The 42189-nt window shown below is 59.1% G+C and carries 30 protein-coding genes and 2 rRNA genes (2 of these 32 running past the window's edge); 20 read left to right on the top strand and 12 right to left on the bottom strand.

Features of this window, described 5'->3' with window-relative positions; genetic code table 11:
- The 3 genes from AB4N53_RS10930 to mrdA form a co-directional block, all read left to right on the top strand.
- Positions 1-2278: ribosomal RNA gene (locus AB4N53_RS10930) — 23S ribosomal RNA — on the top strand; it begins 616 nt to the left of the window's first position.
- Positions 2279-2433: 155 nt separating this feature from the next.
- Positions 2434-2549, top strand: a 5S ribosomal RNA gene (rrf, locus tag AB4N53_RS10925).
- 193 nt (positions 2550-2742) lie between these two features.
- Complete coding sequence (gene mrdA, locus AB4N53_RS10920; protein ID WP_460120438.1) at positions 2743-4635, top strand: penicillin-binding protein 2; 1893 nt, start codon at positions 2743-2745, stop codon at positions 4633-4635.
- Between the two features lie 45 nt (positions 4636-4680).
- Here mrdA and AB4N53_RS10915 read toward each other — a convergent pair whose 3' ends face one another.
- Together AB4N53_RS10915 and AB4N53_RS10910 are read right to left on the bottom strand one after the other, a co-directional pair.
- A complete protein-coding gene (locus AB4N53_RS10915; RefSeq protein ID WP_460120436.1) occupies positions 4681-5085 on the bottom strand; it encodes a lysozyme inhibitor LprI family protein in 405 nt (134 codons plus the stop codon).
- A gap of 39 nt (positions 5086-5124) precedes the next feature.
- A complete protein-coding gene (locus tag AB4N53_RS10910; protein WP_460120434.1) occupies positions 5125-6039 on the bottom strand; it encodes an ADP-ribosylglycohydrolase family protein in 915 nt (304 codons plus the stop codon).
- A gap of 176 nt (positions 6040-6215) precedes the next feature.
- On the opposite strand from AB4N53_RS10910, the gene AB4N53_RS10905 reads away from it, so the two are divergent.
- Entirely contained in the window at positions 6216-6704 is a 489-nt protein-coding gene (locus AB4N53_RS10905) for an SRPBCC family protein (protein ID WP_016775506.1), read from the top strand.
- Positions 6705-7018: 314 nt separating this feature from the next.
- Here the strand turns inward: AB4N53_RS10905 and acnA are convergent, their stop codons facing one another.
- Positions 7019-9760, bottom strand: coding sequence for an aconitate hydratase AcnA (acnA, locus tag AB4N53_RS10900; RefSeq protein WP_460120431.1), 2742 nt, complete (start codon positions 9758-9760; stop codon positions 7019-7021).
- Positions 9761-9982: 222 nt separating this feature from the next.
- On the opposite strand from acnA, the gene rlmM reads away from it, so the two are divergent.
- Together rlmM and tusA are read left to right on the top strand one after the other, a co-directional pair.
- Positions 9983-11056, top strand: coding sequence for a 23S rRNA (cytidine(2498)-2'-O)-methyltransferase RlmM (rlmM, locus tag AB4N53_RS10895; protein ID WP_460120429.1), 1074 nt, complete (start codon positions 9983-9985; stop codon positions 11054-11056).
- 162 nt (positions 11057-11218) lie between these two features.
- Entirely contained in the window at positions 11219-11470 is a 252-nt protein-coding gene (tusA, locus tag AB4N53_RS10890) for a sulfurtransferase TusA (protein WP_460120427.1), read from the top strand.
- A 131-nt stretch (positions 11471-11601) separates the two neighbouring features.
- On the opposite strand, the gene AB4N53_RS10885 is transcribed toward tusA, so the two are convergent.
- Positions 11602-13011, bottom strand: a complete 1410-nt coding sequence (locus AB4N53_RS10885) for an MATE family efflux transporter (RefSeq protein WP_460120426.1) — start codon at positions 13009-13011, stop codon at positions 11602-11604.
- A gap of 160 nt (positions 13012-13171) precedes the next feature.
- Between AB4N53_RS10885 and pdxB the strand changes: the two genes are divergently transcribed.
- Positions 13172-14317: a 4-phosphoerythronate dehydrogenase PdxB gene (gene pdxB, locus AB4N53_RS10880; protein ID WP_460120423.1), complete on the top strand. Its 1146-nt coding sequence runs from the start codon at positions 13172-13174 to the stop codon at positions 14315-14317.
- Between the two features lie 154 nt (positions 14318-14471).
- Here pdxB and AB4N53_RS10875 read toward each other — a convergent pair whose 3' ends face one another.
- On the bottom strand, positions 14472-14651 hold the full coding sequence (locus tag AB4N53_RS10875; protein WP_024013646.1) for a PA1571 family protein: 180 nt from the start codon (positions 14649-14651) through the stop codon (positions 14472-14474).
- A 258-nt stretch (positions 14652-14909) separates the two neighbouring features.
- Here AB4N53_RS10875 and AB4N53_RS10870 point away from each other — a divergent pair, with 258 nt between their 5' ends.
- Complete coding sequence (locus tag AB4N53_RS10870) at positions 14910-16682, top strand: ABC transporter transmembrane domain-containing protein (protein WP_460120422.1); 1773 nt, start codon at positions 14910-14912, stop codon at positions 16680-16682.
- 91 nt (positions 16683-16773) lie between these two features.
- Here AB4N53_RS10870 and AB4N53_RS10865 read toward each other — a convergent pair whose 3' ends face one another.
- Positions 16774-18702: a transglycosylase SLT domain-containing protein gene (locus AB4N53_RS10865; protein ID WP_460120421.1), complete on the bottom strand. Its 1929-nt coding sequence runs from the start codon at positions 18700-18702 to the stop codon at positions 16774-16776.
- Between the two features lie 214 nt (positions 18703-18916).
- Here AB4N53_RS10865 and AB4N53_RS10860 point away from each other — a divergent pair, with 214 nt between their 5' ends.
- Positions 18917-20839 (top strand): ATP-binding cassette domain-containing protein, encoded by a 1923-nt coding sequence (locus AB4N53_RS10860; protein WP_039760799.1) that lies wholly within the window; start codon positions 18917-18919, stop codon positions 20837-20839.
- 192 nt (positions 20840-21031) lie between these two features.
- On the opposite strand, the gene AB4N53_RS10855 is transcribed toward AB4N53_RS10860, so the two are convergent.
- Positions 21032-21469, bottom strand: coding sequence for a universal stress protein (locus AB4N53_RS10855; RefSeq protein WP_016775498.1), 438 nt, complete (start codon positions 21467-21469; stop codon positions 21032-21034).
- Between the two features lie 103 nt (positions 21470-21572).
- Here AB4N53_RS10855 and AB4N53_RS10850 point away from each other — a divergent pair, with 103 nt between their 5' ends.
- From AB4N53_RS10850 to AB4N53_RS10820, 7 genes are all read left to right on the top strand, one after another.
- A complete protein-coding gene (locus AB4N53_RS10850) occupies positions 21573-22010 on the top strand; it encodes a hypothetical protein (protein ID WP_460120418.1) in 438 nt (145 codons plus the stop codon).
- 525 nt (positions 22011-22535) lie between these two features.
- Positions 22536-24683, top strand: coding sequence for a fatty acid oxidation complex subunit alpha FadB (fadB, locus tag AB4N53_RS10845; RefSeq protein WP_024013640.1), 2148 nt, complete (start codon positions 22536-22538; stop codon positions 24681-24683).
- A 29-nt stretch (positions 24684-24712) separates the two neighbouring features.
- Complete coding sequence (gene fadA, locus AB4N53_RS10840) at positions 24713-25888, top strand: acetyl-CoA C-acyltransferase FadA (protein WP_016775495.1); 1176 nt, start codon at positions 24713-24715, stop codon at positions 25886-25888.
- A gap of 93 nt (positions 25889-25981) precedes the next feature.
- Complete coding sequence (locus AB4N53_RS10835; RefSeq protein WP_460120416.1) at positions 25982-26218, top strand: DUF1653 domain-containing protein; 237 nt, start codon at positions 25982-25984, stop codon at positions 26216-26218.
- Between the two features lie 114 nt (positions 26219-26332).
- Positions 26333-28966, top strand: coding sequence for a type I DNA topoisomerase (gene topA, locus AB4N53_RS10830; protein WP_129999684.1), 2634 nt, complete (start codon positions 26333-26335; stop codon positions 28964-28966).
- Between the two features lie 144 nt (positions 28967-29110).
- Positions 29111-29635, top strand: a complete 525-nt coding sequence (locus tag AB4N53_RS10825; RefSeq protein WP_460120414.1) for a DUF6586 family protein — start codon at positions 29111-29113, stop codon at positions 29633-29635.
- A gap of 106 nt (positions 29636-29741) precedes the next feature.
- The gene (locus AB4N53_RS10820) at positions 29742-29975 is read left to right on the top strand and encodes a hypothetical protein (protein WP_007953047.1); all 234 of its coding nucleotides are present in this window, start codon (positions 29742-29744) and stop codon (positions 29973-29975) included.
- A gap of 96 nt (positions 29976-30071) precedes the next feature.
- On the opposite strand, the gene sulA is transcribed toward AB4N53_RS10820, so the two are convergent.
- Together sulA and lexA are read right to left on the bottom strand one after the other, a co-directional pair.
- A complete protein-coding gene (gene sulA / locus AB4N53_RS10815; protein WP_460120412.1) occupies positions 30072-30545 on the bottom strand; it encodes an SOS-induced cell division inhibitor SulA in 474 nt (157 codons plus the stop codon).
- 10 nt (positions 30546-30555) lie between these two features.
- Positions 30556-31164 carry a transcriptional repressor LexA gene (lexA, locus tag AB4N53_RS10810; RefSeq protein WP_016775490.1) on the bottom strand — a complete coding sequence of 203 codons (609 nt, stop codon included), beginning with the start codon at positions 31162-31164 and terminating at the stop codon, positions 30556-30558.
- Between the two features lie 229 nt (positions 31165-31393).
- Between lexA and AB4N53_RS10805 the strand changes: the two genes are divergently transcribed.
- The 4 genes from AB4N53_RS10805 (at position 31394) to AB4N53_RS10790 (ending at position 37323) form a co-directional block, all read left to right on the top strand.
- The gene (locus tag AB4N53_RS10805; RefSeq protein WP_042609037.1) at positions 31394-32101 is read left to right on the top strand and encodes a TetR/AcrR family transcriptional regulator; all 708 of its coding nucleotides are present in this window, start codon (positions 31394-31396) and stop codon (positions 32099-32101) included.
- A 158-nt stretch (positions 32102-32259) separates the two neighbouring features.
- Positions 32260-33270 carry a beta-N-acetylhexosaminidase gene (nagZ, locus tag AB4N53_RS10800; protein WP_460120409.1) on the top strand — a complete coding sequence of 337 codons (1011 nt, stop codon included), beginning with the start codon at positions 32260-32262 and terminating at the stop codon, positions 33268-33270.
- Positions 33271-33282: 12 nt separating this feature from the next.
- On the top strand, positions 33283-34020 hold the full coding sequence (locus AB4N53_RS10795; RefSeq protein ID WP_016775487.1) for an S-methyl-5'-thioinosine phosphorylase: 738 nt from the start codon (positions 33283-33285) through the stop codon (positions 34018-34020).
- A 9-nt stretch (positions 34021-34029) separates the two neighbouring features.
- A complete protein-coding gene (locus tag AB4N53_RS10790; RefSeq protein ID WP_460120407.1) occupies positions 34030-37323 on the top strand; it encodes a DEAD/DEAH box helicase in 3294 nt (1097 codons plus the stop codon).
- A gap of 122 nt (positions 37324-37445) precedes the next feature.
- Here AB4N53_RS10790 and AB4N53_RS10785 read toward each other — a convergent pair whose 3' ends face one another.
- The 3 genes in view from AB4N53_RS10785 to mfd are tightly spaced (at most 11 nt apart) and all read right to left on the bottom strand, a layout consistent with a single transcriptional unit that may run on beyond the window.
- On the bottom strand, positions 37446-40136 hold the full coding sequence (locus AB4N53_RS10785; RefSeq protein ID WP_460120406.1) for an SNF2-related protein: 2691 nt from the start codon (positions 40134-40136) through the stop codon (positions 37446-37448).
- An 11-nt stretch (positions 40137-40147) separates the two neighbouring features.
- Positions 40148-40729 (bottom strand): CsiV family protein, encoded by a 582-nt coding sequence (locus AB4N53_RS10780; RefSeq protein ID WP_460120404.1) that lies wholly within the window; start codon positions 40727-40729, stop codon positions 40148-40150.
- A gap of 10 nt (positions 40730-40739) precedes the next feature.
- On the bottom strand, positions 40740-42189 hold the 3' end of the coding sequence (gene mfd / locus AB4N53_RS10775; protein ID WP_024013632.1) for a transcription-repair coupling factor. The gene runs 2000 nt beyond the window's last position; the window shows 1450 of its 3450 coding nt (coding positions 2001-3450); its start codon lies off the right edge, out of view; its stop codon occupies positions 40740-40742.

Here is a 42189-nt window from a genome sequence, read left to right as displayed (position 1 = left end):
TAGCGAAAGCGAGTCTTAATAGGGCGTCTAGTCGCTGGGAATAGACCCGAAACCGGGCGATCTATCCATGGGCAGGTTGAAGGTTAGGTAACACTGACTGGAGGACCGAACCGACTACCGTTGAAAAGTTAGCGGATGACCTGTGGATCGGAGTGAAAGGCTAATCAAGCTCGGAGATAGCTGGTTCTCCTCGAAAGCTATTTAGGTAGCGCCTCATGTATCACTGTAGGGGGTAGAGCACTGTTTCGGCTAGGGGGTCATCCCGACTTACCAAACCGATGCAAACTCCGAATACCTACAAGTGCCGAGCATGGGAGACACACGGCGGGTGCTAACGTCCGTCGTGAAAAGGGAAACAACCCAGACCGTCAGCTAAGGTCCCAAAGTTATGGTTAAGTGGGAAACGATGTGGGAAGGCTTAGACAGCTAGGAGGTTGGCTTAGAAGCAGCCACCCTTTAAAGAAAGCGTAATAGCTCACTAGTCGAGTCGGCCTGCGCGGAAGATGTAACGGGGCTCAAACCATACACCGAAGCTACGGGTATCACCTTCGGGTGATGCGGTAGAGGAGCGTTCTGTAAGCCTGTGAAGGTGAGTTGAGAAGCTTGCTGGAGGTATCAGAAGTGCGAATGCTGACATGAGTAACGACAATGGGTGTGAAAAACACCCACGCCGAAAGACCAAGGTTTCCTGCGCAACGTTAATCGACGCAGGGTTAGTCGGTCCCTAAGGCGAGGCTGAAAAGCGTAGTCGATGGAAAACAGGTTAATATTCCTGTACTTCTGGTTATTGCGATGGAGGGACGGAGAAGGCTAGGCCAGCTTGGCGTTGGTTGTCCAAGTTTAAGGTGGTAGGCTGAGATCTTAGGTAAATCCGGGATCTTAAGGCCGAGAGCTGATGACGAGTTACCCTTTGGGTGACGAAGTGGTTGATGCCATGCTTCCAAGAAAAGCTTCTAAGCTTCAGGTAACCAGGAACCGTACCCCAAACCGACACAGGTGGTTGGGTAGAGAATACCAAGGCGCTTGAGAGAACTCGGGTGAAGGAACTAGGCAAAATGGCACCGTAACTTCGGGAGAAGGTGCGCCGGTGAGGGTGAAGGACTTGCTCCGTAAGCTCATGCCGGTCGAAGATACCAGGCCGCTGCGACTGTTTATTAAAAACACAGCACTCTGCAAACACGAAAGTGGACGTATAGGGTGTGACGCCTGCCCGGTGCCGGAAGGTTAATTGATGGGGTTAGCTAACGCGAAGCTCTTGATCGAAGCCCCGGTAAACGGCGGCCGTAACTATAACGGTCCTAAGGTAGCGAAATTCCTTGTCGGGTAAGTTCCGACCTGCACGAATGGCGTAACGATGGCGGCGCTGTCTCCACCCGAGACTCAGTGAAATTGAAATCGCTGTGAAGATGCAGTGTATCCGCGGCTAGACGGAAAGACCCCGTGAACCTTTACTATAGCTTTGCACTGGACTTTGAATTTGCTTGTGTAGGATAGGTGGGAGGCTTTGAAGCGTGGACGCCAGTTCGCGTGGAGCCATCCTTGAAATACCACCCTGGCAACTTTGAGGTTCTAACTCAGGTCCGTTATCCGGATCGAGGACAGTGTATGGTGGGTAGTTTGACTGGGGCGGTCTCCTCCTAAAGAGTAACGGAGGAGTACGAAGGTGCGCTCAGACCGGTCGGAAATCGGTCGTAGAGTATAAAGGCAAAAGCGCGCTTGACTGCGAGACAGACACGTCGAGCAGGTACGAAAGTAGGTCTTAGTGATCCGGTGGTTCTGTATGGAAGGGCCATCGCTCAACGGATAAAAGGTACTCCGGGGATAACAGGCTGATACCGCCCAAGAGTTCATATCGACGGCGGTGTTTGGCACCTCGATGTCGGCTCATCACATCCTGGGGCTGAAGCCGGTCCCAAGGGTATGGCTGTTCGCCATTTAAAGTGGTACGCGAGCTGGGTTTAGAACGTCGTGAGACAGTTCGGTCCCTATCTGCCGTGGACGTTTGAGATTTGAGAGGGGCTGCTCCTAGTACGAGAGGACCGGAGTGGACGAACCTCTGGTGTTCCGGTTGTCACGCCAGTGGCATTGCCGGGTAGCTATGTTCGGGAAAGATAACCGCTGAAAGCATCTAAGCGGGAAACTTGCCTCAAGATGAGATCTCACTGGAACCTTGAGTTCCCTGAAGGGCCGTCGAAGACTACGACGTTGATAGGTTGGGTGTGTAAGCGCTGTGAGGCGTTGAGCTAACCAATACTAATTGCCCGTGAGGCTTGACCATATAACACCCAAGCAATTTGCGAACTCGAAAGAGACCAGATTGCGGTGTGTGAAGACGAAACGAACCGAAAGTTCGAAGCGCACAAACACCGAAAGCTGTCACATACCCAATTTGCTGAAGCGAGACCATCTGGTCACGAGTCAGTACCCGAATTTCTTGACGACCATAGAGCGTTGGAACCACCTGATCCCATCCCGAACTCAGCAGTGAAACGATGCATCGCCGATGGTAGTGTGGGGTTTCCCCATGTGAGAGTAGGTCATCGTCAAGATTAAATTCCGAAACCCCAATTGCGAAAGCAGTTGGGGTTTTGTTTTGCCTGCGAGAAAGTTTCCAGGGTGCCATCAGGGAAATTCATCCTGAAGTGCACGGCCAGTTTTGGTATGGTGCAGCTCGTTTTTTTAACGGACTGATGTCCTGCCCACGGATCGGCACTCATTTTATGTCAAAGAGTTGCTGTAGAAATGCCTGAACCAATCCCGATCAAGGACCATGAAAAAGAGACGCGGCTGGTCAATAAACGATTGATTGCCTGTGCTCTGTTCGTCTTCGCCATCAGCTGTGCTCTGGTGGTGCGCCTGTACATCCTTCAGGTCGTGGAATTCGACTACCACTCGACCATCTCCGAAAACAATCGCGTCCATGTCCTCCCGATACCGCCAACGCGTGGATTGATCTACGACCGCAACGGTGTGTTGCTCGCCGACAATCGCCCCAGCTACAACCTGACCATCACCCGTGAGCGTGCCACCGACGTCAATCAAGAATTGGACGAAGTCATCAACTTGCTGCACTTGCCTGCTGAAGACCGCACGATATTCGATAAGGCGATGAAGCAATCCCGGCATCCGTTCACACCGGTCACCCTGTTTTATGAGCTGACGGAGGAGCAAATCGCCGTGTTGGCGGTTAACGAGTTCCGTTTGCCAGGCCTTGATGTCGAACCGCAGTTTGTCCGGCACTATCCCCTAGGTGCACATTTCGCTCATTCGATCGGTTATGTCGGCCGGATCAATGAAAAAGAATCGAAAACCCTCGACTCCGTGGAGTACCGCGGCACGCAATCCATCGGTAAGACCGGTATCGAGCGCTTCTATGAAGCGCAGCTGCATGGCCATGTCGGTTACGAAGAAGTCGAAACCAACGCTCAAGGCCGAGTGCTGCGGGTACTCAAGCACACCGATCCGGTGCCTGGCAAAAACATAGTTCTGAGCCTCGACGTGAAATTGCAGGAAGCCGCCGAAGCCGCGTTGGGCGATCGCCGTGGATCCGTGGTTGCTCTTGATCCATCCACCGGAGAAGTGCTGGCCATGGTCAGCAACCCCAGCTTCGATCCGAATCTGTTCGTCACGGGGATCAGCTCAAAGGAATACTCGGCGCTGCGCGATTCCATCGACCGGCCGCTGTTCAACCGTGTATTGCGCGGCCTGTACGCCCCAGGTTCGACGATCAAACCGGAAGTCGCAATTGCAGGCCTGGACGCTGGCGTGGTGACCCCACAAACCCGGGTCTTCGACCCCGGCTACTACCAACTACCGGATTTCGACCACAAATACCGCAACTGGAACCACAGCGGTGACGGCTGGGTGGATATGGACGCGGCGATCATGCGCTCCAACGACACTTACTTCTACGACCTGGCGCACAAGCTTGGCATCGATCGTCTGCACGATTACATGGCGATGTTCGGCCTCGGTGAAAAAGTCTCGCTGGACATGTTTGAAGAATCCCCCGGTCTGATGCCATCGCAGGCTTGGAAGCGCGCGACGCGGCGGCAGGCCTGGTATCCCGGTGAAACCGTTATTTTGGGCATCGGCCAGGGCTACATGCAGGTCACACCCCTGCAATTGGCCCAAGCTACGGCACTTATCGCCAACAAAGGGATATGGAATCGGCCGCACCTGGCCAAATCGGTCGACGGCGTAGCGCCGGTTGACGAGCACCCGATGCCGAACATCCTGCTCAAGGATCCGCGCGATTGGGAGCAGGTCAACCACGGCATGCAGATGGTCATGCACGATGCTCGAGGCATTGCCCGTGCGGCCGCTGCGGGTGCGCAATACCGCATCGCCGGCAAGAGTGGCACGGCGCAAGTGGTGGCGATCAAGCAGGGGGAGCGCTACAACCGCGAGAAAACCCTGGAGCGCCACCGTGACAACGCACTGTTTGTAGGATTCGCACCGGCCGAACATCCGAAGATCGCCATCTCGGTAATGATCGAAAACGGCGAGGCGGGTGGTCGTGTTGCCGGTCCAGTCGTGCGGCAGATCATGGACGCCTGGTTACTCGATCAGGATGGCCACCTCAAGCCGCAATACGCGGCGCCGAGCAAAGCGCCGGGGGATCCTCACGTCTGAGTGTAACGGTTTCACAGCACAGGCTCCCGCAAGCGGAGCCTGTGACTACGAGCCGGGTACCGGGCAACTCATATCACCTTCCTCACATTTCAAATATTGCTTGAGCGACTCGATGCGCGTTTTGGTCATGTCCGTCAGGCAATCGCTGTAAATCAATGGATAAACGCTCCCGCCGTCCACCCCGGATGCCGAAAACTTGCACTCGGCATCCCGAAAGCTGACCCACGCCCGCTGCGCGTTGACCAGCAGCTTCTTTCCGTCCGGGTTGTCTTTAAGGCGCGCGGTGATCTGCTGATAGAGCGTATTCAACTCCTTGTCTGCCGCTTTGAATGCTTGCCCCGCGCACTGATTCATCGTCGCCTGATCGTTGGCGTTGGCGCAATCGACGGCGGCATGGGCGAAAGGGGAAAACAAAAAGGGCGCAGAGGCCAGAAGCAGACGCGCTGACATAAGGTTCTCGCTGTATCCAGTGGAAAAGTGAATCGATAATTATGTACGTAGCCGGGAGGCCTCAAGCAAGCGATCCGCAGTGGCGGTGATTTCCTCGCCTTCATGCAGCCGCTCCAGCCAGTGCTCGGGAATTGCCCGAGCTCCGTAGTAAGCACCTGCCAACTGACCCACAATAGCAGCAGTTGTATCCGCATCATCACCGAGATTGGCCGCTTTCAACACCGCGTCGGCGTACGTCTGCGTCTGGTGAAAGCACCATAAAGCGGCTTCCAGCGATTGCAGGCAATAACCGCTGCCTTTGATTTCGTTTTCCGCTTTGCCCAGGTAGTCACCTCGCGCAAGCGCAACCACCTTGGGCTGGGAAAGCTGGAGCAGCTGCGACCGGCGAAGCTGTGTTTTCGCCGCACCCTCAAGCGCTCTTGCGATCAGATCAGCCAGCAATAGACAGCACTCAATTGCCTCCGGCGCCGCATGGGTTGTGCGGGAACTGTCGGCAGCAAAGGTCTGGATCTTTCGAAGGTCGGGAAAATAGAACAGCACAACGGGCGCCAACCGCATCAGTGACCCGTTACCAGCTGTCAACGGATCAGTCGACCCTGCGAAAGGCTCCCCGGTTCGCTGATACTGTTCCAGCGCTCGGCTGACGGTCATGCCGATGTCGAAACATTCACCGGTGGAGCTCAGGTATCCCCATTTCCACCAATTGAGATAGCGGCCCATCTGATCAGCCGCGTCGAAACCGTTTCTGCTCAGCAGGCTCTCGGCCAGACAGAGTGCCATTGAAGTGTCATCGGTCCATTGCCCTGGCTTGAGCTGGAACGGACCACCGCCGACCATGTCGCTCAGCGGCTGGAATGATCCTCGCGGTTGGAACTCAACTGTTGTGCCGACCGCATCGCCGCAAGCCAGGCCGAGGAGGGCGCCGCGATACCGATCGGCGAGAGAGGGCTGCATGATTCGTCCTTGTTACTGCGGATTCGCTGGAAAGATAACAGGTCAAGCGGCGCCGATCACAGAGCGCAAACTACCGCAGGATGTGTCCGCTCGAATCGATGTTTGCAGCGCCTGGATACAACTTCGTATTGGACATGTGGTCATACAAGCCTAGTGTTCAGAACAGGAGGTGACGTATGAAACCAGTACCTAACAGTTTCGAACGCAAGATCACGCTCAAGGCGTCGCGTTCCCACGTCTGGCGTGCACTGGTCGATGCCGAAGCGTTTGGCCAGTGGTTCGGCGTGGCGCTCGAGGGGAGGCGATTCATCGCCGGCGAATGGACGCAAGGTCAGGTCACGTACCCCGGTTATGAACACGTTTTGTGGAATGTGCTGATCGAGCGGGTCGAGCCGCAGCAGTTATTTTCTTTCCGTTGGCACCCGTATGCGGTCAACCCGAAAATCGACTACTCACAGGAGCCGACCACACTGGTCAAATTCGAATTGCAGGACTTCGAAGACGGCACTCTACTGAAGGTCTCGGAATCCGGCTTCGCGCACATCCCTGATATCCGTCAGAAAGAGGCGTATTACATGGACAGTCGCGGCTGGGAGGAGCAGTTGAGCAGGCTTGAACAGTTTCTCGCCGAGAGCGCCAGGGCTCGTGAAAGCGGCGGTGCCTGACGGGCCTAAGGGTTTTCGGAAGTGTCTGTATGGCGAATGTCTTACACGCATTGGTAGCTTTTACGACTATTGCTGATTGGATCCACTGGGTAATCTACACACATCAACTGAGACACAGGGAGTGTTTCAGGATCATGGACGATCGACCATCGCAAGGATCGCTGCCGACAGGGAGTCGATAATGGTCTTGGGAAAAACCCGCTTCGGCGGGTTTTTTTTCGTCTGAATGTAGGAGCCGCCGAAGGCTGCGATCTTTTGATCCTGCTTTTAAAAGCCAAGTCAAAAAGATCACAGCCTGCGCGAATGTCATCCCGTCACGAAGCAATCAACTGCCGCAACACATAATGCAGGATCCCCCCCGATTTGAAGTACTCAACCTCATTCAGCGTATCAATGCGGCACAGGACTTCGATCTTCTCCTGACGCCCATCCTCGCGAGTAATGATCAACGGCAGGTTCATTCGCGGCGTCAGCTCGACGCCGGTTAATCCCAAAATCTCGAACGTCTCTTTGCCGGTCAGATTGAGACTCTTGCGATTCTGATCAAGCTTGAACTGCAACGGCAGCACGCCCATCCCGACCAGATTGGAGCGGTGAATACGTTCGAAGCTCTCCGCAATCACGGCTTTGACACCCAGCAGATTGGTGCCTTTCGCCGCCCAGTCACGGCTCGACCCGGTGCCATACTCCTGACCGGCAACCACTACTAATGGCGTGCCCGACGCCTGGTATTTCATGGCTGCATCGTAGATGGCCATTTTTTCCCCGGTGGGGATGTAAATCGTGTTGCCACCTTCCTCGCCACCCAGCATCTCGTTGCGAATACGGATGTTGGCAAACGTGCCGCGCATCATCACTTCATGGTTACCACGACGTGAACCGTAGGAGTTGAAGTCGCGCGGCTCGACACCTTTCTCCTGCAGATAGCGCCCAGCGGGGCTGTCGACCTTGATATTGCCGGCGGGGGAGATGTGGTCTGTGGTTACCGAATCACCGAGCAAAGCCAATACCCGCGCACCTTTGACGTCTTTCACTTCCGGCAGAGGGCCGGAAATGTCGTCGAAGAAAGGTGGATGCTGAATGTAGGTCGAATCGTCCTGCCACACGTAAGTCGCCGCTTGCGGCACCTCGATGGCCTGCCATTGCTCATCACCGGCAAATACTTCGGCGTATTCCTTGTGAAACATCGCCGTATTGACCTGATTCACCGCCTCGGCGATTTCCCGGCTGCTCGGCCAGATATCGCGCAGATACACCGGATTGCCCTGTTGATCCTCGCCAAGCGGTTCGCTGCTGATATCGGTGCGCACGCTGCCGGCCAATGCGTAGGCGACAACCAGCGGTGGAGAAGCCAGCCAGTTGGTCTTCACCAGCGGGTGTACGCGACCTTCGAAGTTGCGGTTGCCGGACAGGACTGATGCGACGGTCAGATCGGCCTTCTGAATAGCTTTCTCGATCGGCTCCGGCAGGGGCCCGGAGTTGCCGATGCAGGTGGTGCAGCCATAGCCGACCAATGAAAAACCGAGCTGATCGAGGTACTGCGTCAGGCCGGCAGCCTTGTAATAGTCGGTGACGACTTTCGAACCGGGGGCCAGCGAGCTTTTGACCCACGGCTTGCGTGTGAGACCTTTCTCTACAGCCTTCTTCGCCAGCAACCCCGCCGCCATCATCACGCTCGGGTTGGAGGTGTTGGTGCAGGAGGTAATCGCGGCGATGACCACGGCGCCGTTCTTCAGGCGATAGGTCTTGCCCTCGTATTCGTAGTCCGCTTCGCCGACCAGATCGGCGTTACCCACGGCGACGCCGCCACCGCCCTCGCTTTCCAGACGTCCTTCTTCCTTGCTGGTGGGTTTGAATTGCAGGTCGATGAAGTCACTGAAAGCCTGCGCGACGTTCGGCAGTGAGACGCGATCCTGCGGACGTTTCGGCCCGGCCAGACTGGCTTCGACGCTGCCCATGTCCAGCGCCAGGCTGTCGGTGAACACTGGCTCCTGACCCGGCAGCCGCCACAGGCCTTGAGCCTTGGTGTACGCCTCGACCAATTTCACCACTTCCGGCGGCCGGCCAGACAAGCGGAGGTATTCCAGCGTGACATCATCGACCGGGAAGAAGCCGCATGTCGCTCCGTACTCTGGAGCCATATTGGCGATCGTTGCACGGTCGGCCAGAGGCAGGTCGGCGAGGCCGTCGCCGTAGAACTCGACGAATTTGCCGACCACGCCTTTTTTGCGCAGCATCTGCGTCACGGTGAGCACCAGGTCGGTAGCGGTGATGCCTTCCTTGAGTTTGCCGGTCAGTTTGAAGCCGATCACTTCCGGAATCAGCATCGACACCGGTTGCCCGAGCATTGCCGCTTCCGCTTCGATCCCGCCAACGCCCCAGCCGAGCACGCCGAGACCGTTGATCATGGTGGTGTGGGAGTCGGTGCCGACCAGCGTGTCCGGGAAGGCGTAGGTGCGGCCATCCTCTTCTTTGGTCCACACGGTGCGCCCGAGGTATTCAAGGTTGACCTGGTGGCAGATGCCCGTGCCCGGGGGTACCACGCTGAAGTTATCGAACGCACTCTGGCCCCAGCGCAGGAAGGCATAGCGCTCGCCGTTGCGTTGCATTTCGATATCGACGTTCTGTTCAAACGCACTGGCGCTGGCGAACTTGTCGACCATTACCGAGTGGTCAATCACCAGATCCACCGGCGACAACGGGTTGATCCGCTGCGGGTCGCCACCAGCCTTGGCCATTGCCGCGCGCATGGCGGCGAGGTCGACTACGGCGGGGACCCCGGTAAAGTCCTGCATCAATACTCGGGCAGGGCGGTACTGGATTTCCCGATCGGAGCGGCGCTCCTTGAGCCACGCGGCGATGGCTTTGAGGTCAGCGCCGGTGACGGTTTTTTCATCTTCCCAGCGCAGGAGATTTTCCAGCAGGACCTTCAACGACATCGGCAGCTTGTCGAGGTCGCCCAGGCTTTTGGCGGCTTCCGGCAGGCTGAAATAGTGGTAGGTCGTGGCGTCGATCTGTAGGGTTTTCAGTGACTTCAGACTATCGAGGGACGGCATTACGATCACTCCTTTGAGTCCGCACGGCTACGGACTGAGGGGACGGGCAGAGCACTAAACCTAGCCCTGTTTTGAGTAGCTGGCTAATAACTGGACTCTATGGACGGAACCAAGGTTCCGACTTCGGCTATCATGCGCCGGTTTTCGTGACAGGCATTGCGGTAACGCAAGGCTTGAGCATCGCGCAGCGGCCGAATGATCGACCGTTGCCCAGGAGTAAGAATGAACACCCTATTCATGCATTGCCGGCCCGGCTTCGAAGGCGAAGTCTGTTCGGAAATTTCCGACCTGGCCGCCCGTCTCAATGTGGCCGGTTACGCCAAAGCCAAAACGGCGGCGGCCTGCGCCGAGTTTGTCTGCACTGAAGCGGACGGCGCCGAACGCCTGATGCGCGGTCAGCGTTTCGCCGAATTGATCTTCCCGCGGCAGTGGGCGCGCGGCTTTTTCATCGATCTGCCGGAAAACGACCGGATCAGCGTGATCCTCGCGCACATGGCCGATTTCCCGGTGTTTGGCAGCCTTTGGCTGGAAGTGGTCGATACCAATGACGGCAAGGAACTGTCGAATTTTTGCAAAAAGTTCGAAGGCCCGCTGCGCAAGGCACTGACCGCCGCCGGCAAACTGGTGGAAGACGCCAGCAAGCCGCGTTTGTTGCTGACCTTCAAAAGTGGCCGCGAGGTGTTTCTCGGCATGGCCGATGCCGGCAACTCGGCGATGTGGCCGATGGGCATTCCGCGCCTGAAGTTTCCTCGCGAGGCGCCAAGCCGGTCGACCTTGAAGCTGGAGGAAGCGTGGCATCACTTCATTCCACGTGATCAGTGGGAAGACCGCCTGCACGGTGACATGACTGGCGTTGACCTCGGCGCCGCGCCGGGCGGCTGGACGTGGCAACTGGTCAACCGGGGCATGCTGGTGACGGCGATCGACAACGGCCCGATGGCTGAAAGCCTGATGGAAACCGGGCTGGTCCAGCATCTGATGGCGGACGGTTTTACCTTCAAGCCGAAGCAGCCGGTGGACTGGATGGTTTGCGACATCGTCGAGAAACCGGCGCGCAACGCGGCGATGCTGGAAGAATGGATCGGCGAGGGGCATTGCCGCGAAGCAGTGGTGAACCTGAAGCTGCCGATGAAACAGCGTTATGCCGAAGTGAAACGTCTGCTCGAGCGCATTGCCGATGGTTTCAAGGCACGTGGGATCAAGGTTGATATCGGCTGCAAGCAGCTGTACCACGACCGCGAGGAAGTGACTTGCCATCTGCGCCGGCACGACAGCAAAAAAACCAAATCCCGCTGACACAACACTGAACCTGTGGGAGCGAGCCTGCTCGCGAAAGCGGTGGGGCAGCCAACGATGTGTTGACTGACGGATTGCCTTCGCGAGCAGGCTCGCTCCCACATGGGTTGGACGATATCCCAAGCAATGCGCGACAATGCCGGCCAGTTTCTGGAGTGAACCATGAGTGAAATGATCGATACCCCGGTCGATGGCACCCTCGACGCCACCGGCCTCAATTGCCCGGAACCGGTGATGATGCTGCACCAGCACATTCGCGACCTGGTGCCCGGCGGCCTGCTCAAGGTGATCGCCACCGATCCCTCGACCAAGCGCGATATCCCCAAGTTCTGCGTGTTTCTTGACCACGAACTGGTCAGCCAGCAGGAAGAGGCCGGTACTTATCTGTACTGGATTCGCAAGAAGCACGCCTAGCAGTAGCTAGACATAAAACAACTGTGGGAGCGAGCCTGCTCGCGAAAGCGGAGTGTCAGTCGACATTAGCTCTGACTGGCACAGCGCATTTGCGAGCAGGTTCGCTCCCACATTTTTGTTCTGAGTAAGTCTTAGCCCGCCGAACGGCTGATCCGAATCCGCTTGCGCGCGCTGCGTGTCAGCCGGATTGACAGCATCAGCGCCGCGCAGCTCAAGCCGACGATCAAACCCTGCCACAAACCGCTCGGACCGCGTGGCTCGCCGAGCCAATCGGTCAGGCCCAGCGCATAACCGACCGGCAGACCGATGCCCCAGTAGGCGAAGAGAGTCAGGATCATCGTCACACGAGTGTCCTGATAGCCACGCAGTGCGCCGGCGGCGGTCACCTGGATCGCATCGGAAAACTGGAACAGCGCCGAATAGACAATCAGCATCGCGGCAATGTGAATCACCGTCGGATCAGCGGTATAGATCGCCGCAATCGGCTCGCGCAGCGCCAGCATCAGGCTCGCCGACAGGCAGGCGTAGGCCAGCGCCGTGCCCATGCCAACTCCAGCGGCAAAACGCGCTTCACGCGGTTCCTCGCGGCCCAGCGCCTGGCCGACACGTACAGTGACCGCCATGCCCAGCGAATAGGGAATCATGAACACCAGCGAGCTGACGTTCAGCGCGATCTGATGCCCGGCCACTACCGTCGCGCCGAGGCTGCCGATCAGCAGCGCAATCACTGCGAAAATGCTCGACTCGGCAAACACCGCGATGCCGATCGGCAAACCAATCGACAGCAGACGCTTGATCACCGCCCACTGCGGCCAGTCGAAACGGCTGAACAATTCGCTCGAGCGATAGGCCGGTGCCCAGCGTTCGTACCCGGCCAGGCCCAGCGCCATTACCCACATCACGATCGCCGTGGCCCAACCGCAGCCGACGCCGCCCATGGCCGGTACGCCGAAGTGGCCATAGATGAAGATGTAGTTCAGCGGGATGTTCAATGCCAGACCGCACAGGCCCAGCACCATGGCCGGGCGGGTGCGGCCGATGCCGTCGCTGGTGCAGCGCAGCACGTGATAGAAGGCCACCGCCGGCAAGCCGCTGGCGATGCCGTGCAGATATTGCATGCACGGGCCGATCAATTCGGGATCGACCTTCATCAGATGCAGCACCGGCTCGGCGGCGACCAGCATCGAGGTGGCGATCAATCCGACTACCAATGCCAGCCACAACGCCTGACGCACAATCGGGCCAATTTCGCTGTGCTTGCCTGCGCCGAAGCGCTGCGCGACTTTTGGCGTGGTGGCCAACAGGGTGCCGGTCATCAACAAAAACACCGGAACCCAGATCGAGTTGCCCAGCGCCACTGCCGCCAGGTCCTTGGGCCCGACGCGCCCGGCCATTACCGCATCGACAAAGCCCATGGCCGTGGTCGCCAGTTGCGCGATGATGATTGGCAGCGCCAGAGCGAGCAGGTTTTTCAATTCCAGGCGAATCCGCGCAGGGCGGCTCAGCGTGACGGCGACAGGTTGATCAGTTACAGGGTTCACAGGCAAAGCGTCCAGAAAGTATTGATGCGCAACGCGGCGCATTCTACGCCGCTGACGCCTCGGTCAGGAAAAATCCTCTGTTACGTATTTGTAAGCGCAAACCCTGCTGGCTGATCGGCGCGTCTGCACCTAAACTGCCGATCCGCCCAAGGAGCCCGCCATGCTGATTGTTGCCGACGAAAATATCCCGCTGCTCGATGCCTTTTTTGCCGGTTTTGGCGACATCCGCCGAGTGCCGGGCCGCTCCATTGACCGTGCAACGGTCGAGCAGGCCGATGTGTTGCTGGTGCGTTCGGTGACCAACGTCAACCGTGCGCTGCTTGAAGGCAGCAAGGTGCGCTTTGTCGGCACCTGCACCATCGGCACCGATCATCTGGATCTGGATTATTTCAACGAGGCCGGGATCTGCTGGTCGAGCGCGCCGGGTTGCAATGCCCGTGGCGTGGTCGATTACGTTCTGGGCAGTCTGATGACGCTGGCCGAAATCGAAGGCGCGGATCTGACTCAGCGTACTTACGGCGTCGTCGGCGCCGGTGAAGTGGGGGGGCGTTTGATCAAGGTCCTGAAGGGCCTGGGCTGGAACGTCAAGGTTTGCGATCCGCCACGTCAGGCTGCCGAGGGCGGCGATTATCTCAGCCTTGAGCAGATCATCGAGCAGTGCGACGTGATCAGTCTGCATACGCCATTGACCCGCAGCGGCGACTCTGCAACCTGGCACCTGTTCGATCAACAGCGTTTGCAGCAACTCAAGCAGGGTGCCTGGCTGATCAATGCGGCGCGCGGCCCTGTGGTGGATAACGTTGCGCTGCGTGAGGTGCTGCTGGAGCGCGAGGACCTGCAGGCAGTGCTCGATGTCTGGGAAAAAGAACCCGAAGTTGATGTTGCGCTGGCCGAGCTCTGCGTATTGGCCACGCCACATATTGCCGGTTACAGCCTCGACGGCAAGCAACGCGGGACCGCGCAGATCTATCAGGCCTACTGTGCTTTCAGCGGCCAACCTGCGGTTATCCAGTTGAGTGATCTGTTGCCAGCGCCGTGGTTGTCGGAAATTTCCTTGCACGGTGACAGCGATCCGGCGTGGGCGCTGGCGATGCTGTGCCGGGGTGTGTACGACCCGCGCCGGGATGATGCGGATTTTCGCCGCAGCCTGGTGGGAAATGTCGCTGAACAGCGTACGGCGTTTGATGTGTTGCGCAAGCAGTATCCGGTGCGACGCGAGATCGAAGGGCTGAAGGTGCGGATTGAAGGGGAGTCGCCGGTGTTGCGGCAGATTGTGGCGGCGCTTGGGGCAATCCGTGTCTTGTAGGAGCTGTCGAGTGAAACGAGGCTGCGATCTCTTGATCTTGCTTTTTGAAGATCAAAAGATCGCAGCCTTCGGCAGCTCCTACACGATTTGCAGCTAAATCAGGCGCATAAAAAACCCGGCCAATCAGGGCCGGGTCAGGAAGACGGTGGCTACATCATTCTTGTTCGGCAGGCTTGACCAATCGCTTCTCCAGCTCGCGGCAAGCGTCCTGGATCATGTCTTCAGTGATCGGTACTTCGCGGCCCTGCTCATCGATAATCGAGCAACCCAGAGACTGGTCGGGTTTGGTGCGGATCACTTCAATCTTGTCTTCGCTGCTGTGTTGCAAGGACATGGCCTGTCTCCTCATCAGGTTGTGTGCCTAAGTTAAAACCGCCACGTGACCAGGCTGTGACAACTCCCTGCGGTCTGTCGGCGGGCGGCATCTCTACTCAAACAGAATTGACCGCCGGTCTCAACCGCAACCTTAGACCAATCGTTTCTAGCATCCGGACATCCCGGGCATATTTAACCTGACTCATTGTGATTTACAGAGTTCCACCCCATCTGAACCTGTAGGCTGGCCCGATCCATCTGCGCAGACGTGAACTCCATGATCTCCATGCTTTCTTCCCGACACCGGCGCGCCCTGCGCCTGACCAGTCATTTTCTCCTGCCGTACCGCTGGCATGCCGTCGGCGCTTTACTCGCGCTGATCGTCACCGCCGGCATTACCCTGTCGATGGGGCAGGGCATCAAGTTGTTGGTCGATCAGGGTTTCATGACCCGGTCGCCACATCTGCTCAATCAGTCCATCGGCATTTTCATGCTGCTGGTGCTCGGGCTGGCACTGGGCACTTTTGCGCGGTTCTATCTTGTTTCGTGGATTGGCGAGCGCGTGGTCGCCGACATTCGCCGCCAGGTGTTCAATCACTTGGTGTATCTGCATCCGGGCTTTTATGAGGACAACCGCAGCTCGGAAATCCAGTCGCGCCTGACCGCTGATACCACGCTGTTGCAATCGGTGATCGGCTCGTCGCTCTCGCTGTTCCTGCGCAACCTGCTGATGGTCATCGGTGGTGTGGTGTTGCTGTTCATTACAAATCCCAAACTCACCAGCATCGTTGTGATTGCGTTACCGCTGGTGATCGCGCCGATCCTGATTTTCGGCCGCCGCGTGCGCAATCTGTCGCGCCAGAGCCAGGACCGCATCGCCGACATTGGCAGCTATGTGTCGGAAACCCTCGGCCAGATCAAAACTGTGCAGGCCTACAACCACCAGGTGCAGGACGAGCAGCGTTTCGCCTCGACCGTCGAGCAGGCGTTCGAAACTGCGCGCAAACGGATTTTCCAGCGAGCGTGGTTGATCACTTTGGTGATCGTGCTGGTGCTTGGCGCGGTGGCGGTGATGTTGTGGGTCGGCGGCATGGATGTGATGGCGGGGCGGATATCAGCCGGTGAGTTGGCGGCATTCGTTTTCTACAGCCTGATCGTCGGCAGCGCGTTCGGCACGCTGAGCGAAGTGATCGGCGAACTGCAGCGTGCTGCTGGCGCAGCAGAACGCATCGCAGAGTTGCTGCGTTCGGAAAACATCATCCAGCCACCGTTGACCGGACTGGTCACTTTGCCAGCGCGAGTCAAAGGTGAGCTTGAACTGCGCGACGTGCGCTTTTCCTACCCCTCGCGTCCGGAAAGCTACGCCGTCGATGGCTTGAATCTGACAGTGAGGGCGGGCGAAACCCTGGCGTTGGTGGGTCCCTCGGGCGCGGGTAAGTCCACGGTCTACGACCTGTTGCTGCGCTTTTACGATCCGCGCGAGGGTCAGATCCTGCTCGATGGCGTGCCGCTTACCAGCCTTGACCCGCTTGATCTGCGCCGCTGTTTCGCGCTGGTCTCGCAAACCCCGGCGCTGTTTTTCGGCAGTGTGGAGGAGAACATTCGCTATGGCTGCCCGACCGCCACGCTTGCGCAAGTCAAGGAAGCTGCGCGCATTGCTCACGCCGATGACTTCATCGAACAGATGCCTGATGGATATCAGACTCATCTGGGAGATGGCGGCCTCGGGTTGTCCGGCGGTCAGCGCCAGCGCTTGGCCATTGCCCGCGCCTTGCTGGTGGACGCGCCGATCCTGTTGCTGGACGAAGCCACCAGCGCCCTCGACGCACAGAGCGAACATCTGATTCAGCAGGCCCTGCCAACGCTGATGGAAAACCGCACCACACTGGTGATCGCCCACCGACTGGCCACGGTGAAGAACGCTGATCGAATTGCGGTGATGGATCAAGGCAAGCTGGTAGCGGTGGGGACACATCAGGAGTTGATCGCCAGCAATCCGCTGTACGCGCGGCTGGCGGCGTTGCAGTTTAATGATGGTCAGCCTGATTAACCGACCCAGTAAACGACCCAGTAATCCGCCATAAAAAATGCCCGTATCTCACGATACGGGCATTTTTCATGATCCGGCGTCAGCCTGGTGATTACTGATCATCAAAATACCGCTCATGCCAATCCACCAGCGGCTGCGGCGAGTTGAGTTTCTGCCCGTAGATCACCGAGTACGACAACACGTTCTGCACATACTGGCGGGTTTCATCGAACGGGATGCTTTCCACCCAGACGTCAAAGCCCAGGTGATCGGCGCCGCGCAGCCACTGACGCACGCGGCCGGGGCCGGCGTTGTAAGCGGCGGAGGCGAGCACGCGGTTGCCGTTGAACTGGCTGTGTACCTGGCTAAGGTAAGCGGCGCCGAGCTGGATGTTCTTGTCCGGATCGAGCACTTGCTGCGGTGAGGCCAGGGGGATGCTGAACTTGCGCGCGGTTTCCTTGGCCGTGCCGGGCATCAATTGCATCAGACCGCTGGCGCCGACGCCGGAGCGCGCGTCGTCCATGAAGGCGCTTTCCTGCCGGGTGATGGCGAACACCCAGCTCGAATGCAGGCCGCGAACCTTGGCTTCACGCACGAGTGTATCGCGATGAGCCATCGGGAAGCGGATGTCCAGATCGTCCCAGTACTGCGCCTGACTGATCGTGCGGATCGCCGGGAAGTACCATTTCAGGTCGTAGGCCAGTTTGGCCTGGGCGACCATTTCATCGCGGTTGAAATGACGGCTGACGTGATACCACTCGCGGCGCCCATCGACGATCTGCCCGCGTGTATGGAACTCCAGCGCGCGGCGCACGCCGGGGGTGTTACGAACCTTGTTGATCAACGCTTGGCTGAGCACCAGCGGCTTGTTGTTCAGCGAGTAAGGCGATTGCGAGCGATCAGCCGCGAGGAAGCCGTAGAAGTCACGTTCCCGCGCCAGATTCTTGTACAGGGTCAGCGCTTGCGGATTCTGCGGCTGGGCCAGTTCCAGGCTGCGCGCCTGCCAGTAGCGCCAACGGTTGGTGGTGGCCAGATCCTGCGGCAGGCGTTTGGTCAGCTCGTAGGCATCGTTCCAGCGTGCCAGACGCAGCAGCAGGCGCATGCGCCATTCCGAGACGGTGTTGTCGCGCAGCTCCGGATCATATTTGGTCATGACATCCAGCGCGCGGCTGTCGAAACGGCGCGCCAGGGTCAAGCCGATCTCGCGGGCGATGGCGACTTTTTCATCGCGAGAGAAATGCATGCTGCTGGCGTAACCGTCGAGCAGAGCCATGGCCTTGTCCGGGTCCTGCCGAGCAAGGCGTCGCAGGCCGAGGCTGACGACGTCGGACATCGGCTCATCGGCCGGGGTGAAGCGCGACGGCTGGTTGAGCAGTTCGGGTTTCTGCGCCACGTCGACCAGCAAACGACCGCGTGGGGCGAGGGTGGTCAGGCCGTTGATCAGGCTGTTGGCCAGCGGATAGTTGCGGGCCTGCGCGGCAAGTTTGGTGCGCTCCCAGCGTTTCTGCTCGGTAAGCTGGCCATCGGCGGCCCAGATGCCGAATAGGGCGTCACACGCAGCCGGTTGCGATTTACCGGTCAGCCAGAGTTTTTCCGCACTGGCATAGCCTTCGGCTTTCTTGTCGTGGCTGATCTGGTACTGCGCGTTGAGGCAGTCGAGTTCGGTGAAATTCAGTTTCGGATCGTAATACTTGACGAAGGTCGCCCAGTCGCCGCGGTCGGCGAGCCAGCGCAACCAGCGCAGCTTCATCCAGTTGGCTTGCGGCAAATCACCGTGTTCGGCGAGGAACTTCTCGATCTCCGCGTTGCTCGCGGTTTTCAGCCGCGCGGTCAGTTCGTCGTAGGCCAGGTATGGTTCCAGCGGATAATCGGCCAGCGCCTGGCTGTAACGGAAATACGGGCCGGTATCACCCTTGGCCAAGGCGCGCTTGGCTTCATCGTAATACTGGCGTTGGGTGGACAAGTCCACCGCCTGGACGGATTGAGGGGCAGTGGCGGTGAGAAACAAGCAGGACAAAACACTGAAAAGGCGACTGCGCATGAGACATCCGGGCAGAGAAATCATGACAAGTGCCGATCGGAATCCGCACTGAATTGCCTGTAGCTTAGCCTTTTGCCAGCAAGCGGCGAAAGCTTTGCGCGCCTCGCTGCACAAGTTCGCAACAATTGTTGTGCAGAGTGCTTCGACAGACAAATTGCCGGCCTGCTGGAGCCTCAAGTCAGGTAGAATGCGCGCCCGGTTTTTGGAGAAGCTCATGACCCTGCTCAAATTCAGCGATGTGTCCCTTGCGTTCGGCGCTATGCCGTTGTTGGACAAGGTGTCCTGGCAGATCGCCCGTGGTGAGCGGGTGTGCATCATCGGCCGCAACGGCACTGGCAAGTCCAGCATGATGAAACTGGTCAAGGGCGACCAGAAGCCCGATGACGGCTCGGTGTGGCGTGCCCCCGGTCTGAAAATCGGCGAATTGCCGCAAGAATTGCCAGTTGCCGACGACCGGACGGTATTCGATGTGGTGGCTGAAGGCCTCGACGGTGTTGGCGCCTTGCTCGCCGAATACCACCATCTGAGCCAGAACATCGTCACCGACGCTGATCTGGACAAGCTGATGCACGTCCAGCACGATCTCGAAGCCCGTGACGGCTGGCGCTTGCAGACGCTGGTCGACAGCACCCTCAGCCGCCTGCAACTGCCGGCCGACAAGACCCTCGCCGAGCTGTCCGGTGGCTGGCGTCGTCGCGTGCTGCTGGCGCAGGCGCTGGTGTCCGAACCGGATCTGCTGCTGCTCGACGAACCGACCAACCACCTGGACATCGGTGCGATTGCCTGGCTTGAAGAGGCGTTGAAAGATTTCCAGGGCGCCGTGCTGTTCATCACGCACGACCGTTCCTTCCTGCAAAACCTCGCCACGCGCATTCTTGAACTGGATCGCGGTGGACTGATCGACTGGAACGGCGACTACGCCAGTTTCCTCGTGCACAAAGAAGCTGCGCTGGCCGCTGAAGAAACCGCCAACGCGCTGTTCGACAAGCGTCTTGCTCAGGAAGAAGTGTGGATCCGTCAGGGCATCAAGGCCCGGCGTACCCGTAATGAAGGTCGCGTCCGCGCGCTGAAAGCCCTGCGTGTTGAGCGCAGTGAGCGGCGCGAGCGTACCGGCAAAGCCAACATCCAGCTGGAAACCGCGGACAAGTCCGGCAAACAGGTGATGGTGCTCGAGAATGTCAGCTTTGCGCACCCGGGCGGGCCTTTCCTGATCAAGGATTTCTCCATGGTCCTGCAGCGCGGCGACCGTATCGGCCTGCTCGGCGCCAATGGTACCGGCAAGACCACGCTGTTGAAACTGATGCTCAGCGGTTTGCAACCGACCAGCGGTAAAGTGGAAGAGGGCACGCGCATCGACGTGGCGTACTTCGATCAGTTGCGCCATCAGCTGGATCTGGAAAAAACCGTGATCGACAACGTCGCCGAAGGTCGCGACTTTATCGATATCGACGGTCAGAGCCGCCATGTGCTGAGTTACCTCGGTGACTTCCTGTTCAGCCCGCAGCGTGCGCGTACGCCGGTCAAGGCATTGTCCGGTGGTGAGCGTGCGCGTCTGTTGCTGGCGAAGCTGTTCAGCAAACCGGCGAACCTGCTGGTCCTCGACGAACCGACCAACGACCTCGATGTGGAAACCCTCGAGCTGCTCGAAGAAGTGCTGCTGACCTTCAACGGCACCGTGCTGATGGTCAGCCACGACCGGGCATTCCTCGATAACGTGGTGACCAGCACCCTGGTCTTCGAAGGTGAAGGCAAGGTTCGTGAATACGTCGGTGGCTATCAGGACTGGATCCGCCAAGGCGGCTCGCCGCGTCTGCTGGGCGTGACTGAAAGCAAATCGGGCAAGGCTGACCTGAATTCGGCGGTGGTTACCGCGGAGCCGGCTCCAGTGGCTGCGCCTGCCGCTGCCGCTCCGGTTGCCAAGAAGAAACTGAGCTACAAGCTGCAGCGCGAACTGGAAGCCTTGCCGGGCGACATCGACGCCAAGGAGCAGCAGATCGCTGCGGTTGAAGCGGAAATGGCTGAAGCCGGTTTCTACCAGCGTCCGCCGGCGGAAACGGCCAAGGTGATTGCTTCGCTGGAGCAATTGCAGGCCGAGCTGGATGCGTTGGTGGAGCGTTGGGCGGAGCTGGATGCCTGATTGCTGCTGATGTGAAAAAGCCCGGCGCTCAGTGATGAACGCCGGGCTTTTCATATGTAATGCGATCTACAGGCGGGAGCAGGTCACCTGTGGGAGCGAGCTTGCTCGCGAAAGCGGTGTGTCAGGCAGCACTCATATTGAATGTGCCGACGTATTCGCGAGCAGGCTCGCTCCCACAAAGTGCAAGACAGATCAGCGTTTGACCAGGTGCACCGCCAATACATCGCATGGCGCGCCATGTAGCACATCATTCGCGGTCGAGCCGAGCAGCAGTGCCAGGCCATGACGGCCATGGCTTCCGACCACGATCAGATCGCACGCTTGTTCCTTGGCGAAATGATGGATTTCCTGGCGTGGCTGGCCGTAGGTCAGATGGCAATTGGCGCCTTCGAGCTCGGGGTATTTCGATTTGAGTTTTTCAAGACGCTCCTTGGCCTGATCAAACTGCTGTTGTTGCAGTTGTGACAGGTCCATTGGCACGTCGCCACCGAAGGCCATGGCCATAGGTTCAACGATATGCACCAGCGACAACTTGGCAGCGTTGCTCACCGACAGCTCGCGGGCGCGGTGGATCACAGGGTCGCACTCTTCGGTCAGATCTACGGCGACCAGTATGTGGTGGTAGGGCATGAGGTGCTCCTCCTGAGGGTTCGATATTGGTAAGTATGGCTGGTTTCAAGCGCATTGGTTCGCTAGTGACACAATGGGCTCATCAAAAATCGGGAGTACAGATATGACGGTCTGGCTGGTGGTGTCAATCCTGCTGGTAGTTTTAAGTCCATTGGCATGGTTACGCCCATCGCGCACGCAGAGCGGACGCATGGCCTTGCGCATGGAGGCGCGACGCATCGGCCTGGCCATGCAGCTGGCGCCGCAGGAGTGGCCGCATTGGCTGCTGCCGGAGCCGCCGAATCCCTGCGCCCAGTACCACCGGCCGCGGCGTGGCAGTCAACCTGCGTGCTGGACCTACTGGCAGAAAACCCCGGGCGTTTGGGTCAATCAATGGCAGGAAGTCTGCGATGAGCGGGCGCTGCTCGATTATTTCGAAAAATTGCCGGGTAATGTTTTCAAAATCGAAGCGGACAAGCAGATGATCGCGTTGTATTGGGGCGAGAAGGGCGAGGCGACGGTTCTGCAGGATATCGACACGACGTTGAAAGCGCTGGCGTGAAGCGGCGATTTTTCTCACTGCAACGGTGCGGAGCGTCTGGCAGACGCGCAATAAAAAGCCCGACATGATTCGTCGGGCGGGTTGGCCAGGCAGGCCGGTAATCTTTTTTGCCGCAGGCGCTTTGATTGCCTCGGCAAATTTCCTCGCTGTCCACCCAGCGTAGCCTTCTGCACAGGGCTCGGCGGAAATTAGGGCGACTTTTCTAACTATTGATTCTATGAATGGTTGAACATCGGGGCGAGTGTTGCTGCTCATTATGGTGCAGAAATGACTGCAAAGTCGCGTTTCAGCCCGAATTTAGGGCGATTGACAATTGTCGGAAATTCCGTGAAGGTGACGTACCCGAATCAAACGGGCGTATGAATTGAGCGTTTGTCTTACAGACTGCTCCTACAGAATCCCGACTATCGCGTTGGCGGGTGTGCCAGGCGGACGGTGTCAGCATCGACGAACAAAGCGTCCTTCTGAACCATAAGCCTGCGTCCGACGTGTACTGTTCAGCTTCCATATCGTGGAGATCAGTTGATGATTTACGAAGGTAAAGCCATCACGGTTAAAGCTCTTGAAAGTGGTATCGTCGAATTGAAATTCGACCTCAAGGGTGAGTCCGTCAACAAGTTCAACCGTCTAACCCTGAACGAACTGCGTCAGGCCGTAGACACCATCAAGGCAGATGCTTCGATCAAGGGTGTGATCGTCAGCAGCGGCAAGGACGTATTCATCGTCGGCGCCGACATCACCGAATTTGTCGACAACTTCAAGCTGCCGGATGCCGAGCTGGTTGCTGGCAATCTCGAAGCCAACAAGATCTTTAGCGATTTCGAAGACCTCAACGTGCCAACTGTCGCGGCCATCAACGGCATCGCCCTCGGTGGCGGTCTGGAAATGTGCCTGGCGGCCGACTATCGCGTCATGTCCACCAAGGCCAAGATCGGTCTGCCGGAAGTAAAACTGGGCATCTACCCAGGCTTCGGCGGTACCGTACGTCTGCCACGCTTGATCGGTGTCGACAACGCCATCGAGTGGATTGCCGCCGGCAAGGAAAACCGTCCTGAAGACGCGCTGAAAGTCAGCGCCGTCGACGCTGTGGTCGCCCCTGAGAAGCTGCAGGAAGCTGCCCTTGAGCTGATCAAGCGCGCCATCTCTGGCGAGTTCGATTACAAAGCCAAGCGTCAGCCGAAACTTGAAAAACTCAAGTTGAACGCCATTGAGCAAATGATGGCTTTCGAAACCGCCAAAGGTTTTGTAGCTGGCCAGGCCGGTCCGAACTACCCGGCGCCGGTCGAAGCGATCAAGACTATCCAGAAGGCCGCGAACTTCGGTCGCGACAAAGCGCTGGAAGTGGAAGCAGCAGGCTTCGTCAAACTGGCGAAAACCTCTGCCGCGCAGAGCCTGATCGGCCTGTTCCTGAACGATCAGGAACTGAAGAAAAAGGCCAAGGCCTACGACGAAATCGCCAAAGACGTGAAGCAGGCCGCTGTACTGGGCGCCGGTATCATGGGTGGCGGTATCGCCTACCAGTCGGCTTCCAAAGGCACGCCGATCCTGATGAAGGACATCAACGAGCACGGTATCGAGCAGGGTCTGGCTGAAGCCGCCAAGCTGCTGGTCGGCCGCGTTGACAAGGGTCGCATGACCGCCGCGAAAATGGCTGAAGTGCTCAACGGCATTCGTCCGACGCTGTCGTACGGTGACTTCGGTCACGTCGATCTGGTTGTCGAAGCTGTGGTCGAGAACCCGAAGGTCAAGCAAGCGGTACTGGCTGAAGTCGAAGACAAGGTTAAAGAGGACACTATCCTCGCGTCCAACACCTCGACTATCTCCATCAGCCTGCTGGCCAAGGCCCTCAAGCGTCCGGAAAACTTCGTCGGCATGCACTTCTTCAACCCGGTGCACATGATGCCGCTGGTGGAAGTGATCCGTGGCGAGAAGTCCAGTGAACTGGCGATCGCCACCACCGTGGCCTACGCGAAGAAAATGGGCAAGAACCCGATCGTCGTCAACGACTGCCCGGGTTTCCTGGTCAACCGCGTGCTGTTCCCGTACTTCGGCGGTTTCGCCAAGCTGGTCAGCGCCGGTGTCGACTTCGTTCGCATCGACAAAGTGATGGAAAAATTTGGCTGGCCAATGGGCCCGGCATACCTGATGGACGTGGTCGGCATCGACACCGGTCACCACGGTCGCGACGTCATGGCTGAAGGTTTCCCGGACCGCATGAAGGATGACCGTCGCTCGGCCATCGACGTGCTGTACGAAGCCAAGCGCCTGGGCCAGAAGAACGGCAAGGGCTTCTACGCCTACGAGGCCGACAAGAAAGGCAAGCAGAAGAAAGTCGCCGATCCGTCGGTACTCGAAGTGCTCAAGCCGATCGTTTACGAGCAGCGCGAAGTCACTGACGAAGACATCATCAACTGGATGATGATCCCGCTGTGCCTGGAAACCGTGCGTTGCCTGGAAGACGGCATCGTTGAAACCGCCGCCGAAGCCGACATGGGTCTGGTCTACGGTATCGGTTTCCCTCCATTCCGTGGCGGTGCGCTGCGCTACATCGATTCGATCGGTGTTGCCGAGTTCGTTGCCCTGGCTGACCAGTACGCTGATTTGGGCGCGCTGTACCACCCGACCGCGAAGCTGCGCGAAATGGCCAAAAACGGCCAGAGCTTCTTCGGTTAAGCGCCCCCAACTAGAGTGAGAGTGAACTTATGAGCTTGAATCCTAGAGACGTCGTGATTGTCGACTTCGGTCGTACTCCGATGGGCCGCTCCAAGGGCGGCATGCACCGCAATACCCGCGCCGAAGACATGTCGGCGCACCTGATCAGCAAACTGCTGGAACGCAACAGCAAGGTCGACCCGGCGGAAGTCGAGGACGTGATCTGGGGTTGCGTCAACCAGACCCTGGAGCAGGGCTGGAACATCGCACGCATGGCGTCGCTGATGACTCAGATCCCGCACACCTCCGCAGGCCAGACCGTCAGCCGTCTGTGCGGTTCGTCGATGAGCGCGCTGCACACTGCTGCGCAAGCGATCATGACCGGCAACGGTGACGTGTTCGTGGTCGGCGGCGTCGAGCACATGGGCCACGTGAGCATGATGCACGGTGTCGATCCGAACCCGCACATGTCGCTGTACGCGGCGAAAGCCTCGGGCATGATGGGTCTGACCGCTGAAATGCTCGGCAAGATGCACGGCATCACCCGTGAGCAGCAGGATGCCTTTGGCGTGCGTTCCCACCAGTTGGCTCACAAGGCAACCGTGGAAGGCAAGTTCAAGGACGAAATCATCCCGATGCAGGGTTACGACGAGAACGGTTTCCTGAAACTGTACGACTACGACGAAACCATTCGTCCGGAAACCACCCTGGAAAGTCTGGCGGCGCTCAAGCCGGCTTTCAATCCGAAGGGCGGCACCGTGACTGCCGGTACTTCGTCGCAGATCACTGACGGTGCTTCGTGCATGATCGTGATGTCGGCGCAGCGCGCCCAGGACCTGGGTATCCAGCCTATGGCAGTAATCCGTTCGATGGCGGTGGCGGGTGTGGATCCGGCAATCATGGGCTATGGTCCAGTGCCGGCGACACAAAAAGCCTTGAAGCGTGCGGGCCTCGGCATCAACGATATCGACTTCTTCGAGCTCAACGAAGCTTTCGCCGCACAGGCTCTGCCAGTGCTGAAAGATCTGAAAGTGCTCGACAAGATGAACGAGAAGGTTAACCTGCACGGCGGCGCAATCGCCCTGGGTCACCCGTTCGGTTGCTCCGGTGCGCGTATTTCCGGCACCCTGTTGAACGTGATGAAGCAGAATAGCGGCACCTTCGGGGTGGCCACTATGTGCATTGGTCTCGGCCAAGGCATCTCCACCGTCTTCGAACGCGTTTAAGCGTCTCGTCGATGGAAGCCGGGGCCCAGTGCCCCGGTTTTTGTTTTTGGGTTTTTTATTTATTTTTTAAAAGATTTCAGTGAGGGCCGAAGCATGCCGATACAACCTGGGCTCTACCAACATTACAAAGGTCCGCAATACCGTGTATTCAGTGTTGCGCGGCATTCCGAAACCGAAGAAGAAGTGGTCTTTTACCAAGCCCTGTATGGCGATTACGGCTTTTGGGTGCGCCCGTTGAGCATGTTCGCCGAGTCGGTCGAGGTTGACGGCGAGCAGGTGCCGCGCTTTGCTTTGGTGCAAGCCGAACCGAGCCTTTTTGACAAGGTATGAGGCAACTGCGCAAAGAACCCTGCGCTTGACCTCACCTTGTATCAACTATATATAGCGGTGCCGCGTCAGGCGCCAACCGCCTTTCACTTCTAGAATTCAGGAATTTTCTGATCCATGGGCAAATCGCTGGTCATTGTGGAATCCCCGGCTAAGGCCAAGACCATCAACAAGTATCTGGGTAACCAATACGTGGTGAAGTCGAGTATCGGCCATATCCGAGACCTGCCCACCAGCGGTTCGGCTAGCGCCAGCAAAGAGCCAGCCGCCAAGCGTGGCAAGGCTGCTGCGGGCGAAGGTCCGGTGCTCTCGCCGAAAGACAAAGCGCGTAAGCAGCTGGTCTCGCGTATGGGCGTCGATCCCGAACACGGCTGGAAGGCCAAGTACGAGATCCTTCCCGGCAAAGAGAAAGTCATCGAAGAGCTGCGCCGGCTCGCCAAGGATGCTGACACCATCTATCTCGCAACCGACTTGGATCGCGAGGGGGAAGCCATTGCCTGGCACCTGCGCGAAGCCATCGGTGGTGACGACAGCCGCTACAAGCGCGTGGTGTTCAACGAGATCACCAAAAAGGCGATCCAGGAAGCCTTCTCCGAGCCGGGCGAACTGGACATTGATCGTGTCAACGCCCAGCAGGCGCGTCGCTTCCTCGACCGCGTGGTTGGCTACATGGTGTCGCCGTTGCTGTGGGCCAAAATCGCCCGTGGCCTGTCCGCCGGTCGCGTGCAATCGGTTGCCGTGAAGCTGGTGGTCGAGCGTGAGCGCGAAATCCGTGCGTTCATTCCTGAAGAATACTGGGAAGTGCACGCTGATCTCGGCACTGCCAAAGGCTCGACCGTGCGTTTCGAAGTGGCTCGCGAAAAAGGCGAAGCCTTCAAGCCGCTGAACGAAGCCCAGGCCATGGCCGCGCTGGAGAAACTCAAGTCTTCCAGCTACAGCATCGTCAAGCGTGAAGACAAGCCGACCAGCAGCAAACCCTCGGCGCCGTTCATCACGTCGACCTTGCAGCAGGCTGCGAGCAACCGCCTCGGTTTCGGCGTGAAGAAAACCATGATGATGGCCCAGCGTCTGTACGAAGCCGGCTACATCACTTATATGCGTACCGACTCGACCAATCTCTCGGCCGACGCCGTGGCGATGGCGCGCACTTACATCGAGGACGAATTCGGCAAGAAGTACCTGCCGGAAACGCCGAACGTTTATAGCAGCAAGGAAGGCGCGCAAGAGGCCCACGAAGCGATTCGTCCGTCCGACGCCAATACCACGCCAAGCAAGCTGGCGGGCATGGAGCGCGATGCTGAGCGTCTGTACGAGCTGATCTGGCGTCAGTTCCTCGCCTGCCAGATGCTGCCGGCGCAATACCTGTCGACCACCGTCAGCGTCGGTGCTGGCGACTTCGAGCTGCGCGCCAAGGGCCGTATCCTCAAGTTTGACGGTTACACCCGTGTGATGCCGCAAATTGCCAAGCCCGGCGATGACGACGTGCTGCCGGACATGGCCCAGGGCGATGTGATGAAGCTGATCAAGCTCGATCCGTCGCAACACTTCACCAAGCCACCGGCGCGTTACTCCGAAGCCAGTCTGGTCAAGGAAATGGAAAAACGCGGCATCGGTCGTCCTTCGACTTACGCTGCAATCATTTCGACCATTCAGGATCGCGGTTATGTGACCTTGCACAACCGTCGTTTCTACTCGGAAAAGATGGGTGACATCGTCACCGAACGTCTGTCCGAGAGCTTCTCCAATCTCATGGACTACGGCTTCACCGCCGGCATGGAGGAGAATCTCGATGACGTGGCGCAGGGCGAACGCGACTGGAAAAACGTGCTCGACGAGTTCTACGGCGACTTCAAAAAGAAACTCGAAGTAGCGGAAAACCCGGACAGCGGCATGCGCGCCAACCAGCCGGTCATGACTGACATTCCGTGCACCACCTGCGGTCGTCCGATGCAGATTCGTACCGCATCGACTGGCGTGTTCCTCGGCTGCTCGGGCTACAGCCTGCCGCCGAAAGAACGTTGCAAGGCCACGGTCAACCTGGTGCCAGGCGATGAAATCGCCGCAGACGACGAGGGCGAATCGGAGTCGCTGGTACTGCGTGGCAAGCATCGCTGCCCGATCTGCAGCACGGCGATGGACGCTTACCTGCTGGACGAAAAGCGCAAGTTGCACATCTGCGGCAACAACCCGGATTGCGCCGGTTACGAAATCGAAGAGGGCAGCTATCGCATCAAGGGCTACGAAGGTCCGAGTCTTGAGTGCGACAAGTGCGGCAGCGAGATGCAGCTCAAGACCGGCCGTTTCGGCAAGTTCTTCGGTTGCACCAACCCTGAGTGCAAGAACACGCGCAAACTGCTGAAGAGCGGTGATGCAGCGCCGCCGAAGATGGATCCGGTGAAGATGCCTGAGCTGAAATGCGAAAAGGTCAACGACACCTACATCCTGCGGGACGGTGCCTCCGGGCTGTTCCTGGCCGCCAGTCAGTTTCCGAAAAACCGCGAGACCCGCGCCCCGCTGGTGATCGAGATTCTGCCGCACAAGGATGAGATTGATCCGAAATATCACTTCCTGTGCGAGGCTCCGCAAAAGGATCCTGACGGCCTTCCAGCGGTCATCCGCTACAGCCGCAAGACCAAGGAGCAATACGTGCAGACCGAAGTCGACGGCAAGCCTACGGGCTGGAAGGCGTACTACGATGGCGGCAAGTGGACAGTTGAAGACAAGCGCAGCGCAAAGGCCAAGGCTGAGTAAGCGTTAGTCTCAACAACAAAAAGGCCGCATGAAACCTTCGGGATTTCATGCGGCCTTTTTGTTTTGTGCTTGCGCTGGCATCGGCTGATCCATGACACTGCCGGGCCTGTGTGAAGCAATTATTTCGTTGTGGAGGCTGCCGTCATGGCCCACGAACTCTATACCCGCACCAACCAGAAGATCTATTTCGCCGGCCTGTCACTCGAAGCTCTGGCTCGTGCTGAAGAGGGGCGGGCGATGAATTCTCTGGCGCTGATTCAGGCCGGGCGTGAGTCGGCGTTGTTCCACTTATACGGCGCACTGCTGGGTTTGTGCCATGAGATTGCTGGCTTCTATCGTCTGCCGCAGGCCCATTCGCCGCGGGCAGAGGAGTTGTTGAAGCGCGAAGTGCTGGAATCGATAGCGATCCCGGAGCTGGCCGAAATGGTCGAGCTGGCCGGTAATCCGGAAACCTGGCTGGCGAAACTGCTGGCGGCGCACGCAGCACTGTTTCAGCCACCGAGGGCACCACGCAAGCCGAAAGGCGACGTAACGCAGCCGCTGATTCAAGCGATTAATCTTGATGAAGAAGAGCCGCCAGAAGAGCTAAGTCGAGAAGAGTTGGAGAGCTGGCGGCAGAACCTCAAAGGTCTGGCCCTGCGTTTCCGGGAAGGCTTGAACGAGTGCTGAGGTAGTTTGGCGCAGTGGCAATCTGAAACATGCTGCTGGTCAAGATCCCGAGCGAAGCTCGAATGATGTCTATATAATCGCTGCCTTTCGTGGAGAACAGACCTATATGCCAACGTCCTTTCTAGAGATTGTCGAGTTACCAGACGGCCGAATCGAACTGCGCAGGGCTGAGGACGAAGGTTCTCTGGTGACGCTGGATTTCTCCGAGGACGCCAAAGCGTTCCTGCAAGGCCAGCACGTTGAAATCGCCAAAGCGATGTTGAGCGTTGGCGTGCAGATGGCAGGTCGCATGGTTGAAGGTGAGTTTGATAAGGATGAGGGGCCGCGGGTTCTTCATTGATCGCGCCTTGGCCGTTTCTAGGTCGTTTGCGCTACAGATCGGCTTCTCTGTCCCTGGAGAAGCCCTGCGCTTCACACAGCGCGCATTATTCAGCAATCAACCCAAACGAATATTCAGACTCTGAGCTTCGCCCGTCCGCGCGGCGCTGATCAGTTGTTGCCGTGAATTGGCATTCAGAGGGTTGAGCCAGGTGACTACGGTATGGCTGCGACCCAGGCGCAACGCTTCGCAGGCCAGTTGCTGGGCACTTTGAGTGCCGCGCGGTTGCAGCAGCAGGATGCGCTCGCGGTTCAGGCCGGCATCGCGTAGCCATGCTTGTGTAAGGCTGGCGGGTGGAGCGATCAGCGTCAGCCAGCGCGCATCCTGATCTTCGCTGAGCTCACGCAGGATCGGCGCGAGCAGGTTCAGGCAGTTCCCGGCCGCACCCCGCAGTGACAGCTCACTGAAGGCGTCAGGTTTGGCATTCCAGTCTCGCTCGACCACGTCTTTCAGAATCGGCGCTATCGGCTGCGCCAGAAACGCTTCGAATAAAGGCAGTTGTGTTTGCTGAGGTGTGTGTGGGAACTGCATGGAGCCTCCTTTAGCGGCGAATGACGCCGACACTCAAGCCTTCGATCACCAGTTCCTGATCTTTCAGGTCGACTTCGATAGGGGCGAACTCGGGGTTCTCGGCGATCAGCCAGACTTTGCTGCCTTCGCGCTTGAAGCGTTTGACCGTCACTTCGTCGCCGATACGGGCAACCACAACCTGGCCGTTACGCGCTTCGCGAGTGGTGTGCACTGCCAGCAGGTCACCATCGAAAATACCGATGTCCTTCATGCTCATGCCATGCACGCGCAACAGGTAGTCGGCGCGAGGATGGAAGAAGGTCGGATTGATGTTGCAGGATTCTTCGATGTGCTGCTGGGCGAGGATCGGCGCGCCGGCAGCCACTCGACCAATGATTGGCAGGGTGGAGTCATCGGCCTTGGCTTCGAAGCCGGGAATACGGATGCCGCGGGAAGCGCCCGGGGTCATCTCGATCGCGCCTTTGCGGGCCAGGGCCTTGAGATGTTCTTCCGCCGCGTTTGGCGATTTGAAACCCAGTTCCTGAGCGATTTCCGCACGGGTGGGCGGATAGCCGTTGTCTTCGAGGCAACGTTTGATAAAGGCCAGAATCTCGGCTTGGCGTGGCGTCAGCTTTAGCATATTGATCGCTCTGTCTTTTTATACAGTGACTGGGATTATATACAGTGAAGCAATCTTGGCAATGGGCGTTTTTTTGCCGCCCGCCGAGCGGTCACGATGAGCGTTTATTAATGCCGGCGCGTTGTATGGTTAAATAGCTGACCGACCATTCCCAAAACGAACCGGCAGGCTTGACAAGGCACAGGCTGAAACGTATGTTTCAAACAAGTGTTTGTCAGGCGGAGTAGCCATGGCCCAGTCGGAAACCGTTGAACGCATTCTTGATGCTGCCGAGCAGTTGTTCGCGGAGAAAGGATTCGCTGAAACCTCATTGCGTTTGATCACCAGCAAGGCTGGCGTCAATCTGGCTGCGGTGAATTATCACTTCGGCTCGAAGAAGGCGCTGATCCAAGCGGTGTTTTCGCGTTTCCTCGGACCGTTCTGCGTCAGCCTCGACAAAGAGCTGGAGCGCCGTCAGGCCAAACCGGAAAACAAGCCGACGCTCGAAGAGCTGCTGGAAATACTCGTCGAGCAAGCACTCGTCGTGCAGCCTCGCAGCGGTAACGATCTGTCGATCTTCATGCGCTTGCTTGGCCTCGCGTTCAGTCAGAGCCAGGGCCACTTGCGACGTTATCTGGAAGACATGTACGGCAAGGTGTTTCGCCGCTACATGCTGCTGGTCAACGAAGCGGCGCCACGCATTCCGCCGATCGAGCTGTTCTGGCGCGTGCACTTCATGCTCGGCGCCGCAGCGTTCAGCATGTCCGGGATCAAGGCCCTGCGCGCGATTGCCGAAACTGATTTCGGCGTCAATACCTCCATTGAGCAAGTCATGCGCCTGATGGTGCCGTTCCTCGCGGCCGGCATGCGCGCCGAAACCGGCGTTACCGATACAGCCATGGCCAGCGCGCAATTGCGTCCGCGCAGCAAGTCCACGCCGGTCGCCGCCAAGGTTTGACCGCGCACGGGTGGGCGCGGCAGCTGCTATCCGCTAAGCTAGCCGGCCATGCCGACTCTCGTACTGAACCCGATCTGCATGAATTCTGCTGACCGTCCGGGCACTGCGCAGGGAAGCAGGTGCATGCCGATCGGGTTTTTCGTTTTCAAGGAATCTCTATGACTGCTGGCCTGCAAGGCTCGTTGATGGTGGACGTCGCCGGTACCTGGCTGACGGCCGAAGATCGCCAATTGTTGCGTCAGCCCGAAGTGGGCGGCCTGATCATTTTCGCCCGCAACATTGAGCATCCACGTCAGGTGCGTGAACTCAGCGCCGCGATCCGCGCGATTCGCCCGGATCTGCTGCTGGCGGTGGATCAGGAAGGCGGGCGCGTGCAGCGCTTGCGTCAGGGTTTCGTCCGTCTGCCAGCGATGCGCGCCATCGCCGATAACCCGAATGCAGAGTATCTCGCCGAGCAATGCGGCTGGATCATGGCCACCGAAGTGCTGGCCGTCGGGCTCGACTTGAGTTTCGCCCCTGTATTGGACCTGGACTATCAGCGCAGCGCCGTGGTCGGTACCCGTTCCTTCGAAGGGGATCCCGAGCGCGCAGCCTTGCTCGCCGGTGCATTCATTCGCGGCATGAACAGCGCCGGCATGGCCGCCACCGGCAAGCATTTCCCGGGCCATGGCTGGGCCGAAGCCGACTCCCACGTGGCGATCCCGAACGACAAGCGCAGTCTCGACGATATCCGCGCCAATGATCTGGTGCCCTTCGCCAAACTCAGCAAACAACTGGCCGCCGTGATGCCGGCCCACGTCATCTATCCGCAAGTCGATTCACAGCCCGCCGGTTTCTCCCGGCGCTGGCTGCAGGACATCCTGCGCGGCGAATTACAGTTCGATGGCGTGATCTTCAGCGATGATCTGTCGATGGCCGGCGCCCACGTGGTCGGCGACGCTGCCAGCCGCATCGAAGCCGCGCTCACTGCTGGCTGCGACATGGGCCTGGTATGCAACGACCGCGCCGCTGCCGAACTGGCGCTCAGCGCGGCGCAGCGCATGAAGGTCAAGCCTTCGGTACGTATTGCCAGGATGCGCGGTCAGGCCTTCGCCAGCACCGATTATCGTCAGGACCCGCGTTGGCTCACCGCCCTCGGCGCGCTCAAAGACGCTCAACTGATCGATTAAGGATTTTTCGTTATGACCGTTTACGCAATCATCGGTGGCACCGGCCTGACTCAGCTCGAAGGCCTGAGCATTCGCCAGTCGCTGGCAGTCGACACCCCGTACGGCGCGCCTTCGGCCGAGGTGCAGATTGGTGAGTACGCCGGCAAGGAAGTGTTGTTCCTCGCCCGTCACGGTCACCCGCATCGCTTCCCTCCGCATAAGGTCAACTACCGCGCCAACCTCTGGGCGCTGAAGCAGGCCGGTGCCGAAGCGATCATCGCCGTTAACGCGGTGGGCGGAATCCACCCGGCCATGGGTACCGGGCATTTCTGCGTGCCGCACCAGATCGTCGACTACACCAGCGGGCGCGAGCACACCTATTTCGCCGATGATCTGGAACACGTCACGCACATCGATTTCAGCTTTCCCTACAGCGAGCCGTTGCGTCAGCAATTGATTGCCGCAGTCGCCGCCGAAGGCTGCGAATACAGCGATCAAGGCGTGTACGCCTGCACTCAGGGTCCGCGTCTGGAAACGGTGGCCGAGATCGTTCGACTGGAACGTGACGGCTGCGACATCGTCGGTATGACCGGCATGCCGGAAGCAGCGCTGGCCCGTGAGCTGGATCTGGATTACGCCTGTCTGGCGCTGGTGGTGAATCCGGCTGCGGGCAAGACCACCGAAGTCATCACCATGGCCGAAATCGAGCAGGCCCTGCACGACGGCATGGGCAAGGTGAAATCAACGTTGGCCCGGGTGCTGGCCAGCTAAGGACTGTCCATGAGCATTTTCATCGAGCGGCTCAAAGGGCTGACATGGACCCACGCATTCAGTAGCAAGGCGTTGGCCAAGGCCCGGGCTTATGTCGCCGATGACCGGGTCGAGATCCTCGAGATCGATGACAAGAAGATAGAGGCGTTCTGCGTCGGATCGCAACTTCAGGCGTATGAGCAAACCATTTACCTGTCAGAAGATCGGTTGGGATCGGTTAGCTTGCGATGTCTGTGCAGCTGTCCGGTTGCACTGGACTGCAAGCACAGCGCGGCGGTGCTCTATCACCTGCTGGGCACGGGTGAGGATGCGTCTGGAAGTGACGCGCAGACCCCGTTGGGACGAGCGCTGGAGCATTGGCTTTCAACAATTCCCGTGCCGGCCAAGCCCGCTGAACAAAGTGCGCAAACCGCAGGCACGCGTCTGTTTTACAAGCTCAAAGCCACGTCTGCGAACGGCAAGTGGCTGCTCGATATTTTCAAGGTCAATCAGCTCAAGAGCGGGGTCTTACGCGAAGTCAAACCGATGTACTCGCTCTCGGAAATGCTCATGCGCCAGCCGGGCTACCTGTCCGAACTGGATCTGCGCATCGCCAGGCTGTTGGTCGCGATGCATTCCCATCACGCCTATTACAGCGGCTATCCGCTGGAAGGCAGCAGCGGCGCCGAACTGCTGGACATGCTCCTGCGTACTTCGCGTCTCTTCCTCGACTTCGAAGACCTGCGGGCGCTGACACCGGGCGCGAAACGCGTGGGCCGGTTCTCTTGGGCTGAGCAGGCCGATGGCGGATTCCGCGCGCAATGGAGCAGTGCCGAAGCCGCGCAGGAAACCGTGCTGGCGCTGGAGCCGCTTTTTTACCTCGATCGTGAGCTGCGACAGGTTGGCCCTCTGTTCACTGAACTGGAAGAAAAACTCGCCTGCCACTTGACCCTGGCGCCAGACATTTCGGCGCGGCAAGCTATGCAGTTCAGCCATCGCATGAGCGCGGCGACCAACATTGCGCCACCGCACAAGCTCACCGAACGGATCATCGATGACGTGCTGCCGCAGCCACAACTGACCCTGGTCAGTGGTCGCGAGCGCTCGCGCTGGGAATACGTGCTGGAGCACCGCGCCGCTCTGCTGTTTACCTACAACGGTCATCCGGCGGTGGATCGCAACCCGGAAGTGATGATCCTCAACGGCAGCGAAACCCAGCGCATTCAGCGTCAGCCTGCGCTGGAAAAGAAGCTGCGCCAGAACCTGCAAAAACATGGCTTCAAGAAAGCCACGCGCAAGAGTGCAATGGACCGTCCTGGCGAGATGTTTACCTTGCCGGATGATTCCGCCTGGCTCGGATTCATGCATGAAGGGCTGGCTACACTGCGCGCCGCGAACTGGGAAATCGACATCAGTCCCGGCTTTCATTTCAATGTGCAGCCAGTTGAGCAGTGGTACGCCGAGGTCGAAGAAGAGGCCGGGCATCAGTGGTTTGATCTGCAGTTGGGCATCGTCGTCAACGGCGAGCGCTACAGCTTGTTGCCGATTCTTCTGCACCTGTTGCGGACCCAGCCGCGCTTGCTCGACCCGGTCAATCTGGCGGAGCGCAGCGATGATGAAAAACTCCTGATCGAGCTCAAGCCCAGCGGTTTTGGCGACCCGGCGGGCGCCAAAGTCGCGTTGCCGCTGAGTCGGGTCAAACCGCTGATGGCAACGCTGGGTGAGCTGTACCTGGGCGGCCATCAGGGCGACACGCTGCGCTTGACCGCTCCAGACGCCGCGCGTCTGAGTATGCTCGATGGCGTGCCGTTGGACTGGCAGGGCGGCGAACGCCTGCGCACTTTTGCCAAGCGTCTGCAGAATTCCAGTCACGCACAGGTTGCTGCGCCGGCCGGCCTCAATGCGCAGCTGCGCCCGTATCAGCTCGAAGGCCTGAACTGGATGCAGACTCTGCGCGAGCTGGAGGTCGGCGGCATTCTGGGCGATGACATGGGCCTGGGCAAAACCCTGCAAACCCTGGCTCATCTGCTCACGGAAAAACACGCCGGGCGTCTCGATTGCCCCGCACTGGCGGTGATGCCGACCAGTCTGATTCCCAACTGGCTCGACGAGGCCGAGCGCTTCACGCCGCAGTTGAAGGTCCTGGCGCTGCACGGCACCGGGCGGCACAAAGACTTTGCCAATCTGGGCGAATACGACTTGGTGCTGACCACTTATGCATTGCTGCCCAGAGATCTGCAGATCTTGCAGCCGCAGTCATGGAGCGTGCTGATTCTCGACGAAGCGCAGAACATCAAGAACCCGCTGAGCAAAGCCGCGCAGGCCGCCCGTGACCTGCAGGCCCGTCAGCGCTTGTGTCTGAGCGGCACGCCACTGGAAAACCACCTTGGCGAGCTGTGGTCGCAGTTCCATTTCCTGATGCCCGGCTGGCTCGGCGACAGCAAATCCTTCAACCGCGATTACCGCACGCCGATCGAGAAGCACGGCAATGTGCAGCGCATGCAACACCTGACCGCGCGCATCAAGCCGTTTTTGCTGCGGCGCAAGAAGGATCAGGTCGCCACCGAGTTGCCGCCGAAAACCGAGATCATCCACTGGGTCGAACTCAGCGATGGTCAGCGCGACGTCTATGAGACGGTGCGCGTGGCGATGGATAAAAAGGTCCGCGACGAAATCGCCCGCAGTGGCGTGGCGCGCAGCCAGATCATCATCCTCGATGCGTTGCTCAAGCTGCGCCAGGTCTGCTGCGATCTGCGCCTGGTCAATATGCCGCTCACGGCGAAGGCGTTGCGCTCGGGCAGCGGCAAGTTGATCAGCTTGATGGAGATGCTCGAGGAATTGCTCGGCGAAGGTCGGCGCATCCTGCTGTTCTCTCAGTTCACCTCGATGCTGGCGCTGATCGAGCAGGAGTTGCAGCAGCGCGGGCTCGGTTATTCGCTGCTGACCGGCGACACCACCGACCGGCGCACGCCGGTCAAGGACTTCCAGGGTGGCAAGGTGCCGTTGTTCCTGATCAGCCTCAAGGCCGGCGGTACCGGTCTGAACCTGACGGCGGCGGACACGGTGATCCACTTTGACCCGTGGTGGAACCCGGCAGTGGAGAATCAGGCGACCGATCGGGCTTATCGGATCGGGCAGAACAATCCGGTGTTCGTCTACAAGTTGATTGCCAAGGGTACCGTGGAGGAGAAGATCCAGGCGTTGCAGCAGGAGAAGGCTGCGCTGGCGGGGGCGGTACTGGAAGGTGGCACGACGGGGGGATTCAAACTGGAACAGGGTGATATCGAGGCGCTGTTTGCGCCGTTGCCGGTTTCCAGGGGTTGAAGGGTTTGAATCGCGGTGTGGCCATTCGCGAGCAGGCTCGCTCCCACATTTGATCTTCAGTGAATCTGGATCGTGTGGGAGCGAGCCTGCTCGCGAAAGCTATCTAACCAGCGACGCCGATTTCAGCGCTTATCGCTCTTGTCCGGCAACGGCGCAAACAGCGCTTCAATATCATCGCTCTGCAACTTCCAGTCCCCGGCCTTGCGCCCATCGAGCACGCCCGCCGCCAGGTCGGACTTTTCCTTTTGCAGGTGCTGAATTTTCTCTTCCACCGTGCCCCGGGCAATCATCTTGTAGACGAACACCGGTTTTTCCTGACCGATCCGGTACGCGCGGTCGGTGGCCTGATTCTCGGTCGCCGGGTTCCACCATGGGTCGTAGTGAATCACCGTATCGGCTTCGGTCAGGTTCAAGCCGACACCGCCGGCCTTCAGGCTGATCAGAAAAATCTGACGCGTGCCGCTCTGGAATTCCTTCACCGGTGTGCGTCGATCGCGGGTCTGGCCGGTGAGGAGGGCGTAAGCGATCTTGCGTTTTTTCAGTTCCTCTTCAATCAATGACAGCATCGAAGTGAATTGCGAGAACAGCAGAATCCGCCGGCCTTCCTCGAACAATTCCTCAAGCATTTCCATCAGGCTGTCGAGCTTGCCCGAAGTGCTGCCGCGCGCGGGCAGGGTGGCGTCGTTGACCAGGCGCAGATCGCAGCAGACCTGGCGCAGCTTGAGCAGCGCTTCGAGAATGATGATCTGGCTGCGCGCCACGCCTTTGCGGGTGATCTCGTCGCGGACCTTCTTGTCCATCGCCAGGCGCATGGTTTCGTACACGTCGCGCTGCGCTTCGTTGAGTTCGACCCAGTGAATGATTTCGGTTTTCGGCGGCAGCTCAGTGGCGACCTGCTCTTTGGTGCGGCGCAGCAGAAACGGTTTTATCCGACCGTTGAGGTGTTGCAATCTGACTTCACTGCCGCGCTTTTCGATCGGCACGCGGTAGTCGGCATTGAAGCTTTTCACGTCGCCGAGCCAGCCGGGCAGCAGGAAATGGAACAGCGACCACAGCTCGCCCAAGTGGTTTTCCAGTGGCGTGCCGCTAAGGCACAGGCGCTGGCGCGCATTCAGCTCGCGCGCGGCCTGGGCGGCTTTGCTATTGGGGTTCTTGATGTATTGGGCTTCGTCCAGCACCAGCACGTGCAGCGGCTGTTTGGCCAGGCGCTCAACGTCCTTGGGCAGCAGGGCGTAGGTGGTGAGGATCAGATCGAAGTCGGCCAGATGGTCGAAGTGCTTTTTGCGCGTGGCGCCATACAGTGCGAGCACTTTCAGCTGCGGGGTGAAGTGTGCCGCCTCATCGAGCCAGTTCGGAATCAGGCTGGTCGGCATCACTACCATGCACGGACGATCAAGGCGTCCGGCGTTCTTCTCGCTGAGAATATGCGCCAGGGTCTGTAGGGTTTTGCCCAGGCCCATGTCATCCGCAAGAATCCCGCCGACTTCCAATTGCCGCAGCGATTGCATCCAGCTCAAGCCTTCGAGCTGATATGGGCGCAGCGTCGCGTTCAAACCTTGCGGCGCTTCGGCGCTGAAATCGCGGATGTCGCGCAGGCGCTGGGCGAAGGTGCGGATCTGCTCGCCGCCTTCCCACAACAGCGGCAGGCCTTCCAGTGAATTGAGCCTGGTCGCGTCAGCCTTGCTCAGGCGCAGCGTTGTTTCGCCCGGCTCCTGCAAATAGAACTCGCCCAGCGTCATCAATACCGGCTTCAAGCGGCCGAGCGGCAGCGCCACTTGCAGCGGCCCGTGCTCGCTGGTGCGTTGCGGAATGTTCACCAGAATCAGTTCGTCATCGCGACGGCGGGCGAGGCGTTCCGGGTTGAGGATCTCGGTGTGCGAGCGCATCAGATTGAGCAGGATCGGCAGCAGGCTGAGGCGTTCGCCGTTGACGATGATGCCCAGCTCCAGATCGAACCAGTCGCGCTCCGGCGCCTGTTCGACCGTGGCGTACCAATCGTCGACGGCGGTCAGGTCGAAGCCGAATTCCTCATCGATCTGCAACTCCCAGCCTTGGCTGCGCAACTTCGGCAAGTCATTCAGAGTGAAGGTCAGCCAGGCGCTGTCGTTGACCATTTCATACAGTTCGCCGGCGCTTTCCGGCAGCGCTTTGCTCTGCCGGGTGGCGATGCGGAAACCGAGGATACGTAACTGTTCGCGGTACGACTGTTCGACATCCGGGTGACGTTTTATCCGCAGGGTCTGGGCTTCCTGACGGATCAGGATATCGCTGTTTTTTTGCCCGCTGACGTATTCGTCCAGATAGCTGAACGACAGCGCCGCGCGATGCTGAATGTAGCGCTGCATCTTGCCGTTGCGCGGCTCGAAGGCGCTGAACTCGACGCTCGCCAGCCACAGGCGCGGCACCGGCTGCACATTGTCCACCAGCACTTGCGGTGGCGCTTTCGGGCTGCGGTTTTCCAGCACGGCCTGGAGCTTTTCCAGCAGCTCGGCATCTTTCGCGGCGGCGGGGTAGTCGAGGGTTTCCTGGATTTTCAGCAGCACCGCCGCGCAGTGTTTGCAGTTGCTGCGCACCGGGCAGGTGCAAGTGGCGTCGACCAGCAGCAGGGTGGCTTTGGCCGACTCGCGCAGATGGATGGTCTGCCGGTAAACGCTACCGCCAGAACCTTCGCAACTGGCGGTGATGGTCGCATCGCCGACCTGGGCGATGCGCACCCGATTCTCCAAAGCGTAGCGGCGGCCGCGCTCCAGGCTCTGTTCTTTGAATCGGCTGACCCACGACGGGGCCAGCGGTTTGCTCAGGGGCGGCGGCATAAGGACTTCGGTCAGTCCGGCACGACTTCAGGCGCTTCACGCGGCGCTGGTGCGGTGAGGGAAGTGATCTTGATCAGCAGGGCCAGGTGGCCGTTGTCGAGGTAGTTGAGCTGGCCGTTCTTGGTGTGGCTGTCCTGGCGCAGGCGCTCGCTGGCGGTGACCAGACCATTGGCATCGATCTGATTGACCCAGAAGTCGGCGGTTACGTCGGTGAAGCGGCCGAGTTTCATTTCCAGCGTGCCCTCGATCGGGAACTGGCCGAACTGCTCCTGACCTTCACTGACCGCGACTCTCGCCGGCGCTTCGCCGAGGCTCTGCTGCCAGGCTTTGTGCATCAGCACGGTGTACTCGCCGCTGGCGGTGAGTTTGCTCACTACATCATTCAGCGCTGGGGTGCGCTGACTGTCGTTGCCCAAACGCTGGGCGCCCGCCGCCCAGTCTTCCGGGGCGGCGCGGCTGACGATTGCTGGCACGGCATTCTGGCGCACCAGAATCATTTCGACCTGATAGGTGTCATCGGCAAACGCCACTGGTGCTGCCACTGTCATCAAGAGCGGGGTGAGCAACAAAGTCAGAGAGCGGAACAGGCGCATTGGGCGTCCTTCAAGCAGATTTCGGGATGAGACGCTCAAACAGCGCCTCGACAGTATTGAAACGTTCTTCCGGACGCTCCATCGGCACCTGGAATTTGAACATCGTCGCGCCTTCGAACTTGTAGCGCTTGGGCTGCGTCTGGATCAGCTTGATCAGGGTCATCGGGTCAACCGGCGTCTGCGCCTCGAATTCGATACGTCCGCCTTGCGGCCCGCCGTCGACCTTCTTGATGCCGAGCTTTTCCGCTTGCAGTTTCAATGCGGTGATCCGCACCAGGTTCTTGGTCGGCTCCGGCAACAGGCCGAAACGGTCGATCATCTCGACCTGCAGATCCTTGAGGCCTTCCTCGTCGGTGGCCGAGGCGATGCGTTTATACAGAATCAGCCGAGCATGCACATCCGGCAGATAATCTTCCGGAATCAGCGCCGGCACCCGCAGGTTGACTTCCGGGCCGCCGCCCAGCGGTTGATCGAGGTTTGGCTGCTCGCCCTTGCGGATCGACTTCACCGCGCGCTCGAGCATTTCCATGTACAGGGTGAAGCCGACGGCCTGAATCTGCCCGCTCTGACCGTCGCCGAGCAGTTCGCCAGCGCCACGGATTTCCAGGTCGTTGGTGGCCAGCACAAAACCTGCGCCGAGGTCCTGGGTATTGGCGATTGCCTCCAGACGCTTTTCCGCGTCCGAGGTGATCTGCTGGCGCGGCGGCGTCAGCAGGTAGGCGTAAGCCTGGTGGTGACTGCGGCCGACGCGGCCACGCAATTGGTGCAGCTGCGCCAGGCCGAACTTGTCGGCGCGTTCGATGATGATGGTGTTGGCGCTCGGCACGTCGATGCCGGTCTCGATGATGGTCGAGGCGATCAGTACGTTGAAGCGCTTGTGGTAGAAGTCGCTCATCACCTGTTCGAGTTCACGTTCGCGCATCTGCCCGTGGCCGATACCGATGCGCGCTTCCGGCACCAGTTCGGCGAGGTCGGCGGCGCACTTTTCGATGGTCTTCACATCGTTGTGCAGGTAGTAAACCTGACCGCCGCGCAGCAGTTCACGCAGCAGGGCCTCTTTGACCGTGCTCTTGTTCTGCTCCATGACGAAAGTGCGCACCGACAGGCGTCGCGCCGGCGGCGTGGCGATGATCGACAGGTCGCGCATGCCCGACACTGCCATGTTCAGCGTGCGCGGAATCGGCGTCGCGGTCAGGGTCAGGATGTCGACCTCGCTGCGCAGGGCCTTGAGCTGTTCTTTCTGGCGTACGCCAAAACGGTGTTCTTCATCGATGATCACCAGCCCGAGGTTTTTGATCTTCACATCGTCGGACAGCAGCTTGTGCGTGCCGATGACAATGTCGATCTTGCCTTCCGCCAGATCGGCGATCGCCGCGTTGACTTCCTTGGCCGACTTGAAGCGACTCATCACTTCCACCGTCACCGGCCAGTCGGCGAAGCGGTCGCGGAAACTGTTGTAG

The sequence above is a fragment of the Pseudomonas sp. H3_E04 genome (assembly GCF_054668915.1).
Note: the sequence above shows the minus strand (reverse complement) of the source record. Positions and strands in the feature narration are given on the sequence as shown.

Coding starts and splice junctions, on each gene's coding strand:
- AB4N53_RS10785 (WP_460120406.1), bottom strand. CDS start 40,136: ATGCCGCCGCCCCTGAGCAAACCGCTGGCCCCGTCGTGGGTCAGCCGA.
- nagZ (WP_460120409.1), top strand. CDS start 32,260: ATGACTGCTGGCCTGCAAGGCTCGTTGATGGTGGACGTCGCCGGTACC.
- AB4N53_RS10910 (WP_460120434.1), bottom strand. CDS start 6,039: ATGCAGCCCTCTCTCGCCGATCGGTATCGCGGCGCCCTCCTCGGCCTG.
- AB4N53_RS10870 (WP_460120422.1), top strand. CDS start 14,910: ATGATCTCCATGCTTTCTTCCCGACACCGGCGCGCCCTGCGCCTGACC.
- AB4N53_RS10865 (WP_460120421.1), bottom strand. CDS start 18,702: ATGCGCAGTCGCCTTTTCAGTGTTTTGTCCTGCTTGTTTCTCACCGCC.
- AB4N53_RS10905 (WP_016775506.1), top strand. CDS start 6,216: ATGAAACCAGTACCTAACAGTTTCGAACGCAAGATCACGCTCAAGGCG.
- AB4N53_RS10850 (WP_460120418.1), top strand. CDS start 21,573: ATGACGGTCTGGCTGGTGGTGTCAATCCTGCTGGTAGTTTTAAGTCCA.
- fadA (WP_016775495.1), top strand. CDS start 24,713: ATGAGCTTGAATCCTAGAGACGTCGTGATTGTCGACTTCGGTCGTACT.
- lexA (WP_016775490.1), bottom strand. CDS start 31,164: ATGCTAAAGCTGACGCCACGCCAAGCCGAGATTCTGGCCTTTATCAAA.
- sulA (WP_460120412.1), bottom strand. CDS start 30,545: ATGCAGTTCCCACACACACCTCAGCAAACACAACTGCCTTTATTCGAA.
- AB4N53_RS10780 (WP_460120404.1), bottom strand. CDS start 40,729: ATGCGCCTGTTCCGCTCTCTGACTTTGTTGCTCACCCCGCTCTTGATG.
- AB4N53_RS10790 (WP_460120407.1), top strand. CDS start 34,030: ATGAGCATTTTCATCGAGCGGCTCAAAGGGCTGACATGGACCCACGCA.
- AB4N53_RS10825 (WP_460120414.1), top strand. CDS start 29,111: ATGGCCCACGAACTCTATACCCGCACCAACCAGAAGATCTATTTCGCC.
- topA (WP_129999684.1), top strand. CDS start 26,333: ATGGGCAAATCGCTGGTCATTGTGGAATCCCCGGCTAAGGCCAAGACC.
- fadB (WP_024013640.1), top strand. CDS start 22,536: ATGATTTACGAAGGTAAAGCCATCACGGTTAAAGCTCTTGAAAGTGGT.
- AB4N53_RS10855 (WP_016775498.1), bottom strand. CDS start 21,469: ATGCCCTACCACCACATACTGGTCGCCGTAGATCTGACCGAAGAGTGC.
- AB4N53_RS10875 (WP_024013646.1), bottom strand. CDS start 14,651: ATGTCCTTGCAACACAGCAGCGAAGACAAGATTGAAGTGATCCGCACC.
- AB4N53_RS10860 (WP_039760799.1), top strand. CDS start 18,917: ATGACCCTGCTCAAATTCAGCGATGTGTCCCTTGCGTTCGGCGCTATG.
- acnA (WP_460120431.1), bottom strand. CDS start 9,760: ATGCCGTCCCTCGATAGTCTGAAGTCACTGAAAACCCTACAGATCGAC.
- AB4N53_RS10915 (WP_460120436.1), bottom strand. CDS start 5,085: ATGTCAGCGCGTCTGCTTCTGGCCTCTGCGCCCTTTTTGTTTTCCCCT.
- rlmM (WP_460120429.1), top strand. CDS start 9,983: ATGAACACCCTATTCATGCATTGCCGGCCCGGCTTCGAAGGCGAAGTC.
- AB4N53_RS10820 (WP_007953047.1), top strand. CDS start 29,742: ATGCCAACGTCCTTTCTAGAGATTGTCGAGTTACCAGACGGCCGAATC.
- AB4N53_RS10835 (WP_460120416.1), top strand. CDS start 25,982: ATGCCGATACAACCTGGGCTCTACCAACATTACAAAGGTCCGCAATAC.
- AB4N53_RS10805 (WP_042609037.1), top strand. CDS start 31,394: ATGGCCCAGTCGGAAACCGTTGAACGCATTCTTGATGCTGCCGAGCAG.
- tusA (WP_460120427.1), top strand. CDS start 11,219: ATGAGTGAAATGATCGATACCCCGGTCGATGGCACCCTCGACGCCACC.
- mrdA (WP_460120438.1), top strand. CDS start 2,743: ATGCCTGAACCAATCCCGATCAAGGACCATGAAAAAGAGACGCGGCTG.
- AB4N53_RS10795 (WP_016775487.1), top strand. CDS start 33,283: ATGACCGTTTACGCAATCATCGGTGGCACCGGCCTGACTCAGCTCGAA.
- pdxB (WP_460120423.1), top strand. CDS start 13,172: ATGCTGATTGTTGCCGACGAAAATATCCCGCTGCTCGATGCCTTTTTT.